This window comes from Rhodoferax sp. ZS1R8 (assembly GCF_056521325.1).
Window position 1 is genome coordinate 55945 of the sequence record NZ_JBWMBA010000004.1, and the last position, 57180, is coordinate 113124.

The 57180-nt window shown below is 59.9% G+C and carries 52 protein-coding genes and 2 tRNA genes (2 of these 54 cut by a window edge); 42 read left to right on the top strand and 12 right to left on the bottom strand.

The window, feature by feature from the left end:
• Together AC097P_RS14460 and AC097P_RS14465 are read left to right on the top strand one after the other, a co-directional pair.
• Positions 1–1653, top strand: partial view of a PKD domain-containing protein gene (locus tag AC097P_RS14460; protein WP_479611643.1) — the 3' portion only. Its footprint begins 246 nt before the window's first position; the window shows 1653 of its 1899 coding nt (coding positions 247–1899); its start codon lies off the left edge, out of view; it ends in the stop codon at positions 1651–1653.
• Between the two features lie 133 nt (positions 1654–1786).
• Positions 1787–2206 (top strand): CBS domain-containing protein, encoded by a 420-nt coding sequence (locus AC097P_RS14465; RefSeq protein WP_479611133.1) that lies wholly within the window; start codon positions 1787–1789, stop codon positions 2204–2206.
• A 47-nt stretch (positions 2207–2253) separates the two neighbouring features.
• On the opposite strand, the gene AC097P_RS14470 is transcribed toward AC097P_RS14465, so the two are convergent.
• Positions 2254–3303, bottom strand: a complete 1050-nt coding sequence (locus AC097P_RS14470; protein ID WP_479611134.1) for a PAS domain-containing protein — start codon at positions 3301–3303, stop codon at positions 2254–2256.
• 328 nt (positions 3304–3631) lie between these two features.
• On the opposite strand from AC097P_RS14470, the gene AC097P_RS14475 reads away from it, so the two are divergent.
• Positions 3632–5491 (top strand): sensor histidine kinase, encoded by a 1860-nt coding sequence (locus AC097P_RS14475; protein WP_479611135.1) that lies wholly within the window; start codon positions 3632–3634, stop codon positions 5489–5491.
• Positions 5484–6827 carry a sigma-54-dependent transcriptional regulator gene (locus tag AC097P_RS14480; RefSeq protein ID WP_479611136.1) on the top strand — a complete coding sequence of 448 codons (1344 nt, stop codon included), beginning with the start codon at positions 5484–5486 and terminating at the stop codon, positions 6825–6827. The genes AC097P_RS14475 and AC097P_RS14480 overlap by 8 nt, the downstream gene beginning before the upstream one ends.
• Before the next feature lie 14 nt (positions 6828–6841).
• On the opposite strand, the gene AC097P_RS14485 is transcribed toward AC097P_RS14480, so the two are convergent.
• Complete coding sequence (locus AC097P_RS14485; protein ID WP_479611137.1) at positions 6842–7750, bottom strand: amino acid ABC transporter substrate-binding protein; 909 nt, start codon at positions 7748–7750, stop codon at positions 6842–6844.
• A gap of 181 nt (positions 7751–7931) precedes the next feature.
• Between AC097P_RS14485 and AC097P_RS14490 the strand changes: the two genes are divergently transcribed.
• Entirely contained in the window at positions 7932–8480 is a 549-nt protein-coding gene (locus tag AC097P_RS14490; RefSeq protein ID WP_479611644.1) for a DUF3455 domain-containing protein, read from the top strand.
• 117 nt (positions 8481–8597) lie between these two features.
• A complete protein-coding gene (locus tag AC097P_RS14495; RefSeq protein WP_479611138.1) occupies positions 8598–9740 on the top strand; it encodes a hypothetical protein in 1143 nt (380 codons plus the stop codon).
• 76 nt (positions 9741–9816) lie between these two features.
• Here the strand turns inward: AC097P_RS14495 and AC097P_RS14500 are convergent, their stop codons facing one another.
• Both AC097P_RS14500 and AC097P_RS14505 read right to left on the bottom strand, forming a co-directional pair.
• A complete protein-coding gene (locus tag AC097P_RS14500) occupies positions 9817–12576 on the bottom strand; it encodes a DEAD/DEAH box helicase (protein ID WP_479611139.1) in 2760 nt (919 codons plus the stop codon).
• Between the two features lie 32 nt (positions 12577–12608).
• Entirely contained in the window at positions 12609–12791 is a 183-nt protein-coding gene (locus AC097P_RS14505; RefSeq protein WP_479611140.1) for a hypothetical protein, read from the bottom strand.
• A 307-nt stretch (positions 12792–13098) separates the two neighbouring features.
• Between AC097P_RS14505 and AC097P_RS14510 the strand changes: the two genes are divergently transcribed.
• Entirely contained in the window at positions 13099–13734 is a 636-nt protein-coding gene (locus AC097P_RS14510; protein WP_479611141.1) for a 2'-5' RNA ligase family protein, read from the top strand.
• Positions 13735–13903: 169 nt separating this feature from the next.
• Positions 13904–14665 (top strand): SDR family oxidoreductase, encoded by a 762-nt coding sequence (locus AC097P_RS14515; RefSeq protein WP_479611142.1) that lies wholly within the window; start codon positions 13904–13906, stop codon positions 14663–14665.
• A 79-nt stretch (positions 14666–14744) separates the two neighbouring features.
• Here the strand turns inward: AC097P_RS14515 and AC097P_RS14520 are convergent, their stop codons facing one another.
• Both AC097P_RS14520 and AC097P_RS14525 read right to left on the bottom strand, forming a co-directional pair.
• Entirely contained in the window at positions 14745–15512 is a 768-nt protein-coding gene (locus tag AC097P_RS14520; protein WP_479611143.1) for a substrate-binding periplasmic protein, read from the bottom strand.
• Between the two features lie 89 nt (positions 15513–15601).
• A complete protein-coding gene (locus AC097P_RS14525; protein WP_479611144.1) occupies positions 15602–17302 on the bottom strand; it encodes an electron transfer flavoprotein-ubiquinone oxidoreductase in 1701 nt (566 codons plus the stop codon).
• Between the two features lie 136 nt (positions 17303–17438).
• Here AC097P_RS14525 and AC097P_RS14530 point away from each other — a divergent pair, with 136 nt between their 5' ends.
• Both AC097P_RS14530 and AC097P_RS14535 read left to right on the top strand, forming a co-directional pair.
• Positions 17439–18221: an SDR family oxidoreductase gene (locus tag AC097P_RS14530; protein WP_479611145.1), complete on the top strand. Its 783-nt coding sequence runs from the start codon at positions 17439–17441 to the stop codon at positions 18219–18221.
• A gap of 18 nt (positions 18222–18239) precedes the next feature.
• Positions 18240–19139: a DMT family transporter gene (locus tag AC097P_RS14535; protein ID WP_479611146.1), complete on the top strand. Its 900-nt coding sequence runs from the start codon at positions 18240–18242 to the stop codon at positions 19137–19139.
• A 103-nt stretch (positions 19140–19242) separates the two neighbouring features.
• Here the strand turns inward: AC097P_RS14535 and AC097P_RS14540 are convergent, their stop codons facing one another.
• A complete protein-coding gene (locus AC097P_RS14540) occupies positions 19243–20001 on the bottom strand; it encodes a 3-hydroxyacyl-CoA dehydrogenase (RefSeq protein WP_315490642.1) in 759 nt (252 codons plus the stop codon).
• 134 nt (positions 20002–20135) lie between these two features.
• Here AC097P_RS14540 and AC097P_RS14545 point away from each other — a divergent pair.
• The 3 genes from AC097P_RS14545 (at position 20136) to rimO (ending at position 22252) form a co-directional block, all read left to right on the top strand.
• Positions 20136–20212, top strand: a tRNA-Val gene (locus AC097P_RS14545).
• Positions 20213–20353: 141 nt separating this feature from the next.
• A complete protein-coding gene (phaR, locus tag AC097P_RS14550) occupies positions 20354–20803 on the top strand; it encodes a polyhydroxyalkanoate synthesis repressor PhaR (RefSeq protein WP_479611147.1) in 450 nt (149 codons plus the stop codon).
• A 54-nt stretch (positions 20804–20857) separates the two neighbouring features.
• Positions 20858–22252: a 30S ribosomal protein S12 methylthiotransferase RimO gene (gene rimO, locus AC097P_RS14555; protein ID WP_479611148.1), complete on the top strand. Its 1395-nt coding sequence runs from the start codon at positions 20858–20860 to the stop codon at positions 22250–22252.
• Between the two features lie 129 nt (positions 22253–22381).
• On the opposite strand, the gene AC097P_RS14560 is transcribed toward rimO, so the two are convergent.
• Positions 22382–22468, bottom strand: a tRNA-Leu gene (locus AC097P_RS14560).
• A 251-nt stretch (positions 22469–22719) separates the two neighbouring features.
• Between AC097P_RS14560 and rnr the strand changes: the two genes are divergently transcribed.
• Complete coding sequence (gene rnr, locus AC097P_RS14565; protein WP_479611149.1) at positions 22720–24984, top strand: ribonuclease R; 2265 nt, start codon at positions 22720–22722, stop codon at positions 24982–24984.
• A gap of 5 nt (positions 24985–24989) precedes the next feature.
• Here rnr and AC097P_RS14570 read toward each other — a convergent pair whose 3' ends face one another.
• Together AC097P_RS14570 and AC097P_RS14575 are read right to left on the bottom strand one after the other, a co-directional pair.
• Positions 24990–26420 carry an NAD(P)H-hydrate dehydratase gene (locus AC097P_RS14570; RefSeq protein WP_479611150.1) on the bottom strand — a complete coding sequence of 477 codons (1431 nt, stop codon included), beginning with the start codon at positions 26418–26420 and terminating at the stop codon, positions 24990–24992.
• A gap of 13 nt (positions 26421–26433) precedes the next feature.
• Positions 26434–27321 (bottom strand): MBL fold metallo-hydrolase, encoded by an 888-nt coding sequence (locus AC097P_RS14575; RefSeq protein WP_479611151.1) that lies wholly within the window; start codon positions 27319–27321, stop codon positions 26434–26436.
• 319 nt (positions 27322–27640) lie between these two features.
• Between AC097P_RS14575 and rpsB the strand changes: the two genes are divergently transcribed.
• The 16 genes from rpsB (at position 27641) to AC097P_RS14655 (ending at position 42606) form a co-directional block, all read left to right on the top strand.
• Positions 27641–28393 carry a 30S ribosomal protein S2 gene (gene rpsB / locus AC097P_RS14580; RefSeq protein ID WP_479611152.1) on the top strand — a complete coding sequence of 251 codons (753 nt, stop codon included), beginning with the start codon at positions 27641–27643 and terminating at the stop codon, positions 28391–28393.
• Between the two features lie 84 nt (positions 28394–28477).
• The gene (tsf, locus tag AC097P_RS14585) at positions 28478–29401 is read left to right on the top strand and encodes a translation elongation factor Ts (protein WP_479611153.1); all 924 of its coding nucleotides are present in this window, start codon (positions 28478–28480) and stop codon (positions 29399–29401) included.
• Positions 29402–29452: 51 nt separating this feature from the next.
• The gene (pyrH, locus tag AC097P_RS14590; RefSeq protein ID WP_479611154.1) at positions 29453–30175 is read left to right on the top strand and encodes a UMP kinase; all 723 of its coding nucleotides are present in this window, start codon (positions 29453–29455) and stop codon (positions 30173–30175) included.
• Between the two features lie 46 nt (positions 30176–30221).
• A complete protein-coding gene (gene frr / locus AC097P_RS14595; RefSeq protein WP_479611155.1) occupies positions 30222–30782 on the top strand; it encodes a ribosome recycling factor in 561 nt (186 codons plus the stop codon).
• A gap of 31 nt (positions 30783–30813) precedes the next feature.
• Positions 30814–31539, top strand: a complete 726-nt coding sequence (gene uppS / locus AC097P_RS14600; RefSeq protein WP_479611156.1) for a polyprenyl diphosphate synthase — start codon at positions 30814–30816, stop codon at positions 31537–31539.
• Between the two features lie 11 nt (positions 31540–31550).
• A complete protein-coding gene (locus AC097P_RS14605; RefSeq protein WP_479611157.1) occupies positions 31551–32396 on the top strand; it encodes a phosphatidate cytidylyltransferase in 846 nt (281 codons plus the stop codon).
• Positions 32393–33592: a 1-deoxy-D-xylulose-5-phosphate reductoisomerase gene (locus AC097P_RS14610; RefSeq protein ID WP_479611158.1), complete on the top strand. Its 1200-nt coding sequence runs from the start codon at positions 32393–32395 to the stop codon at positions 33590–33592. The genes AC097P_RS14605 and AC097P_RS14610 overlap by 4 nt, the downstream gene beginning before the upstream one ends.
• Positions 33593–33613: 21 nt before the next feature.
• Positions 33614–34975: an RIP metalloprotease RseP gene (gene rseP / locus AC097P_RS14615; protein ID WP_479611159.1), complete on the top strand. Its 1362-nt coding sequence runs from the start codon at positions 33614–33616 to the stop codon at positions 34973–34975.
• A gap of 41 nt (positions 34976–35016) precedes the next feature.
• Positions 35017–37320: an outer membrane protein assembly factor BamA gene (bamA, locus tag AC097P_RS14620; RefSeq protein ID WP_479611645.1), complete on the top strand. Its 2304-nt coding sequence runs from the start codon at positions 35017–35019 to the stop codon at positions 37318–37320.
• Positions 37320–37829, top strand: coding sequence for an OmpH/Skp family outer membrane protein (locus AC097P_RS14625; RefSeq protein ID WP_479611160.1), 510 nt, complete (start codon positions 37320–37322; stop codon positions 37827–37829). Before bamA ends, AC097P_RS14625 begins: the two co-directional genes overlap by 1 nt.
• Positions 37830–37853: 24 nt before the next feature.
• On the top strand, positions 37854–38828 hold the full coding sequence (gene lpxD, locus AC097P_RS14630; protein WP_479611161.1) for a UDP-3-O-(3-hydroxymyristoyl)glucosamine N-acyltransferase: 975 nt from the start codon (positions 37854–37856) through the stop codon (positions 38826–38828).
• Positions 38825–39265 carry a 3-hydroxyacyl-ACP dehydratase FabZ gene (gene fabZ, locus AC097P_RS14635; RefSeq protein WP_479611162.1) on the top strand — a complete coding sequence of 147 codons (441 nt, stop codon included), beginning with the start codon at positions 38825–38827 and terminating at the stop codon, positions 39263–39265. The genes lpxD and fabZ overlap by 4 nt, the downstream gene beginning before the upstream one ends.
• Positions 39266–39284: 19 nt before the next feature.
• Positions 39285–40073 (top strand): acyl-ACP--UDP-N-acetylglucosamine O-acyltransferase, encoded by a 789-nt coding sequence (gene lpxA / locus AC097P_RS14640; RefSeq protein WP_479611163.1) that lies wholly within the window; start codon positions 39285–39287, stop codon positions 40071–40073.
• A gap of 23 nt (positions 40074–40096) precedes the next feature.
• Positions 40097–41230: a lipid-A-disaccharide synthase gene (gene lpxB / locus AC097P_RS14645; protein WP_479611646.1), complete on the top strand. Its 1134-nt coding sequence runs from the start codon at positions 40097–40099 to the stop codon at positions 41228–41230.
• Positions 41202–41825, top strand: coding sequence for a ribonuclease HII (gene rnhB / locus AC097P_RS14650; RefSeq protein WP_479611164.1), 624 nt, complete (start codon positions 41202–41204; stop codon positions 41823–41825). The genes lpxB and rnhB overlap by 29 nt, the downstream gene beginning before the upstream one ends.
• A gap of 10 nt (positions 41826–41835) precedes the next feature.
• The gene (locus tag AC097P_RS14655) at positions 41836–42606 is read left to right on the top strand and encodes a TrmH family RNA methyltransferase (RefSeq protein WP_479611165.1); all 771 of its coding nucleotides are present in this window, start codon (positions 41836–41838) and stop codon (positions 42604–42606) included.
• 65 nt (positions 42607–42671) lie between these two features.
• Here the strand turns inward: AC097P_RS14655 and AC097P_RS14660 are convergent, their stop codons facing one another.
• On the bottom strand, positions 42672–43592 hold the full coding sequence (locus AC097P_RS14660) for a LysR family transcriptional regulator (RefSeq protein ID WP_479611166.1): 921 nt from the start codon (positions 43590–43592) through the stop codon (positions 42672–42674).
• A gap of 118 nt (positions 43593–43710) precedes the next feature.
• Between AC097P_RS14660 and AC097P_RS14665 the strand changes: the two genes are divergently transcribed.
• The 10 genes from AC097P_RS14665 (at position 43711) to AC097P_RS14710 (ending at position 54059) form a co-directional block, all read left to right on the top strand.
• Positions 43711–43911 carry a hypothetical protein gene (locus tag AC097P_RS14665; protein ID WP_479611167.1) on the top strand — a complete coding sequence of 67 codons (201 nt, stop codon included), beginning with the start codon at positions 43711–43713 and terminating at the stop codon, positions 43909–43911.
• 2 nt (positions 43912–43913) lie between these two features.
• Positions 43914–44330, top strand: coding sequence for a tautomerase family protein (locus AC097P_RS14670; RefSeq protein ID WP_479611168.1), 417 nt, complete (start codon positions 43914–43916; stop codon positions 44328–44330).
• Positions 44331–44415: 85 nt separating this feature from the next.
• Positions 44416–45207: a dienelactone hydrolase family protein gene (locus AC097P_RS14675; RefSeq protein ID WP_479611169.1), complete on the top strand. Its 792-nt coding sequence runs from the start codon at positions 44416–44418 to the stop codon at positions 45205–45207.
• Positions 45204–46325: a hypothetical protein gene (locus AC097P_RS14680; protein WP_479611170.1), complete on the top strand. Its 1122-nt coding sequence runs from the start codon at positions 45204–45206 to the stop codon at positions 46323–46325. Before AC097P_RS14675 ends, AC097P_RS14680 begins: the two co-directional genes overlap by 4 nt.
• Before the next feature lie 51 nt (positions 46326–46376).
• Positions 46377–47525 (top strand): acyltransferase family protein, encoded by a 1149-nt coding sequence (locus AC097P_RS14685; RefSeq protein ID WP_479611171.1) that lies wholly within the window; start codon positions 46377–46379, stop codon positions 47523–47525.
• A gap of 268 nt (positions 47526–47793) precedes the next feature.
• Entirely contained in the window at positions 47794–48972 is a 1179-nt protein-coding gene (gene carA, locus AC097P_RS14690; protein WP_479611172.1) for a glutamine-hydrolyzing carbamoyl-phosphate synthase small subunit, read from the top strand.
• Between the two features lie 61 nt (positions 48973–49033).
• Positions 49034–49693, top strand: coding sequence for a leucine efflux protein LeuE (gene leuE / locus AC097P_RS14695; RefSeq protein ID WP_479611173.1), 660 nt, complete (start codon positions 49034–49036; stop codon positions 49691–49693).
• A gap of 46 nt (positions 49694–49739) precedes the next feature.
• Positions 49740–53015, top strand: a complete 3276-nt coding sequence (gene carB, locus AC097P_RS14700; RefSeq protein ID WP_479611174.1) for a carbamoyl-phosphate synthase large subunit — start codon at positions 49740–49742, stop codon at positions 53013–53015.
• A gap of 134 nt (positions 53016–53149) precedes the next feature.
• Positions 53150–53629: a transcription elongation factor GreA gene (greA, locus tag AC097P_RS14705; protein WP_479611175.1), complete on the top strand. Its 480-nt coding sequence runs from the start codon at positions 53150–53152 to the stop codon at positions 53627–53629.
• A gap of 25 nt (positions 53630–53654) precedes the next feature.
• A complete protein-coding gene (locus tag AC097P_RS14710) occupies positions 53655–54059 on the top strand; it encodes a DUF4149 domain-containing protein (RefSeq protein WP_479611176.1) in 405 nt (134 codons plus the stop codon).
• A 136-nt stretch (positions 54060–54195) separates the two neighbouring features.
• Here the strand turns inward: AC097P_RS14710 and AC097P_RS14715 are convergent, their stop codons facing one another.
• Positions 54196–54672, bottom strand: a complete 477-nt coding sequence (locus tag AC097P_RS14715) for a YhbY family RNA-binding protein (RefSeq protein WP_479611177.1) — start codon at positions 54670–54672, stop codon at positions 54196–54198.
• Between the two features lie 59 nt (positions 54673–54731).
• Between AC097P_RS14715 and AC097P_RS14720 the strand changes: the two genes are divergently transcribed.
• Together AC097P_RS14720 and ftsH are read left to right on the top strand one after the other, a co-directional pair.
• Positions 54732–55397, top strand: a complete 666-nt coding sequence (locus AC097P_RS14720; RefSeq protein ID WP_479611178.1) for an RlmE family RNA methyltransferase — start codon at positions 54732–54734, stop codon at positions 55395–55397.
• 158 nt (positions 55398–55555) lie between these two features.
• Positions 55556–57180 carry the 5' portion of an ATP-dependent zinc metalloprotease FtsH gene (gene ftsH / locus AC097P_RS14725; protein ID WP_479611179.1) on the top strand. It continues 301 nt past the right edge of the window, so 1625 of the gene's 1926 nt are visible here — the first part of the coding sequence; it begins with the start codon at positions 55556–55558; its stop codon lies beyond the right edge, outside the window.

Genomic DNA, 57180 nt, shown 5'->3' on the forward strand with positions numbered 1-57180 from the left:
GCATTCGCCGGAGGTGCGCAGAATGTTGCGTTGGGTCTTGTTACTCTCAACGGTGGAGGGAGTTCCGACGCGAATGGCGACCCGCTGACTTATGCATGGACGCTGACATCCAAACCAGCAGGCAGTGCCGCGGTGTTGAGTACACCCACGTCGGTCAATACAACTTTCACAGCCGACGTGTCCGGAAATTACGTCGTGTCCCTCACGGTGCATGACGGCAAAATCAGCAGCAGCGCAGCCATTGTCACGGTCACCGCAGCGGCTTCAGCATGGCAGGCGCAGACGGCATCCAAGGTTTTCACAGCACTCTCGCCCACCACGGACGACACCGTGAACCCCATGCGGGGCTATTACCGTTGGCGCGGGCAGGAAAAAGTCTCACAGGTGAGCCCCTCGCTCGATGCCTACCAACGTTATCGGTGGAAAGATCTGGAGAGCAGTTTGGGCACTTACAACTTTGCCACCGTGTTGAGTGATCTGCAGACGGCCAAAAGCCAGGGCCGCAAGTTCGCCTTGCGGGTGCAAATGATGTTGGGCTACGACGATGGTCAGGTCTACATGCCCAGCTACCTGGTCAACCACGCAAGTTGCCAACATGGCTGTGGTTGGTGGGCAGACTACGACCCGGGTACTCCAGGGTTGACCTTTGTTCCAGACTGGAATGACCCTTTCGTACAACAGCGGGCCAGTGCCATGTTGCAGGCTCTGTCGGCGGCCCTGGGTAACCAGGAAGACATCGCCTGGATCGATATAGGCCTGTTTGGCCAGTGGGGCGAATGGGCACTGTCGTCGGGCATCAACTACGCTATGGCTCCTGCTGGCATCACCGAAGCCACTGATGCAAGCAAGCGAGAGTTTGTCGACATGCATCTTCGCGCCTTCCCGACCCGCCAGATGGTGGTGTTGGCCATCTACAGCCGGTACAACGAAGTGCGGTACGCCACCACCCAGCAGACCATTGCCAGTAAACCCGTGGGGATGCGTATCGATTGCCTGGGGCGGGGAGGGTTCATGAACCAGTGGACAAACCACCCCACCGAGTGGGCCACGCTGCAAAATGTGTGGAAGACCGCGCCTTTCGTCGCCGAGTTTTGCCCGTTCCTCAGTGGCAACGGGGCGGACAACGTTCTTGTGGCGCAGCAGCAGGCGCGGGACTTTCACATCAGCACCGTGGGCAACGGAAACATTGGTGACTTAAGCGTCAACAGCTGGGCCGCTTTTACCCCCACAGAGCAGCAACAATTCATCCAGCTTGGCCGAGAGGCGGGATACCGCTACCGGGTGGACACTGCCAATGTCAGCTTGACGGGCGGTGGCCTGTTGTCAGTTTCTGCTGTTGTACGCAATGACGGCAACGCACCCACTTACGAACCTTGGGAGGTTATGTTGGAACTAGCCAACAGCGCTGGCAGCACCGTCTGGTCGCAAACGCTTGCCGGTGACCTCAGAGCCAACCAGGGTGCAGGCTCAAGCCAGAGTTTTAATACCGCTGTGCAGTTGCCGGCCCAAGCCGCTGGTAACTACACCTTGAAGTTGTTTGCGCGGGATGCCCGGCGCCTCAGTGCCCCGGTGCGAGCGCCCTTGCGTTGGACGGTGTCAGAACGAACCAGTGATGGTGGCGTTGATCTGGCAAGCCTGCGCAAAAATCAGTAGTGGGTTCGAGCGGCTTGCCCACATCACTGCCCGCCAATGCCTCTAGCCGTGCGCAACCGCACAGTCCGCAGTTTGCAGTTCAGAGAAGATGGCATCTTGGACAACTGCGAACACACCTACAAGGACCATACCCATGCAAAAACTTAAAGACCTGATGAGCCGCGACGTGCAAGTCATCACCCCCGATGTGAGTATTCAGGAAGCTGCAAGGCACATGCGCGAGGGTGACTTTGGAATGCTCCCAGTGGGTGAAAATGACCGCATGATCGGAACGATTACCGACCGCGACATTGCCATTCGTGCAGTAGCGGCCGGTAAGGGCAGCGACACCAAGGTACGTGACGTGATGACCGAGGGCGTAGCCTGGGTTTTTGAAGATGATTCTGTCGAAGAGGCCGCCAAGATCATGAGCGAGCGCCAAGTTCGGCGTTTGCCGGTGGTGGACCGCAACAAACGCCTTGTCGGTATTGTCGCGTTGGGTGACTTCGCCGTCGAAAGCTCTGAGATCAGACCGGCTGCCGAGGCACTGTCTGAAATCTCCCAACCATCGTAGACGCTGCTCGGGGGTCCCATGGGGACGCCCCGGGTTTTTGGCGCGTTCTAGTGGTTCAAGGCGCCGAATTCGAACGAAAACATACAGTCTCCGCCCGACTGTTTGGCGTTGTAGGTCACCAGTTCGGCCCGGTCAATCAGCACGTCGGTGCTAGTCACATCCTGCATGCCCACCAGGCACAGGCCCATGCTGACCGATAGACGAACTTCCGAACCATGGATGGTGAATGCGTCTTCGAAACAATTGCGAACGCTGGTTGCCATCCGCTGGGTACTGGTCGCCGCATCGTCCATCTGGTTGCCCAGATCTTCCAGAACAATGACGAACTTGTCGGCAAACAGTCTCGCTATGGCGACGTCGGGGCCCAGCGTTTCGCCCATCCTCCGTGCCGATTGTTGTAGCAGCATGTCGCCAGCCAGGTGGCCCAGGCGCACATTGTGGCTCTTGAAATCGTCGATATCGACGAGCAATACGGCGGCATAGCTCTGTTGCTCGCGGCTTTTGTCGATTGCGCGTTGCAGGCTGATCAGCAGTGACGAGCGGTTTTTCAAACCGGTCAGCGAATCCGTAAAGCCCAGGTGGACGATCTTCTTTTGCAGCGCCTTTTTAGCACTGAGGTCGTTCAAGGTGGCGATGTAGTGGGTGACGCAGTCGTTGGCGTCGACCACGGCCCGAACCCTGAGCTTTGCGCAGTAGTGATCACCGCTTTTCTTGCGTCCTATGACCTCGTCGTTCCAGCTGCGCTCCTTCAGCAGATGTTCTTGGATATCGCAGAGCACGGCGGACACCGATCCAACGGCTTCGCGTTTGCTATAACCGGTGATGCGGGTGAACGAGTTGTTGACCTTCAACATGCGCAGGTTTGCATCCGTCACGATGACGCCTTCAAAGGATTCAAAGGTTGTGTCGGCAATGCAGCGTTCCAGATGGCTGAGCGTATGGCCCTCTGCGTAGCTGGCGTCTGGGGCGCCAGCTGCATTCGCCAGTTCTGGCAGGCTCATGCCATGCAGCGCGGGTGTGCGGCCCTTGGCCGGTGCGCGCTTGGGCTTGAGCACCGCTTTGGCAGGTTGCTGGGCGGGGGTGTCCGTTAATTCCACGACATGTCTCCTTGTATGGGTCCGTACCCGAATGACCTTTGCATATGGCGAAGCCAAGGCATAGCCGGTTGGGCAGAGTGACTCTTTCAGCACGGAACATGCCAACCCTGCTAGCCGACGAACACGCGCAAGCCGTTGATTTGTAAGAAGGTATTGCCACTCGGCTAACGCTTAGTTGTACCTTTGTGTGGAAATCGGCACACGCCATCTTTTGCGTGTGCGGACTTCTACACGCGCCGACCTTGTCGCCTAAATAATTTGTTGGAGGCTGGGCTCGGCCTGCATGGTCCGGGCCAATTTTGGGGTGATACTGCGCGCACCGTATGCTATGACTCCACTGAATCGCCGCCCCGTTCTGCCGCGCTGGCTAGGCTCTGCACTTGCATGGCTATGCCTGTCGATGGCAGTGGCGGCCAGCATGGTCGCTGCCTATCTGTGGAGTGAACGTTTGGGGTTTGAACAGCTCGACGACATCGCAAACCGCCACCTTGATTTGTATACGTCCACACTGGAAAGCGAACTGGGCAAGCACGCCTACCTGCCCAGCCTGATCGAGATGGATCCCGACGTCAATGCGGTGTTTGCCGCGCCCGATAGCCCGGTGGCCCGGGCCAATGCCAACCGCAAGCTGGCGAGCTTCAAGGTTAGGGCCAGTGCCATCACCACGTTTGCGCTAGACCCCACCGGCACGGTGTTGGCGTCCAGTGAAGGCTACCGCGCCGACGCAGGCGAGGCCAGTGCTCTGACCTTGCCGTCGCTGCTGTCGCGCGCACTGCAGGCGCAACGGTCGCAGGTCTTTGTCGCCAACCCCGAAAGCGGCGCGTCGGAATACTATTTTGCGCAGTCGGTCGTACGGGATGCCCATATCGTGGGCATCGTCGGGGTCAAGCTGAGTCTGGATCCGCTGGAGGCCACGTGGATGGACTTAGGGATACGCTCCGATAGTGAAAAGCTGCTGGTGGTGGACGAAGAGGGCGTCGTGGTGATGTCCTCGGTGCGCCAATGGAAATACAAGTCCGTTGGCATTGATGGATCTGAGCCGGCTGTGGGCCTGCGCTACTCGGAGCAATACCCTCGACAGCCTATCCGCCCATTGAACTTGGTGGTCGAGAAAGTCGGCGTCCGCGGGGCGCGCCAGGTTCGCATTTCGGAGCCCAGGGGTACCGCCACGCAGCATATTGCACAAGAGCGGTCCATTCCCTTGCTGGGCTGGCACATCATGATCTTGTCTGATCCGCACGACGTGTGGCGCAACGCCCGCTATGCCGCTTGGGGAGGCGGCGCCTTCGCCGCGTTTTTGGGCTTGCTGACCTTGTATTTGTGGCAGCGTCGCCGGGCCTTGCGCCAGATCTCGCTGGCGCGCAACGCACTGCAAGAGGCCAACGCCCAGTTGGAGAGCCGGGTAGCCCAGCGCACTGGTGAGTTGCGGGTGGCCAATGCAGACCTGGTCAACGAAATGCAGGAGCGCCAGCTGGCGCAGGATGAACTGGTACAGGCTGGCAAGCTGGCCGTGCTGGGGCAGATGTCGGCCGGCATTTCTCACGAGATCAACCAGCCGCTGACCGCGCTGCGGGCTCTGGCCAAAAACACATCTATGTTGCTGGCCGCGGGGCGCATGGCTGATGTGGATGAGAACCTCAAGGCCATCAGCGAAGTCACTGAACGCATGGGCAGCATCACCGCGCAGTTGAAGTCATTTGCTCGCCGGTCACAGGGCGTGCATCAGCCGGTATCGCTGGTGGCTGCAGTGCAATACATGCAGCGCCTGCTGGAACACCGCACCACGGCTGAGCAGGTGCGTGTGGATGTGAGCATTCCGCCGGACATGCTGGTCTGTTGCGACCTGAACCGCCTGGAGCAGGTGCTGGTAAATTTGGCCACCAACGCGCTGGACGCCATGCACAACCAGACGGTGCGGGTGTTGACCATCAGCACCCTGCCTGCAGAGGGGCAACGTGTCCGGGTGCGGGTGGAAGACACGGGGGCGGGTTTGTCGGATGAATTGATGACACGCTTGTTTGAGCCGTTTTTCACCACCAAAGCCAGTGGCGAAGGCTTGGGGCTGGGGCTGGTGATCTCGTCCAATATCGTGCGGGAGTTTGGTGGCACTTTGCGCGTCCACAAAGGCGTGCAAGGGCTGGCGTTTGAGTTTGATCTGGAGTTGGCGCAAGGGGACAAGCATGTTTGAGGGATTCAAGGTCGTTTTTGTGGACGACGATGCCACGGTGCGGCGCAGCCTGACACAAACCCTGGAGTTGACGGGCATAGACGTGGTGGCCTGCGATTGCGCGGAAGCTGCTCTGCCGCACCTGTGGTCCGGCATGCAGGGCATTGTCATCAGCGATGTGCAGCTGCCCGGCATGAACGGCTTGCAATTGTTGGACCACGTCGCCTCGATCAATCCGGCGATCCCAGTCATCTTGATCACGGCCCACGGCGACGTGAGCATGGCCGTGCAGGCGATGCGCGTGGGTGCCTACGACTTTATTGAAAAACCTTTTTCGCCCGAGCGCTTTGTCGAAACTGCTCAGCGTGCTCTGGAGAAGCGTGTACTTAGCATGGCGGTGGAAGACTTGCGCGCCCAGCTGCAGCAAAAGATCGGCATAGAGGTTGCGCTACTCGGCAACTCCGCCGCTATGGTGCGGGTCCGCGAGCAAGTCTTGAAGCTGGCGGGCACATCGGCCGATGTCATGATCGTCGGCGAGACCGGCACCGGCAAGGAGTTGGTCGCCCGCTGCCTGCACGACCATAGCAAACGCCGTGACCGCAATTTTGTCGCACTCAACTGTGGCGGGCTCCCCGAGACCCTGTTTGAAAGCGAACTTTTTGGCCATGAAGCGGGTGCTTTCACGACCGCCAGCAAGCGGCGCATCGGCAAGATAGAGCATGCCAACGGTGGCACCCTGCTGTTGGACGAGATTGAGAGCATGCCCATGCTGTTCCAGGTCAAGCTGTTGCGGGTGTTGCAAGAGCGAAAGGTTGAGCGCCTGGGCTCCAACGACGAGGTCAAGGTCGACATCCGCGTGGTTGCGGCTACCAAAAGCGATTTGCTGGAACTCAGCCGCGAGCAAAAATTCAGGAGCGATCTGTACTACCGGCTGAACGTTGCCGTCGTGCAGCTGCCCCCGTTGCGCGAGCGCAGGGAAGATGTCCCCTTGTTGTTTGAACACTTCGTGGCCCAGGCCGCGCAAAGGTACGGTTGTGCAGTGCCTACGCTGACGGCGCCGCGCATGCAGGACCTGATGGCCCACGATTGGCCTGGCAATGTGCGCGAAGTTCGCAATGTGGCCGACCGCTATGTGCTGGAGTTGCCGCAGCCCGTGGGTGAAGGTGCGGCCACGGCTGCACCTGCGCCGGCCACACTGGTGGAGCAAATGGACGTGGTTGAAAAAGTGCTGATCGAGCAAGCCTTGAAAGAGCACAAGGGCCGCCCGGTCGCAGTGGCACAGGCTTTGGGTATTGCCAAGAAAACGCTGTACGACAAGCTGCACCGGCATGCACTGTCCATAGACAGCTACCGCTAGGCTGGGATAACCCGCTACTCGTAGTGCCTGGGGTCGCCGCTGTCGCTGGGATTGGCAATGGCCCGCTTCAAAGCCGCTCCCATGGGCAGCTGCAGATTGATCCCCTTGGGCGGGATCGGTGACTGAAACCATTTGTTGTAGATGGTATGGATCTCACCACTGCGGTAGATCCCGACCAGCACATCGTCCACCAATTGCTTGAACGCTGTGTCGCCCTTGGTTATCGCGATGCCATACGGCTCTATGGACAGTGCTTCTTCAGAGATACTGAACTCAGCCGGGTTTTTGGCGCGGGCAACCAGGCTGCGCAGCAGCACATCGTCCATCGCGTAGGCCACCGCCCGGTCGTTCTGCACCATCTGGAAGGCCTCGGCGTCGTCCAGCCCTGCCAGAATCTTCATATCCAACTTTTGCGCGAGGTTCACTTCGTAGAGGTAACGAATACTGGTTGTGCCCACTGTTGACACCACCGGCTCGCCCTGCAAATCGCCGAGCGTCTGGATGTTGGATGTCTTCTTGGATAGCAGGCGGCTAACAGCAACGAAGGTGGTCACCGAAAAGGCTTCGCTTTTTTGTCGCTCCACCGTGTTGGTGGTGACACCACATTCCAGGTCTACCGTGCCGTTGACTACCAAGGGAATGCGCGTGGCCGACGTGACTGGAAACAACTTGACCTGCAGCCGCCGCATTTTCAACTTTACTTTGACGGCGTCCACAATTTTGTAGCACAGGTCCATCGAATAGCCGATAGGGTTGAGCTTGCCGTCCAGGTAGGAGAAGGGGACCGAACCCACCCGATAGCCCAGCGTGATCATGCCGGTCTGCTCGACCTTGTTCAACGTGGGCGAGCCCTGCGCCCAGGCGCTGGAAGCCAACACCATCGCCATGCACGGCAGTAGAGCCGCCTGGCGAAGTAGTGTCATAGCCTTGCATTTCATCCATTTATGCTAGCACGGCCCTGTTGGTGGCCAAGCCAGTGGTCATGTGCCTGGGAGGTGAACACGATCAGAGTCGGATGTCAAAAAATTTTGAATCCAATGGTGCATTGCCCGCGTATAGACTGATGACACCCGTCCACAACCCTGGAGTTAAACCATGATGATGATGCGTATAGCCACTGTTTCTGCTTCCGTTTTGACCGTTTCCCTGCTCGCGGCCTGCGGCAGCATGTCCACGATGCCGATGTACTCTCAGGCCAACCTGCCCGCCGCTGTGCAAGTACCGGCTGGTAACAAAGTCGCCATGGAAACCGTCGGTGTGGGCGAGATCACCTACCAATGCAACGCCAAGAAAGACATGGCGGACCAGTTTGAATGGGTATTTGTCGGGCCAGATGCAAAGCTCAATGACCGCAGCGGCAAGCAGATCGGCAAATACTACGGCCCACCCGCAACCTGGGAAAACATGGATGGCTCCAAACTGACGGGCGCGCAGGTGGCGGTTGCCCCCAGCGCCCCGGGCAATATCCCTAATCAGCTCGTCAAAGCCAACCCGGCTATGGGCACAGGCGCGATGACTGGCATAAGCTTCATCCAGCGCGTCAACACCATGGGTGGCGTGGCACCGGCTACCGCTTGCGCGGCGGGCAATGCTGGCGCCAAACAGGTTGTCAAATACCAGGCCGACTACATTTTCTACAAGCCGGCCATGTAATCACCGATGTGAGTGGCCAGCCCTGGCGCAATGCAGGGCTGGTTTTGACCCACAACCCCGTTTGCGAGAACGTGGGTTGTGGGTTTTTTCGTGGGGCAGGGTGCGATACTTGATCACATGCTGCTATTTGACGCCACCCACCGATCCCTCAGACCCGTTGTCGCCCAACTCCAGCAAGCCGGCCGCAGCGGCCGCAGCACGGCGCTCTACAGCGAATGCCTGGCCGCTCTGGAACAGGCCCGAGCCATGGGAGACGATGCGGCCCTGGTGCTGATCGCACAAACCTTTGGTCTGGTCATTGACCAGGACGGCTATTCCGACGCCTCCATCGCCTGGCTGCTGGAGGCCGTGGAATGCGCCAAACGCTGCGGCGAGTTTGGCGAGCAATCGCACATGCTGTACCTGGTGGGCCGTGCCTACTACTCCCGCGCCGAATACGGCGTTGCACTCGGCTACTGGACCGAAGGCCTGGACATTGCCAAACGGGACGGTGACCGCATCAGCTGGAGCTGGTGCAAGCTGGGCATAGGCCAGATCTGTGACGCGCTGGATGCGCATGCCATGGCGGTCAAATTGTTTTCGGATCTGGGTGCCAACCTGGGCCGGCTGGACAGCTCCACACAGCGCCTGCCGCTGAGCCAGTGGGCCCGGTTCGACCTGCGCCTGCGCGAGCTGAAGGCGGTCAACACCGTCAACCTGGGCGTCAACCAGATGCACCTGGGCCAGTACGACGAAGCGCTGGCCAGCCTGCGCCAGGGCCAGACGATGGCGCAGGCAGAAAAGATGGAAGACATCGCCAGCGAATGCCTGGTCCGCATCGCCGAGGTGGCCGCGCTGCAGGGCGACGCCGCGCAGGCGCTGGAGCTGCTGGTGCCGGCCCAGAAGGCGCTCAAGGCTTGCTCCCACGTGTGGGGCCTGGCCACGCTGTTCCTGCTGCGTGCACAGTGCCAGTCGGCGTTGGGCCAGTTGGCGCCGGCAACTGCCTCCATTGTGGCGGCACGGCAGGCTGCAAAACAGGCCAATGCCCAACACATTGCGCTGCGCATTGAGCGCGAGAACGCACTGATCGCAGAAAAGTCCGGCGACCTGGCCCAGGCCCTGCAGTCCCTGAAGGCCGCCGCTGCTTTGCAGACGGAGCTGGACCGCGGCAGCAAGGCCCACCTGCTGCGCCACCTGCAAACCCTGGCAGAGCAGAGCAGCGCGGCAGAGCGCGAGTCGCCCGGCTATTCAATGGGTGTGCGGCGCCGGCTGTTGCGCTAAAAAACGCTATCAATTCAGTAGCTGCTCACGCACAGTCCACGAGGGCTACAGCCCGATTAGGCATATAGCAAGTCCGTCAACGCCGCGTGCCACTGCTGCCCCAGCGCCGCGCCGCTTCTTCTGGCGTCTGCGAGCCGGCGGTCAGTGCGGCCAGCGGTGCCAGCAGGGCCTGTAGATCGGCTTCGTCAAATTTCAGGGTGCCGGCGGCGTCGTGCCCCAGCACGCTATCGGCAAGCGCCAGCTTGCGGGCTTGCAGCTCCAGCATGCGCTCTTCGATGCTGCCTTCCACGACCAGCTTGTAGACGAACACCGGCTGGTTTTGGCCGATGCGGTGGGCGCGCGCCGTGGCCTGTTCTTCTACGGCCGGGTTCCACCATGGGTCCATGTGGATCACAGTGTCGGCAGCCGTCAGGTTCAGGCCGATGCCGCCGGCTTTCAGGCTCAACAGAAAGATAGGTACCTCTTGCGCCTGGAAGCGTTGCACCACGCTGCCCCGGTCTTTCGGCGCGGTCTTGCCGGTCAGGCTGAGGAAGGGCAGAGCCTGCGATTGCAGCCGCTCGGCGATCAGGTCCAGCAGCTCGGTGAACTGCGAGAACACCAGCACGCGCCGGCCTTCTTCCACCAACGCCGGCAGCATGTCGGCCAGCAATTCCAGCTTGGCCCGCTCCATGGTGCTTTCGGGTTTTCCTCCTTTGACCAGATAGGGGTCACAACAGACCTGGCGCAGTTTCAACAGCGCATCCAGTATGCTGATCTGCGCTGCGCCGAAGCCTTGGCGCTGCAACACGCGGCGCACCTGCACATCGGCGGCCACGCGCACGCTTTCGTAAAGCTCGCGCTGCTGGCCTTGCAACTGGACCCGTTTGATGACCTCGGTGCGCGGCGGCAGTTCACTGGCTACGTCCTGCTTGCGCCGGCGCAGGATGAAGGGGCGCACACGCTGGGCCAGCAGTGCGGCGCGCAGGGTTTCGCCGTTCTCTTCAATCGGCTTACGCCAGCGCGCGGCAAAGTGGCGCGCGTCGCCCAAAAAGCCGGGCATCAGCCAGTCGAACTGCGCCCACAGCTCGCCCAGATGGTTTTCCATCGGTGTCCCGGTCAGGCACAGGCTGTGGCGGGTCTGCAGGCGGCGCAACGCGCGGGCGCTGCGGCTGCCAGCGTTCTTGACCATCTGGGCCTCGTCCAATATGACCAGGTGGTAACGCTGCGCCGCCAGCGCGTCCATATCGCGCCACAGCAGCGGGTAAGTGGTCAGCACGAGGTCGTGGTCGGCCATCTGCGTGAACAGGTCGGCGCGGTCCGGGCCTTGCAGCGTCAGCAGGCGCAAGCCCGGCGCCATGCGCTGGGCCTCGGCCTGCCAGTTGAAGATCAGCGACGTGGGCAGCACCACGAGCACCGGCAGGTCCAGCCGGCCGGCGTGTTTTTCGGTGAGCACGTGGGCCAAGGCCTGTGCGGTTTTGCCCAGGCCCATGTCGTCGGCCAGGATACCGCCCAGGTTGTGTGCGCGCAGGTACTGCAGCCACGCCAGGCCCTCGAGCTGGTAGGGGCGCAGTCGCACCTGCAGGCCTTCAGGCGCTGCCAATGCTTGGGGCGCACCCAAGGCTTGGAGGCGCTTGGCCAGGCTGGCCAGGCCCATATCACCTTCCAACTGCCAGGTGTTGTGCGGGCCGACACGGTGGGCATCCAACAGACTGGCACGCAGGGCATCCAGGCGACGGGCTTCCCATGCGCCGAGCTTGAGCAAACCCGGGTCTTGGTTGCGCTGGGGGTCGGTCAGCAGGTCCACCATGGCGCCGACGATGGCTTTCAGCGGAGCGGCCGGTGCGTCAATGCGTTTGCCGCCGGGCGCACGCAGCGACACGATGGCCATGTCGTCGATGGCGGCAATCATGGATGCGTTCAACCAGCGGGCATCGCGGCGCAGCAGGTCGGCCAGCATGGGGGCCAGGTCCAGTGTCTGACCGTCGATCTCAATCCCTAAGCTCAGCAGCCACGCACCTTCACGGGCGGGCAGTTGCAGCTTTTGTACGCTGCGACTGGGCTTGACCAAGGGCTCGGCCAGCTCTTTGGACATGATTTCGCCCGTGTCGGGGCTGACGACCAGTTTCCAGCGCTGCACCGGCACGCTCTCATGCGCAAAACCGGGCTTGACGACGACCGCCCAGCCCTGGGCCTGCAAGGCGGGCACCTGGTCGGCCCAGAAGTCGCCAAAGAACTCCTCTTGCGGTAGCGTCCAGGCGGAGCCCAAAGAAGGGTGTTCACGGCTGCGCCATTGAAAAGATTTGGGCTCCAGCGGCACAAAACCCATGTCCCACACACGGTCCATAGCGTCCGCCTCGGCCGACACGTCGCGCCGCATGCGCATGACGGGGCCGCCGGTCTCGAACAACTCCTGCACGGCCGGTGGACGGCTGTTGAGGATGGAAGTGGGGGCGGGCGTTTCCCACCGGTCTCCGCTCTGCGTGGTGTAGGTCCAGTCAAACTGCGCCAGCGTCACACTGTCACCACGCGGACCGAGTTTGCCCTGGGGTTTGAGGCCGAGCAGGCCCTCGCCGCGGCCCAGGGTTTGCAGCGTGAGGCGGGGGCGAAAGTGGCCAATAACCGTGCCATCGGCTGGTGGTTCCGGGTTAGAGGCCGGAGCGGGCTCAGGATCTGCAGCTTCATCTTGGCGCAGCAGTGCCATAACGCGGGCGGCGTCCGCGTCGCTGAGCGTGGGCAGGCTTTTGAGCGTGGCAGCGTCGGCCTTACGCCGCAGCGCGTCTACCCAGAGGCCGATGTTGTGGGTGCGTGCGTCGCCAGACTGCGAGGGGTGAGGGGAACCTGAGGGTGCACGGGCCATGCGGCGATTGTGCCGCGGCTACGGGGCGCCCCTTAGCGCACGACGCTCAGGTACGCGTATGCGGCTTCGCGCAGTTCTTGCGCGTGGTGGGGGCTGTTGCCGGCGCATGCATCGGCGCTGTCCATCAACTGGCGTGAGAGGCTTTTTTCTTCATCCTGCGGGGCAGGGGCGGTGGCTGCAAACAAACGGGCGATCTGGGCAAACACGGTATACATACAAAGGTGCCACCGGCGAGGGTGGAGAGTTGCGATACCGGTAGATTAAGGGTTTTCCCTAGGTTTTCAAGCGGAGAGCCGAATTTTGGCCATGCCCATGTCGCATGGTTTGCACCTGGACGGTGCATAGGGGAAAGTAACCTTTGATATTTGCTATAAATGTTATAGCTGCTTACGCACATCCAGCGAGGGCTACAGCCCGATTAGGCTTAGACTTTTCGGGGTAAAGGCGGTGCGCGGACTACGCGGCTGGATCAAGCCACGTATCCTTGGGCTTGACCCCAATGGCTCTTAACAAGGAGTTTGCATGTCCACGCAGACCATTTCCCCAGACGACGGCGATGTTGCAACCGCAGACCCGCCGAGTGCTGTAGCTGCAGGCAAGCGCACAGTAACGCCAGTCAAGAAACGCAAGCACCCCTTCAACATTTATTTCTCCATCTTTTTGCCGGTGCCAGTGGCCAAGCCGATAGCCCTGCAGGTCGCCAACTTTGGCGCCGCGCACGGGCTGCTGCGCAAGCCCTTGCTGCCGCACCGCCTGCACATCACGCTGCACGATCTGGGCAACTTTGAAGAGGTTCCACCGGATTTGGTTCAGCGGGCACTGGCGGCCGGCAACGCGCTGAAGGCCAATGCATTCGATGTGACCTTCAACCATGCGATGAGTTTTCCCAGCAGCGGCACCTATGTGTTGGGGGGTGAGCCCGAAGGCACTGCTGCCTTGGTCGCCTTTCGCGAAGCCCTGGGGGGTGCGATGGCGCAAGCGGGACTCAAGGTCAAAAAGAGCTTCTCGCCGCATATGACGGTGGCCTACGACCGCACGCGTATCGCCAAGCACGACATAGAGCCCATCGTGTGGACAGCAACCCAGTTCATGCTGATCAACAGCCACGTCGGCACCGGCACTTACGATGAATTGGGGCATTGGCCGCTGCCGGGCTGAAGCACGCGAGCCGTTCGACCAGCGTATTCGTGGGTGTTACATGCGGAACACCCAATCAGCACCGTTGGCAATACAGTAGCGGCACGACGCTTATGCCCGCCACTTGGGCAATGCCAAACAGCAAGTCGCCAACTATTCCGCTGATTCGGCTGAAAGAAAGAAAATTTTCATGAATAAAACATTCTCCGGCCAGGTCGCCCTGGTCACTGGCGCTGCCAACGGCATTGGCCGCGCAACGGCTCTGGCATTTGCGGCACAGGGCCTTAAGGTTGTGGTGTCGGATGTGGACACCAATGGCGGGGAGGGCACGGTGGCCCAGATCCGCGATGCCGGTGGCACTGCAATATTTGTGCGCTGCGATGTGGCAATCGATGCCCAGGTCAAGGCCTTGGTGGAGGGCGCCGTAGCCACCTATGGCCGACTGGACTATGCGTTCAACAACGCGGGTATCGACATCGAAAAAGGCAAGCTGGCCGATGGTAGCGAGGCCGAGTTCGACGCCATCATGGATGTGAACGTCAAAGGCGTGTGGCTGTGCATGAAATACGAGCTGGCGGCGATGCTGAAGCAAGGCGGCGGCGCGATTGTGAACACCGCATCGGTAGCCGGCTTGATTGCGGCGCCCAAGATGGGCATCTACGCGGCGTCCAAACACGCTGTCATGGGCCTGACGAAGAGCGCAGCGGTGGAGTACGGCAAGAAGAACATCCGTGTCAATGCGGTGTGCCCGGCGGTCATCGACACCGAGATGTTTCGCCGCGCACAGGCGTCTGACCCCAAAAAGGCTGAGATGGCGGTGCTGGTGCACCCCGTGGGGCGCATTGGCAAGGTGGAAGAAATTGCGGCGGCCGTGTTGTATTTGTGTAGCGATGCCGCCGGCTTCACCACAGGTATTGGCCTGCCGGTGGACGGCGGCCTGACGGCTGCTTAATTTCACTTCTACGTTCGCCCACTGCGTGTCGCTCTCTGCCCCGGGGGCTGTGGCGCCTTTGGGGCGGCCCGGCGGGGCCCTACCGGCTGAGCTGGTAGTTGGCCTGCATCTTTGCCAGCGCGCCCGATCGTTGCAGGGTTTGGATGCCACGGTCCAGGCGTTCGACGAGGTTGCTGGCTTGGGGGTTGTTGCGGCCGATACCGAAATGCAGCGGGTGCGGCTCGGTTTCGGGTAGCAGCGCCACCGTGTGTTGGCCCGCTACCAGCGGGATGCTGCCCAGTTTGCGGTGGCCCTGGATGACCTCTTGCATGTCGACGATGACGTCGCAGTATTCCTTGTTCAGCTTGACCATCAGACTGGCGTAGCCGTTGGCACCCGCGTCTATGGTGTCGGGGGGGAGCTTGGTGTAAGCCGTAGACGCTCCGCGCAGCGCGCAAACCTTGAGCGAGGCCAGATCAGCCAGCGTACGCACGGGCGCAGTGGGGTAGCGGCTGCTCAGGTAAATGTAGGCCGGCGTCAGGCTGGCATAGGGGCGTGAAAACAGGAACTGTTTGTCACGCTCAGGGTTGCGCAGGAACGACATCACGATGTCGGCCCCATCGCTGCGCGTGACTTCGGTCAGGCAGCGCACCCACGGGCGCAGCTGGATCAGCAGGTCGGTGTAGTTGCGGAAGATGGCACGCAGCACATCGGCCGAAAAGCCCTTGACTGGGCCGTCGCCCGGCGTTGCATATGACATCGGCGGCCAGTTGTTGTCACCCCCGCAGGCCACCACACGTTCCGCTGCACCAATCCGGGCGGAGAACGCCAGAAAAAGGCCCGCAGTCAGAAACATCAGGTAGCGCATGGATATTTCAGAATACCACTGTGTCGTGGGATTGCAAGCCGCCACGGCCGTGACAACGCCCCGCCCAGCGCACTGCCAGGCTTCTCGTGCTACATGCCAGCGTAGTTGGGCCCGCCGCCACCTTCTGGTGTAACCCAGACGATGTTTTGTGTGGGGTCCTTGATGTCGCAGGTCTTGCAGTGCACGCAGTTTTGCGCGTTGATCTGCAGGCGTTGGGTATCTCCGCCCTTGGCGGTGTCGGGCACAAATTCATAGACCCCGGCTGGGCAGTAGCGGGCCTCGGGGCCGGCGTATTTCGCAAGGTTGATGTTGACCGGAACCGACGCATCCTTCAGCGTCAAGTGGGCGGGCTGCTGCTCTTCGTGGTTGGTGTTGCTGATGAAGACGCTGGAGAGGCGGTCAAAGGTCAGCTTGCCATCGGGCTTGGGGTAGGCGATGGGCTTGCACTCGGCCGCGGGTTTCAGGTAGGCGTAGTCGGGCTTGGTGCGGCGCAGTGTCCATGGCATGCGGCCACGCAAAATCAATTGCTCAAAGCCATTCATGATGGTGGCAACCGTCAGGCCGTACTTGAACCAGTTCTTGAAGTTGCGGTCCTTGTTCAGCTCGGTGTACAGCCAGCTCTTCTCAAAGGCTTCGGGGTAGGCGCTCAGTTCATCGTGCTGGCGGCCGCTTTGAATAGCGTCATACGCGGCTTCTGCAGCCTGCATGCCGGTCTTGATGGCGGCGTGGCTGCCCTTGATGCGGCCCACGTTCAGGTAGCCGGCGTTGCAACCGATCAGGCAACCACCAGGGAACACAGTCTTAGGCAGGGCGTTGATGCCACTGGCGTTGATGGCGCGTGCGCCGTAGCCCAGGCGCTTGGCTGTGATCTCGCCCTTGGCGTTTTCGAAGTAGTAGCGGATATTCGGGTGGGTCTTCCAGCGCTGGAATTCTTCAAACGGGCTCAGGTAGGGGTTGGAATAACCCAGGCCGGTGACAAAGCCGAGTGCAACCTTGTTGCCTTCCAGGTGGTACAAAAATGCGCCGCCGTACGTGTCGGATTCCATGGGCCAACCGGCGGTGTGCATCACAAAGCCTGGCTCGTGGCGGCTGGGGTCGATCTCCCACAATTCCTTGATGCCGATGCCCCAGCTTTGCGGGTCTTTGCCGTCGTCCAGCTTGTACTTGGCGATCAGTTGCTTGCCCAGATGTCCGCGTGCGCCTTCGGCAAACACGGTGTACTTGCCCAGCAGCTCCATGCCAAGCTGGAAGTTCTCAGTCGGCTCGCCGTCTTTGCCCACGCCCATGTTGCCGGTGGCAACACCCTTCACAGAACCGTTGGCGTTGTAGAGCACTTCGGCTGCGGCAAAGCCCGGGAATATTTCAACGCCCAGGCCCTCGGCCTGCTCGGCAAGCCACTTGGTCACAGCGCCCAGGCTGACGATGTAGTTGCCATGGTTCTGCGCGAATGGGGGCAAAAACACGTTGGGTATGCGCACACCGGTCTTTTCGCCAAGGAACATGTAGGCATCGTCGTGCACCGGCTGGTTCAGCGGTGCGCCCATTTCCTTCCAGTTGGGGAATAGCTCGGTCAGCGCAATCGGGTCCATGATGGCGCCCGACAAAATGTGCGCACCGGGCTCGGAGCCCTTCTCCAACACGACGACCGAAACATCCTTGCCCTTCTCGGCAGCGAGCTGTTTGACGCGGATGGCGGTAGCGAGGCCACCGGGGCCGCCGCCCACGACAACAACGTCGTATTCCATCGCTTCACGGGGGCCGAATTGGGCAAGAATTTCCTCGTTGGTCATGGTGTGTCTCGTTCAATAATGGGAATTGTCGGGATTCGGCCAACCACGCTTTGCAGGGTTGGGTTTGCCAAGCATTTTAGGCCCTGAATCAGCACAATAGCACGGTCGTTCTTTTTTATTCGTGGAGGTTCTCTAAATGGCATACACCTTTGATCTTTCGGGGCGCGTAGCCTTCATTACCGGCGCGTCCAGCGGCCTTGGCGCCCAGTTTGCGCGCACCTTGGCGACAGCTGGCGCAGCCGTGGTGCTGGCCAGCCGCCGGGTCGAAAAACTCAAGGACCTGCGTGCCACCATCAACGGGGAGGGCGGTGACGCCCATGTGATCGAACTGGACGTCAACGACCACGATTCCATCAAGTCGGCTGTGGCCCATGCGGAGACCGAAGTGGGCTCCATCGACATCCTGGTCAACAACTCGGGCGTCAGCACCACCCAGCGGATTCAGGATGTGTCGCCCGACGACTTTGACTACATGTTCAACACCAACGTCAAAGGTGCCTTCTTTGTGGCCCAAGAGGTAGGCAAACGCATGCTGGCGCGCGCCACGGGCTCGGCACCCGGCAGCTACACCGGTGGCCGCATTGTCAACGTGGCGTCCATGGCAGGCCTGCGCGTGCTGCCGCAGATCGGTGTGTATTGCATGAGCAAGTCGGCCGTGGTGCAGATGACCAAGGCCATGGCGTTGGAGTGGGGCCGCTTTGGCATCAATGTGAATGCCATTTGCCCCGGGTACATTGACACGGAAATCAACCACCGCCACTGGCAGACCGAGGCCGGGCAAAAGCTGATCCAGATGCTGCCACGCAAGCGCGTCGGCCAGCCGCAGGATCTGGATGCGCTGATCGTGATGTTGTGCTCGGACCAGAGCCATTTCGTCAATGGCGCGGTCATTTCCGCGGATGATGGCTTTGGTGTGTAAGACCGCAGGCGCATCCTGATGTGGGGAGGCATTCTTGCGGGGCTGGCGGCGGGCGCGCTGTGGGGCCTGGTGTTTATCGCACCGCAATTGGCACCTGGCCTGTCGGCCGTGGATCTGGTGGCCGGGCGCTATCTGTTTTATGGACTGACGTCGGTCGTGGTGATGGTGCTGGGCGCACGGTCGCGCGCACTGCCGACGGTGCGGCAAGCCCTGGCCGCAACGGGCCTGAGCGTGTTGGGTTTTTCGGGCTACTACCTGTTGCTGGTGCTGGCTATCCGCGATGCCGGGCCGGCGCTGCCCACGTTGATGGTGGGCACGATTCCGCTGTGGGTCATGCTGCTGGGCAAGCCCGCTCACTTGCAGTGGCGCCAACTGGTACCGGGCCTGCTGTTGACGGCTCTGGGGCTGGCCCTGATGCTGGAGGTGCCGCAGTCTGCGTCACCCCAGGAGCAGGCGAATGCCTGGATTTACTGGCGTGGTGTGGCCTATGCAGTCGCGGCCATGCTGAGCTGGACCGGCTTTGCGGTGCTCAACTCCGCTTGGTTGAAGACGCACCAATCCATCTCGACGACGGATTGGGCGAACTGGATGGGTGTGGCCGCGGGTATAGCTGCCCTGGCACTCTGGAGCGCCGTAGGTACACAGCTCAATGTGCTGCTAGCCCTCGCTGGGAGCGCACAAGCAGCTATGGTTTGTATAGCAATCGGTGTGGGATCGGGATGGCTGGCTACGGTGTTGTGGAACCATGCGAGCCGGCGTTTGAGCGCCAGTTTGTGCGGACAACTGATCGTCAGCGAGACGCTGTTTGGCCTGGCATTTGCCTTCGCCGTGCTGGGGCAGCACTTCACGCTGGCGCAGGTAGCGGCCAGCGTGCTGTTTGTGCTCGGGATACTCGCGTCAATCCGGGCACATGGTTAGCCCCCACGCTCCACCGCTTCGCGGGTCGCTGCCCCCCGAGCGGGCCTTCGCGCCTAGGGGCGGCCCTGCGGCGCTCAAGCCGGCTATTGCGGGGTGCCGTTGCTTAGCGCGGAGCCAGGCGGATGGCGCCGTCCAGGCGAATCACTTCGCCGTTGAGCATGTCGTTTTCAAAAATGTGCACGGCCAGCTTGGCGTAGTCTTGTGGTGTGCCCAGGCGCGAAGGGAAGGGTACAGCGGCAGCCAAAGAGTCTTGCACTTCCTGGGGCATGCCAAACATCATCGGCGTGCCGAAGATGCCGGGAGCGATCGTCATGTTGCGGATGCCGTTGCGGGCCAGATCGCGTGCGATAGGCAGGGTCATGCCGACCACGCCGCCCTTGGACGCGCTGTAGGCTGCTTGGCCCATCTGGCCGTCATACGCTGCGACGGATGCAGTGGAGATGATGGCGCCGCGCTCCCCGGTGGACTCCGGTTCGTTTTTTGACATGGCATCGGCTGCCAAGCGGATCATGTTGAAGCTGCCGACCAGGTTCACGGTGATGGTCTTGCTGAACACGGCCAGGCTGTGCGCGCCGTTCTTGCCCACGGTTTTTTCAGCGGGGGCGATGCCTGCGCAATTGACCAGGCCCATCAACTTGCCCATGGATACAGCCTTGGCAACCACGGCTTGGCCGTCTGCTTCCTGGCTTACGTCGCACTTCACAAAGGCGCCACCCAGTTCTTTGGCAATAGCCTCGCCCTTTTCGACCTGCATGTCGGCGATGACAACGGTTGCGCCCTTGGCGGTGAGCATGCGGGCCGTGCCCTCGCCCAAGCCAGATGCGCCACCGGTGACGATGAATACTTTGCCTGCGATTTCCATGGTGTTTTCCTTGTGAAGTTGAAGAAAAGTTGACGTTTACGTTAACGTCAATTATGGCCCAAGCCCGAAGTGCGTCGCCGCATTTTCAGGAGCGCATATTTTTACTGCTATACTTCGGCCTCTCGAATACTTGTAGGCGCATAGCTCAGCTGGTTAGAGCACCACCTTGACATGGTGGGGGTCGTTGGTTCGAGTCCAATTGCGCCTACCAAAATATGCCCCGTATCCTTTGTGGATGCGGGGCTTTTTTGTTTCCGCCCCTAGGGTATTCCCAGGCGGGCTGTTTTCAGCGAGTCCCTAGAATGTGTTGCACTGCAATACATTTTGTTCTCCAGGGAAGCCGCCACTCGCTATGCAAAGCAAATCCAATACCGACAGAAAACCGACGCAGCGGGTCATCAAGAAGTACCCCAATCGACGTCTGTACGACACCGATACCTCCAGCTACATCACGCTGGCCGAAATCAAGCAACTGGTCATGGAAAACGAGCCCTGTGTGGTGCGCGATGCCAAGACCGGTGAAGACCTGACACGCAGCATCCTCTTGCAGATCATTTTGGAAGAAGAAGCCAATGGCACGCCGATGTTTACCGCTGCGGTGCTGGCCAACATCATCCGTTTTTACGGCCATACGATGCAGGGCCTGATGGGCGGCTATCTTGAGAAAAACATGCAGGCCTTGATGGAAATGCAGGCACCGCTGGTGCAGGGCACCATGGGCAACAATTTGTTCCAGCAGATGCAGGAACAAATGCAAAAGCAAACCGAGCAGCTGTTGGGTACGTTCGGTCTAAAGCGTTAGGTGGGGCAGGCCTGCAAAAGGGGCTTCTAGAGGAAAAGCGGCGACAATCGCCGCATGAGTGAAGCAATTTCTACCCCCGCACGTGTTCCCACCGTTGGCTTCGTGAGCCTCGGCTGTCCAAAGGCCCTCACGGACTCTGAACTGATCCTGACCCAACTGAGTGCCGAGGGGTACCAGACCTCCAAGACCTTCCAGGGTGCCGATCTGGTGATCGTCAACACCTGTGGATTCATTGACGATGCCGTCAAGGAGAGTCTGGACACGATTGGTGAGGCATTGGCCGAGAATGGCCGCGTGATCGTGACGGGCTGTCTGGGGGCCAAGACGGCGGCCAACGGAGACAACATGGTGCGCCAAATGCACCCCAAGGTTCTGGCGGTAACCGGTCCCCATGCCACGCAGGAAGTCATGGACGCGGTGCACACCAATTTGCCCAAGCCGCATGATCCTTTTCTTGATCTGGTTCCAAATTCGTTTGGCGTTGCGGGCATCAAGCTCACACCGCGCCATTACGCGTATCTGAAAATTAGCGAGGGGTGCAATCACCGCTGCACCTTCTGCATCATCCCCTCCATGCGCGGAGATCTGGTGTCGCGCCCGATCGGCGATGTGTTGACCGAAGCGCGCGCGCTGTTTGAAGGCGGCGTCAAGGAATTGCTGGTGATCAGCCAAGACACTTCTGCCTACGGTGTGGATGTGAAATACCGCACCGGCTTCTGGGACGGCAAGCCTGTGAAGACGCGCATGCTCGAATTGGTGCAGACGTTGGGCCAGATTGCTGAGCCGTATGGTGCCTGGGTGCGCTTGCACTACGTGTACCCATATCCCAGCGTCAATGACATCCTGCCGTTGATGGCAACTGGGCTGGTTTTACCCTACTTGGATGTGCCTTTGCAGCATAGTCACCCAGACGTATTGCGCCGCATGAAGCGGCCCGCCAGTGGCGAGAAGAATCTGGAGCGCCTGCAGGCCTGGCGTGAGGTGTGTCCCGAGATCGTGGTCCGCAGCACATTTATTGCCGGCTTCCCGGGTGAAACCGAAGAAGAGTTTTCGCACCTGTTGGACTTCATCCGCGAGGCGGAAATTGATCGCGCAGGTTGCTTTGCCTACAGCGCGGTGAACGGTGCGACGGCCAACGACATCCCGGGCATGTTGCCCATTGAACTGCGTGAGGAGCGGCGCGCACGCTTCATGGCCGTTGCGGAAGAAGTGTCGATTGCCAAATTGCAGAGGCGTGTCGGGTCTACGATGCAAATTTTGGTGGATTCAGCGCCCGGCATGGGTAAAAAAGGCGGTGTCGGCAGAAGCTATGCCGATGCCCCGGAGATCGATGGTGTGGTGCGTTTGTTGCCACCCGAAAAAATCAGCAAGACGCTGAAGGTGGGCGAGTTTACAAAGGCGCGGATTGTGGCGGCACAAGGGCATGATCTGGTTGCCCTGCCGATATGATGGTAGTGCACAGTCTCCAGCCCAAATAGAGTAAAGCCGCTGAATCTCAGCGGCTTTTTTATTCATGTATGCACGTGATGCAGAAAAAGAAAAAGGCCTGTAACTTGCGTTACAGGCCTCATCTAATTTTGGTGCCCAGAAGAAGACTCGAACTTCCACGGTCTTGCAACCGCCAGCACCTGAAGCTGGTGCGTCTACCAATTTCGCCATCTGGGCAACGAGTTGAATTCTAGCATGATTTTTAGCCCCTAAATGGGCCTTGGTTGGGAAAGCGTTTTTATAAGCCGACGGTCCACGAAGGCTGAGTAGTTCGGTCAAAGTTAAGGGCGTACCGGTCGCCACCGAAATGGGTGTGCGATGATGTTGGCTCAACTTGGTGTCTCAAACTACTGCGTATATCAATTCCGCCTCCTGGGCATCTCAGGAAAGAGAGTATTTGTATTAAGAATATTAGCCAGACCAGCGGCTTGCTGGATGAAGTTGAAGGCATCGTTCAGGGCCATCGCGATGGCCACGGGTTTGTATCCCGTGACGATGGAGCCCCCGACATATATTTGCCGCCCAATGAGATGCGTGCAGTTTTGCACAAAGATAGGGTGAAGGTCCGCATTGTGCGTAGCGACCGCAAGGGCCGTCCAGAAGGGCGGGTGGTCGAAATATTAGAGCGCTCAAAACAGCCCATCATCGGGCGCCTGTTGCAGGAGAGCGGTGTCTGGCTGGTGGCACCTGAAGACAAGCGATACGGTCAGGACGTGTTAATCCCCAAAGGGGCTACCAGCGTAGCCAAGCCAGGGCAGGTGGTTGTTGTCGAGTTGGTGGAACCACCGGCCCTGTTTGGCCAACCCGTTGGGCGCATCAAGGAAGTCCTGGGCGAAGTAGATGACCCGGGGATGGAAATAGAAATCGCCGTGCGCAAGTTCAGTGTGCCGCATGAATTCTCTGAGGCATGCATTGCATTGGCCCGTACGCTGCCCGATAAGGTGCGTCCCCATGACAAGCTTGAGCGCATTGATCTGACGGATGTCCCGCTGGTCACCATCGACGGCGAAGATGCGCGCGATTTTGATGACGCAGTCTATTGCGAGCCAGCGACCAAGGGGCGCGGCAAATCGGCCGTCAAGGGCTGGCGGCTGTTGGTGGCCATTGCCGACGTCAGCCACTATGTCGAAAACGGATCGGCAATTGATATCGATGCCTACGACCGTGCAACCAGCGTGTACTTTCCGCGGCGTGTGATCCCCATGCTGCCTGAGAAGCTGTCTAACGGCTTGTGTTCGCTCAACCCTGAGGTAGAGCGACTCTGCATGGTGTGCGACATGTTTGTCACCGCCGATGGGGAGGTCAACGCCTACCAGTTCTACTCCGCAGTCATGTGGAGCCATGCGCGCTTCACCTACACCGAGGTGGCAGCTATTCTGGGCAATACCCGTGGACCTGAGGCCGTCAAACGCAAGGACCGCGTGGGCGATCTGCTCAACCTGCACGGCGTTTTTCAGGCGCTGCTGAAGTCGCGCCAGAAACGGGGTGCTGTGGACTTTGAAACCACCGAGACACAAATCGTCTGCGATGAAAACGGGCGCATTGAAAAAATAGTGCCCCGCACGCGCAATGTGGCGCATCGCGTCATCGAAGAGGCCATGTTGGCAGCCAACGTCTGCAGTGCGGACTTCATTGCCCAGAGCAAACATCCCGGCCTGTTTCGGGTGCACGAGGGCCCGACGCCCGAGAAAAAAGAGATTCTGCAGAATTATCTCAAGGTGACCGGGCTGGGCATGACGATCAGCGACGATCCGTCGCCCGGTGAGTTCCAGGCGATTGCGGTGGCTACCAAAGACCGGCCAGACGCGCAACAGATCCACTCCATGTTGTTGCGGTCCATGCAGCAGGCCATTTACACGCCTACCAATAGCGGGCACTTTGGATTGGCCTACGGCGCATACACCCATTTCACCAGTCCTATCCGCCGCTATCCGGATCTGTTGGTGCACCGGGTTATCAAATCTATTCTTGCGAAAACGCGTTACCAATTGCCCGTTTTGCCGACGCCGGGCGAGGCACATGCCAAGCTGGCCCGCAGGCTGGAGAAGGGTGTCGCTTCGCGTGGAGGCCAAGCCCAGCAGGCCCCGAAGAAGACCAATGCCGAAGGCATGGCCTGGCTGGCCGCTGGCTTGCACTGCAGCGCGAATGAACGGCGCGCTGATGAAGCCAGCCGCGACGTTGAAGCTTGGCTGAAATGCAAATACATGAAGGAGCACCTGGGCGAGGAATACGGTGGTGTGGTCACTGCTGCAACCAGCTTCGGCGTGTTCGTGACGCTGGACGCGATGTATGTCGAAGGGCTGGTGCATATCACCGAGCTGGGTGGCGAGTATTACCGCTTTGACGAAGCGCGCCAGGAGTTGCGGGGTGAAAGATCGGGAATGCGGTACGCCATCGGTACCCGTGTCCGCATCCAGGTAAGCCGTGTGGACCTGGATGGGCGAAAGATTGATTTCCGTCTGATACAGGAAGGCGATGGTCTGACTTCGCGGGCGATGGCGGATAAGGGCGCTGGTCGCGATCCCAAGAGTCGGGGCTTGAAAGGCGAAAGGGCCGAGGCGTCGGGCAATAGCCGCTCGGTGTCCTTCATGGAAGAGCCGCGTAAACGATCAGCGTCCAGGTCCGCAAAAACTTCCAAGTCCGTGGACAAGGGTGCGGCTTCGCAAAAGAAGACGGCCCGCAAGCGCCGTTAGTCGGGCTACAAGGCCTCTGCCAGATCTTGGGCCGTCATGGTGCGCCCAGCCGGCCATGCGTCGGCTATATGGCCGTGCTTGAACACAGATTGGCAGGCGCTTGAGAAGGTGTCCGAGCCAGCTGCAAGACTGGCGCCCATCAGACCCGCCAGCACATCGCCCGTGCCAGCGGTCGCCAGGCGGGCATTGCCGCTGGTGTTGATGCGCGTGAGCGTATCTGGCGCCGCGATGACTGTGCCGGACCCTTTCAATACGACGGTGCATGCAAAGCGGTCGGCTATCGCCTGTGCCAATTCAAGCCTGTGGGTCTGCACCTCCGCGGTGGTGGTGTGCATCAGGCGCGCCGCTTCCAGAGGGTGGGGCGTCAGTACGGTGGTGTGCGGCGGCCGCGCACGCACTGCGTTCTGCAGTCCACTATCGCTTGCTATGGCGTTCAGTGCGTCCGCATCCAGGACTAGTCGGCCGGACTTGGAGAGCAGTTGGGGCAGCAAGCCCTGGATGGCTGCGCCCCCACCGCAGCCTGCAACCACCGCCATGGATTCCAATTTCACCTGCGTAAGGTTACGGAACATGAGTTCTGGCTGCTGGTCGTCCAAGCGTGAGGCGGTAGGGTCCAGCATATGGACGTAGACACGTCCTGCGCCGCCCCGTATCGCCGCGCGGGCCGCCAACAGGGGCGCACCTGTCATGCCCGCAGCACCCCCAACCACGCACACGTCTCCGTAGCTGCCCTTGTGGGTGTTGTGCGCGCGTTGAGACAGCGGCAGGGCACCCATCAGTTGTGCACACGCGTTGTCGGGCGCGTCTATTCCCAGGTTATCGAACCATATTTCACCGCAGGCTTCGCGTCCGTCGGCTGTGAATGCCCCGGGTTTGAGCGTCAACAGACTTAGTGTATGGCTGGCTTTGACGTGCAGTGCGGACGCAGTCCCGGTATCGGCATCGAGGCCGGACGGCACGTCGACGGCAAACACGGGCGCGGACCCGGCGTTCATTTGCTGTATCCACGTGGCGCAGAGGGTGTCCCAGGGTCGGGCTCGCCCAATACCAAACAAGGCGTCTATGCACAGATCGCTTTGCGCGGGTGCCGACTCCGCAAAAATCACCCCTGCATCTAACGCTTTCTGCCGTGCCACTGCTGCATCGCGGGGCGCATGGTCTGCATGGCCCAAGCAGGTGACGATAGGAGACTTGCCCCAGGACTTCAGATGGAAAGCTGCCTCAAGTCCATCGCCACCGTTGTTTCCAGGCCCACAGGGAATCCAGATGTGCTTGGCATGGGGCGCTATTGCTACTGCAAGCCTGGCGACCGCGAGCCCAGCGCGCTGCATCAATGTGTGCGGTGGCAGGCGCTGCCCGATAGACTGTTCCAGTGCGCGCGTTTGAGCGCATGTAAAGACGGCTTTGGCGTGCGCCATGGCGCTTACGCCGCCCATGCCCAGTATGTGTTCAGAACTCGTAGGTATCTCCCTCGCGCGCCAGGCGTATGTCGATCCCGTGCGCGATGGCGGCATTGGTCTGCAGCGCGTCTTTAAATGCCTCTTCCAGCGCATCATCGCTGCGGGTGGGCTCGTGGTGCGTGCAAAACAGGACCTTTGCGTTGGCCTGCTTTGCGATCGCGATGCTGGAACTGAAGGTGCCATGCCCCCAGCCCTTCTTGCTAGGGTATTCAGCGTCGGTGTAGGAGGAGTCCGCTATGAACACATCCACATCGCGGATGGCCTCCAGTATGGCCGCGTTCTTGTCGTTGACAAAGCCTTGGTACTCGTCAAATCCGTCATCGCCGGGCTCGTAAATGTTGTAGGGCGGCTCATGGTCCCCGGTGAAGAACACTGATTTACCGTTGCTTTCGATACGGTAGCCAAAATCGATGACAGGGTGGTTCAGCATGCACGGCGTAATGGTGGCGGACCCGATGGTGTGCGGCTCACCGGGGATCAAAGTCACGTACTCCATGCGCGCCTTCATTTCCGCCTCCCGCACCGGGAAAAAGCTGTATTGGAGCTGGACCGACATGACCTGTTCGATACCCTTGCCCGAAACCGGATCGAATCCACCATGCAGGCGCAAGGTACTTCCGGGTATGAAGTTGGGTATGAAGAACGGCAAACCCTGGATATGGTCCCAGTGGGAGTGGGTAATCAAAACATTTGCCGTGACCGGCAACTCGGCCAGCAAGGTCTGGGAAAGGGGGAAAATTCCGGTTCCCGCATCCAGAATTAGGAGTTCGTTGCTGTCGGTCCGGATCTCGATACAGGTCGTATTACCGCCATAACGCACCGTCTTGGGGCCTGGTGAAGCGATGGACCCGCGAACACCCCAAAATCTTACTTTCATGGCGACTCCCTTCCTGCGCGAAAAGACTGGTGGACGTCGGGCCAACAACCGGCAGTTTTGGCCAGCGGCGAGCCCCGTTGCCCGCATCTTGGCATATTGTGGGCCGGACGCAGTGACGTTTTTTGCTTGGGCAGCAGAGTGATAACTGTGTCTCTTTGCCGTGTTATACTCGATTGGCTTTGCTAATGGTGCACGTAGACATTTGCAAGCTAATCGCAGATCCGCCCCGTCAAGGTGTTGCCGGTTCAAACCTACAAACAGGTGCTTGAGCAGGTGATAAGGGGGCTGGGTCTTAGACCTAACCTTTGGAAAGTAATTTATGGCAGTAACAATGCGCGAAATGCTGGAAGCCGGCGTTCATTTTGGACACCAAACCCGCTTCTGGAACCCCAAGATGGCTCCGTTTATCTTCGGCCATCGCAACAAGATTCACATTATCAACCTGGAAAAATCCTTGCCGATGTTCCAGGATGCCGCCAAGTTTGTGCGCCAACTGTCTGCCAAGCGCGGCACCATTTTGATGGTTGGCACCAAGCGCCAAGCGCGCGAGACGGTGGCAGCAGAAGCGCAACGCGCCGGTGTTCCTTTTGTGGACCAGCGTTGGCTGGGCGGCATGTTGACCAATTTCAAGACGGTCAAGACCTCCATCAAGCGCCTCAAGGAAATGAAGGCCCAACAAGAAACCGGCCTGGATAGCATGAGCAAGAAAGAGCAACTGATGTTTGCTCGCGAACTGGCTAAGCTGGAAAAAGACATCGGCGGTATCCAGGATATGGCTGCCTTGCCAGACGCGATTTTCGTCATCGACGTGGGTTACCACAAGATTGCCATCGCTGAAGCCCGCAAGCTGGGCATCCCTTTGATCGGTGTCGTCGACTCCAACCATTCGCCCGAAGGTATTGACTACGTTATTCCTGGTAACGATGACTCCTCCAAGGCCGTGACGCTGTATGCCCGTGGCATCGCCGATGCGATTCTGGAAGGCCGTGCCAACCAGATGGACGATGTGGTCAAGGCAGTTGCCGCTGAGAGCAGCGATGAATTCGTTGAGGTGAGCGACGCTTCTGCTTGAAGTTGTCCCGCCTGAAAAAGGGGGCTTCGTTGCCCCTTTTTTTTAGCCCTTATTAAACTATTGAATTGATTACGGAGAAACGAAATGGCTGCAATTACCGCAAGCATGGTGGCTGAACTGCGTGGAAAGACCGACGCTCCGATGATGGAGTGCAAGAGGGCTCTGACCGAGGCCGAAGGCGACATGGTCAAGGCTGAAGAGCTGTTGCGTGTCAAGCTGGGTAGCAAGGCTGGCAAGGCCGCGGCCCGCATCGCGGCCGAAGGTGTTGTTGTCAACAGCATTGACGGCAACGTCGGCGCTATGTTGGAAGTCAACTGCGAAACCGATTTCGTAACCAAGAACGACAGCTTCCTGGGTCTGGCAAATGCCGCTGTGGCCCTCGTTGCCAAGCATAATCCAGCGGATGTTGCCGCATTGGGTGCGCTCGCTTACGAACAAGACGGGTTTGGCCCGACACTGGAAGACGTGCGCAAGGGCCTGATCGGCAAGATCGGCGAGAACATGACTTTCCGTCGGTTCAAGCGCTTTGCAAGCGGTGCTCAGCTGGCTTCTTACCTGCACGGCACCCGCATCGGCGTGGTCGTGGAATTTGAAGGTGATGCAACTGCCGCGAAGGACGTTGCCATGCACGTGGCTGCGATGAAGCCTGTTGCGTTGACCAGCAATGACGTACCCGCCGAGCTGGTGGAGCGCGAGCGCTCTGTGGCAGCTGCCAAGGCGGCCGAAGACGCTGCGGTGGCAACCGCCGCTGGCAAGCCAGTCCAGTCTGCAGAAATCGTTACCAAGCGTATCGAAGGCGGCGTACAAAAGTATCTGAAGGAAGTCTCGCTGTTCAACCAGACTTTCGTCAAGAACGACAAACAGACCGTAGAACAAATGCTGAAGGCCGCCTCCACCAACGTCAAAGCATTCACGATGTACGTCGTCGGTGAAGGCATCGAGAAGAAGGTCGACGACTTTGCTGCCGAAGTGGCAGCACAAGTTGCGGCCGCCCAGCAAGCTGCTTAATTGACGGCCTTTGCGCGTCCACCTGCCTATTTGCGATAACCGGAGTCACCCATGAGCCAAGAAAAACCTGCTTACAAACGCATACTGCTGAAGTTGTCAGGCGAGGCCTTGATGGGTGATGACCAGTTCGGCATCAACCGCGACACCATCGTCCGCATGGTGGACGAAATCGCCGAGGTGACGCGCCTGGGCGTCGAAATGGCGGTGGTTATAGGTGGCGGAAACATCTTCCGTGGAGTGGCAGGTGGATCTGTGGGCATGGACCGAGCCACCGCCGACTACATGGGGATGTTGGCAACCGTGATGAACGCTTTGGCCTTGGGCGACACCATGAACAAAGCCGGTCTGACCGCCCGCGTGATGTCGGCCATTGGCATAGAGCAGGTGGTGGAGCCTTACGTGCGCCCCAAGGCCTTGCAGTATCTCGAAGAGGGCAAGGTCGTTATTTTTGCGGCTGGCACCGGCAACCCGTTTTTTACGACCGATACAGCGGCTGCTCTGCGTGGCGCTGAAATAGGCGCTGAAATCGTGCTCAAGGCCACCAAGGTGGATGGTGTCTACACGGCTGACCCCAAGAAAGATGCAGGCGCGACCCGCTACTCCAAGATCACGTTCAACGATGCGATGTCCCAAAACCTGGGCATTATGGATGCCGCGGCGTTTGCCCTGTGCCGCGACCAGAAGCTGCCCATCAAGGTTTTTTCGATCTTCAAACATGGTGCGCTCAAGCGTGTGGTGATGGGAGAAGACGAAGGCACCCTCGTACACGTTTGATCGTTTGTTTGAACTTTGCTGCGGGCTTGAAGATCGGAGAAGAACTATGGCAATTGACGAAATCAAAAGAACGCTGGATGGCAAGATGGACCAGTCCATCGCATCTTTCAAAAACAATCTGACCAAGATACGCACTGGGCGCGCCAATCCAGCGCTGCTGGACACTGTCCATGTGGACTATTACGGTGCCATGCTGCCCCTGAGCCAGGTCGCCAACCTTTCCTTGCTGGATGCCCGAACCATCAGCGTACAGCCCTGGGAAAAAGGCATGGGCGCCAAGATTGAAAAGGCTATCCGCGAAAGCGATCTGGGTTTGAACCCTTCGAGCATGGGCGATCTGATCCGTGTCCCTATGCCGCTGATGACCGAGGAGCGCCGCAAGGAGCTGACCAAGGTTGTCCGCGGCGAAGCCGAGAATGCAAAGATCGCCGTGCGCAATTTACGCCGTGATGCCAACGAGGCCGTCAAGAAGCTGGTGAAGGAAAAGCTGGCTTCCGAGGACGACCAGAAGCGCTCCGAAACCGAAATCCAGAAATTGACAGATCGGCACATTGCCGACATCGACCGTTTGGTCGCGTCAAAAGAACAAGACATCATGGCGGTTTGATACCCGCGATGAACTGAAACCAGCCTTTCCCATGGCAGAACAGCCCAGCGTGCCGCGCCATATAGCCATCGTAATGGACGGCAATGGCCGGTGGGCCTCCAAGCGTTTTCTGCCCCGTATTGCCGGGCATAACAGGGGCGTGGAAACGCTCAAACGTATCGTAAGCGCCTGCCCGAGCCGCGGCGTCGAGACAGTAACCGTATTCGCCTTTTCCTCAGAAAACTGGAATCGCCCGGTCGAAGAGGTTTCTGGCCTGATGGACATACTCGCTATAGCCCTGTCGCGCGAAGTGCCCAAACTGCATCGCGATGGTGTTCGCCTGCGGTTTGTAGGTTCGCGGCAAGGCTTGTCCGCTCGTGTACAAAAAGGGTTGGAAGAGGCAGAGGCCGCGACCGCTGACAACACGGTTTTGTCGCTCAATGTGTGTTTCAACTACGGTGGCCGCTGGGACATTGCGTCGGCAGCTGCACGGCTCGCGGCCGAGGGCACACCCATCACCGAAGAATCGCTGTCGCGTGCACTTTCGCTGTCGTTTTGCTCGGACCCCGATTTACTGATTCGCACAGGCAACGAGATGCGGCTGAGCAATTTTTTGCTGTGGCAATCCGCCTATTCCGAGCTGTATTTCAGCGACCTGCTGTGGCCCGATTTTGATGAAGCCGCGCTGGACGCGGCACTGCTGGATTACGCATCGCGCGAGCGCCGGTTTGGGAAAACTTCGGACCAAGTGGTCAGCAATTCGGCCGTTAAGGCCTGACAGGGGCACTTATGCTGAAGCAACGAATCATCACTGCATTGCTGATGCTGGCTGTGCTTTTGCCAGCCGTGTTTTATCCTGTGCCGGAGGTATTTGCCGGCGTCGCCATCGTGCTGATTGCGGCCGCAGCATGGGAATGGGCTCGGCTCAACGCTTGTGGCCCTTCTGCCTCCTTGCTGGCCGGCGGGCTGTGCGCCGCCGCCTGCCTGCTGTCCTGGTACGCTGGCTTGCTGCATACCCCCCTTAAAGCGCTGTGGCTGTTCACCGGTAGCGCATGGGTGGTATTGGGTGCGTGGTTATTGCATGGTGGTGTCAAAGTCTGGTCGGGCGTACCCCGCGCCCTGCGTCTGGTCGGCGGCATTTTTGCTCTCTGGGTGGCGTGGCTGGCCGTCGCTCAGGCCCGCGCAAAGGGGATCAATTTCCTGTTTTCGGTTCTTGTCTTGGTCTGGGTTGCAGACATATTTGCCTATTTCGCCGGTAGAGCCGTCGGTGGCCGCTTTTTTGTCCGCAAGTTGGCACCGACCATCAGTCCGGGAAAGACATGGGAAGGCGCCTTTGGCGGCATGACAGGCGTTGTCGTGTGCGCATTTTTGTGGCGTTACTTCGATAGCACCATGGCCTCGGGCGTCGCCAGCATTTACACGCAACTGGGCAGTATCCATGTGGCCTTCCTTGTGGTGGCAGTATTGTTTTTGGCCGCCATGAGTGTGGTCGGTGATTTGGTCGAGTCCCTGTTCAAACGCAGTGCGGGTGTCAAGGACAGCAGTGGATTGCTGCCGGGCCATGGCGGCGTGCTGGACCGGGTCGATGCGCTGCTGCCCATACTGCCACTGGCGATGATGCTCTCTACCCTATGAACGCTGGAAAAAAACGCGTTGTAGTCCTCGGCTCCACCGGCTCCATCGGGGTCAACACGCTGGATGTCGTCGCGCGCCACCCTGACCGGTTTGAGGTGTTTGCGCTGACCGCTGCGACCAGCGTTGAGGCTCTATTGGCCCAATGTGTACAGCACAAGCCAGCGTTTGCCGTGATGGCCAGCGAGGCGCATGGCAAGGAACTTCAGCACAGTTGCCGCGCGGCAGGTTTGTCCACTGTAGTCCTGTGGGGAGCTGATGCCATCGACATGGTCGCCAAACACGAATTGGCTGATACGGTCATGGCCGCCATCGTGGGCGCTGCCGGACTGGCGCCGTGCCTGGGTGCTGCACGGGCAGGTAAACGCCTGCTGTTGGCCAACAAGGAGGCCTTGGTCGTAGGCGGGCAGCTGTTCATGGATACGGTGGCTGCGGGTGGCGCAACACTCCTCCCCATCGACAGCGAACACTCCGCCGTGTTCCAGTCCTTGCCCCCAGACCCCAAAGACTGGGCAGCGCGCATTGACAAGATCATATTGACGGCATCGGGTGGTCCGTTTCGCACGCGCGACCCGCAGACGCTGCGCCACGTCACTCCGGAAGAAGCCTGCGCACATCCGAATTGGGTCATGGGGCGCAAGATATCTGTCGACTCTGCAACCATGATGAACAAGGCGCTGGAGGTGATCGAGGCCAAGTTCCTGTTTGGCGTTTCCCCCGAGCAAATCCAGGTTGTGATCCACCCGCAAAGCGTGATCCATTCCATGGTGCAGTACGTGGACAACTCCGTTGTTGCGCAACTGGGTACACCCGATATGCGCGGACCCATTGCCTACGGACTGTCATGGCCCGAACGCGTGGTATCGGGCGCCGCGGCGTTGGATTTTACAAATATGGCAGGCCTGAGCTTTGAAACCTTTGACTCCGCCGACCATAAAAAACGCTACCCCGGGCTCGATCTGGCGTGGCAGGTTTTGAAAGGGCCGGCCGGTAGCACAGCCGTGCTGAATGCGGCCAACGAGGTTGCAGTTGCAGCGTTTCTCGCGCGCAAAATCCGTTTTGACCAGATCCACGCTGTCAATACGGAAACACTGAGTGCGGTCTTGCCCCAAGCACCAGCCTCGCTGGACGATTTGCTCGCGCTGGACCTGCAGTCGAGACAGGCGGCAGAAGCTGCCATCCTGCGTCTGCCAGCCTGATCCTCAACAAGCCCTAAGCCGATGACCCTGTTCGCCTTCATCATCGCCATCGTTGTGTTGGTGGCTGTGCATGAGTTGGGGCACTATTCGGTGGCGCGCCTGTGTGGTGTCAAGGTCCTGCGATTTTCCGTAGGGTTTGGTCCACGCTTGTGGGGTTGGACTTCGGCAAGCTCGGGCACCGAATTTGTGGTCGGGATGCTTCCTCTGGGCGGCTACGTGAAGATGCTGGATGAGCGCGAAGGCCCGGTGGAGGCCCATGAGCGTGCAACGGCATTCAACACGCAACCTCTGCGCAGCAAGGCAGCCATTGTTCTGGCGGGCCCCATTGCCAATCTGATGCTGGCCGTGGCCCTTTACAGCTGGGTCAACTGGACCGGTATCGAGATGGCGCAGGCCGTCGTCGCCAAGCCGCCCCAGGGTTCTGTCATGGCGGCCAGCGGGTTCGGCGGCGGCGAGCGTATCCAACGAGCTGGTTTCGAAGGCGACCCCCTTGAAGAGGTCGTGTCTTTCGAGGGCTTTCGCTGGTGGTTGGCGCGTGCAGCGATCGAGCAGCGCAACCTGCAAGTGGAATTTACGGTTCCGCAGCGCCAGGGGCCGCAGGCTGCACTGCTTCAGTTGAGTCGTGTCGATGCCAGCACGGCAGATGCCAAACTGTTCCAAAGCATTGGTGCGGTGGCACCATTTTCCCAGGCGCGCCTTGGCGGAGTATTGCCCAATGGTGCAGCGGCCCGCGCCAAGCTCCAGGCTGGTGATGTGGTGCTGCGCGTGGACTCAACGGACATTGTGGACAGCATGCAGCTGTTTGAGTTGATTCGGGCATCCGGCAGCGGCGGTGTAGCACCGCGCCCGCAGACCTGGCTTGTCGACCGCAATGGGGCCCGCCTCGCCGTAGAGGTGTCGCCCAAGCTGGAGCAGGACAAAGGCAAGCCCATAGGCCGCATCGGAGCCATGGTGGCGGCGCCACCTGCAATGGCAACCGTACGGTATGGCTGGCTCGACGGTATGGGGCAGGCAGTTGCGCGGACCTGGGAAACATCGGCACTGACACTGCGGGTCATGGGCCAGATCGTGGTGGGCCAGGCTTCGCTGAACAATGTGAGCGGGCCCATCTCTATTGCAGACTACGCAGGTAAATCTGCCGCCCTGGGCTTTACCCCATTTTTACTTTTCCTCGCCCTGATGAGTGTTAGTCTGGGCGTCTTGAACCTGCTACCGCTGCCGGTCCTCGATGGGGGGCACCTGATGTATTATCTTTGGGAGGCACTTTCCGGCAAGCCTGTGTCGCAACCGTGGACAGAACGGTTGCAAAAATTGGGGTTGGTGATCTTGCTGATGATGATGTCCGTTGCCATCGTTAACGATGTGACGCGTTTGCTGCGGTGAGCAACCGAGGCCGACCTCAAATTTCCGGAATATTTAAATTGATAAAAATGCAATTCAATCGTAATTTTTTGCGCCGCGCATCCGCGGTGGCCGTATCGCTGCTCTTTTTGCAAAGCGGCTGGGCCGTGGAACCGTTCACCGTCAAGGACATCCGCGTTGAAGGGCTGCAGAGAGCTGAGGCCGGTACTATTTTTGCATCGTTGCCGGTTCGCGTCGGGGACACCTACAGTGACGACAAGGCGGTTGCGTCGATCAAGGCGCTGTTCGGGCTGGGTCTGTTCAAAGACGTCCGTATCGATGTCGCCGACGGCGTGCTGGTGGTGATTGTGGAGGAGCGTCCCACCATTTCCGATATTGAATTTGTCGGTACCAAGGAGTTCGACAAAGACGTGTTGAAAAAAGCGTTGCTCGCGATTGGCTTGGCCGATGGTCGACCCTTCGACAAGGCGCTGGTCGACAAGGCCGAGAACGAATTGAAGCGCCAGTACATCAACCGCAGCATGTACGCCTCGGAAGTGATCACCACCGTCACGCCGTTAGACCGCAACCGTGTCAACCTGAGCTTTGCGGTGCAGGAAGGTGAACCCGCCAAGATCAGCGATATCCGTATCGTTGGCAACAAAGCATTTTCCGAGTCCACACTGCGCGGGCTTTTCGATCTGGACACCGGTGGGTGGTTGAGCTGGTACACCAAGTCTGATCGCTATGCCCGTACCAAGCTGAACGCGGACCTAGAAGCGCTGCGCTCCTACTACCTGGCTCGGGGCTACCTTGAGTTCAAAGTGGAGTCCACGCAGGTAGCTATTTCTCCAAACAAGCAGGACATCGCGATCACGATCAACATCACCGAAGGTGACCAGTTTGTGGTGTCCAAAGTGAATTTGGTCGGCAACCTCTTGAACAAGGATGCCGAGTTCAAATCGTTGGTGGCCATCCAGGTTGGCCAGCCTTACAACGCCGATCAGGTGGCGGTGACCAGCAAAGCATTCACGGATTATTTCGGTAACTTCGGCTACGCCTTTTCGCGGGTTGAACCGCGCACTGTCATCGACCGGGCTACCAACCGTGTCGAAGTGACCTTGCAGGTTGATCCATCGCGCCGTGTGTACGTGCGCCGCGTCAACGTGGCCGGTAACGACCGCACCCGAGACGAAGTGATACGCCGCGAGTTCCGCCAACTAGAAGCGTCGTGGTACGACGGTGAGAAGATCAAGCAGTCCCGCAACCGCGTGGACCGCCTGGGTTACTTCAAGGAAGTGACGATGGATACGTCGGAAGTCCCCGGTTCCTTCGACCAGGTGGACCTGACGATCTCCGTGGTTGAAAAGCCCACGGGCAGTATCAGCCTGGGTGCCGGTATCTCCAGCGCGGATGGCCTGGGCGTGTCGTTCGGATTCAAGCAAGACAACGCGTTTGGCTCAGGCAACTCGCTGGGTATTGAAGTCAATACCAGCAAGCAAAATCGCACGCTGGTGTTCAACACGACCAACCCCTACTTTACTGAAGACGGTGTGTCCCGTTCCATTGACGTTTACCAGCGTAACTCCAAACCTTACCTGGATATCAACAGCTACGCCATTGAGACCACGGGCGGGAGCATTCGCTTTGGTGTGCCATTCAACGAGTACGACACGGTCTTTTTTGGTCTCGGCATTGATAGAACCACGATTGTCCCTGGGTCATTGCTGCCTGTCGTCTACCAAGACTTCGCCAATAAGTTTGGTTTCACCAGCAACGCCGTGCCGCTTACCGTTGGCTGGGGCCGCGACACCCGCGACAGCGCCTTGGTGCCCACTGTCGGTAGAGTCATAAAAGCTTCGGCCGAATGGAGTATTGCCGGTGAACTTCGTTACGTACGCGGAACCACTGCCTACCAGCAGTACATTCCCGTTACCAACAAGATCACGGCTGCGGTGAACGCAGAGTTGTCGCTCGGCTCATCGACTGGCGACTCGTTCTATCCGATTTTCAAGAACTTCTATTCAGGTGGCTTGGGTACTGTCCGGGGCTTTGAGCAGGGTAGTCTGACCACTGGCACGCAGCGTGCGCTGGGCCTGACTGCCACCGGGGGCACCAAGAAAATTAACTTCAACGCTGAGATTTTGTCGCCATTGCCTGGTGGTGGCAAGGACCGCACGCTGCGGCTCTACGCCTTCGCCGACGCCGGCGGTCTTTACGGTGCAGATGAGCCTTTGGCCCTGCAGGACATGCGCACTTCCTACGGGGTTGGTATCAGCTGGATCTCCCCGGTAGGCCCCTTGCGTCTGGCTTTTGCCAAACCAGTCAGGCGTTTCGATAGCGATAGAATTCAGTCCCTGCAATTCCAGATTGGAAACAACTTCTAATGAATACTTCAAAACTGCGTTGGTTGCTGTCGGCGCTGCTCGCGGTAGCGGCTGTGGGTGTGAATGCCCAGGATTTCAAGGTGGGTTACGTCAACACGCAGCGTATCACTACAGAATCCACACCGGCCAAGACTGCGCAGTCCAAGCTGGAGCAGGAGTTTTCCAAGCGCCAGAAAGAGTTGGTAGACCAGCAGGGGGCCTTCAAGACCTTCGGCGAGAAGTTTGAGCGGGATGCACCCACTCTGAGCGAGAGCCAGCGTGCAGCCCGCCAAAAAGAAGGTGCCGAGATGGGCCGCGATTTGCAGCGCCGCCAACGTGAATTCCAGGAAGACCTGAACGGCCGACGCAACGAAGAACTGCAGCAGGTGCTGGACCGTGCTACCAAGGCCGTCAAGCAGGTTGCCGATTCCGAAAAATACGACATCGTAGTCCAGGAAGTGGTCTACGTGAACACCAAACATGACATCACCGACAAGGTCCTCAAGATCCTCAACTCTGGCGGCAAGTAACGCTCGGGTGACCGGGTTTGGGGTATGAAGCTTGATTTGGCTTCCATCGTCGCCGCACTGGGCGGCCAATTGCATGGAGACGCGTCCCTTGTGGTGACTGGTCTGGCGCCGCTGGAGACAGCGACGCAGCAGCATGTGAGTTTTCTCAGCAACCCGCGCTACCAGCAGCAACTATTGGCCTCACGGGCGGCTTGCGTTATCGTGGCGCCGCAGATGGCGGATGCCGCTCTGTCGCGTGGCGCCTGCATCGTCTCCGACCAACCCTATGTCTATTTTGCGAGGCTCACCCAGCTGTGGAAGCGCGGGCTTGGTCCACAAAAGCCGCCTACGGTTCACCCCAGCGCCATCGTTGACGCTGAGGCTGTCGTAGACCCCACCGCCACTATCGGTGCGCTGTGCGTCGTGGAGCGGGGCGCCCGCATCGGAGCCAACACCGTGCTCAAGTCCCGCGTCACGGTGAGCGAGGGCTGTGTAGTCGGTGAACGCTGCATCATCCACCCCGGTGTGGTCATTGGCGCAGACGGATTTGGCTTTGCGCCCAACGGCGACAACTGGGAAAAAATTGAACAGCTGGGCGCGGTGCAGATCGGCAACGATGTCGAGATCGGGGCCAACACCTGCATAGACCGCGGTGCGCTGCAAGATACAGTCATTGAAGACGGCGTCAAGCTCGACAACCTGATCCAGATCGGCCATAACGTGCGCGTGGGCCGCAACACGGCCATGGCAGGTTGTGTGGGCGTGGCCGGCAGCGCAAGCATTGGCGAGCACTGCACGGTGGGCGGTGGCGCCATCATTCTGGGCCACCTCACACTGGGTGCAAACGTCAATATTTCCGCAGGCACGTTGGTCACCAAATCGATACCCAAGCCCGGCCACTACACCGGCATCTTCCCGCTGGACGACAACGCAAACTGGGAGCGCAACGCCGCAGCGCTGAAGCAATTGCACAGCCTGCGCGACCGCATCAAAACTTTGGAAAAAGAGACAAAAAAATGATGGACATCCACAAAATTCTCAAGAAGCTCCCACACCGCTACCCGTTCCTGCTGGTGGACCGCGTGCTCGAAATGGACAAGGGCAAATCCATCAAGGCTCTGAAAAATGTGACGATGAACGAGCCCTTCTTCGAGGGGCATTTTCCCCATCGCCCGGTGATGCCAGGGGTGCTGATGCTCGAAGCACTGGCCCAAGCGGCGGCTCTGCTGTCTTTTGATGCGCTGGACGTAGAGCCCGATGACAGCGTCATCTATTACTTCGCAGGGATCGATGGCGCACGCTTCAAGCGCCCGGTGGAGCCGGGCGACCAGCTGATACTGGAGGCAGAACTGCTGCGCATGAAAGCCGGCATCTTCAAGTTCAAAACCCGCGCCACCGTGGACGGTGAGCTGGCGGTAGAGGCAGAGCTGACCTGCGCGGTGCGCAACATTGCCTGAATCGGCAAGCCAAGCTGCCGTGAGCGCCATCCACCCCACTGCCATTGTTGACCCGGCTGCCCAACTGGACAGCACCGTCACGGTTGGCCCCTACAGTGTCATAGGACCGCATGTGCGCATTGGCGCCGGTACCACGGTCGGGCCCCACTGCGTCATCGAAGGCCACACGACGATTGGCCGCGACAACCGCATCTTCCAGTTCAACTCGCTGGGCGCGATTCCGCAAGACAAGAAATACGCCGGTGAACCCTGCGAGCTGCGCATTGGTGACCGCAACACCATCCGCGAGTTTTGCACCTTCAATATCGGCTCTCCGGGCGATGCCTTTGTGACCAGCATCGGCAACGACAACTGGATCATGGCGTACACCCACATCGCGCATGACTGTCAGCTTGGCAACCAGATCACGATGGCCAACAACGCCACGCTGGCCGGCCATGTGCATGTGGGCGACTGGGCGACGGTAGGCGGCCTGACCGGCGTGTTGCAACGCATGCGCATTGGCGCGCATGCCATGGTCGGATTTGCCAGCCATGTGGCCAAAGATGTGCCGCCGTTCATGGTGGTGGACGGCAATCCGCTGGCGGTGCGCGCGGTGAATCTTGTCGGCCTGCGCCGGCGCGATTTCTCGGCCGAGCGCATTGCTGCCATCCGTGAGATGCACAAGCTGATCTACCGCCAAGGCAAGACGCTGGACGAAGCGCGGATGGCGATTCAGGCGTTGGTGTCCACCATGCCCGAAGCGGCAGCAGACATCGCGCTGATGGACGACTTCCTTGCCACCTCTGCCAGCGGGATTGCGCGCTGACTATGCCAGCCCCGCAAGTAGCCATGGTGGCCGGCGAAGCCTCCGGCGACTTGCTTGCTGGCCTGGTGCTGGACGGTTTGCGCGCCCGTTGGTCGGATCTGCAGTCCAGCGGCATTGGCGGCCCGCAGATGGCCCAGCGCGGATTCCAGGCCCACTGGCCCAGTGAACGCCTGGCCGTGCACGGCTACAGCATCGAAGTCTTCAAGCGCGTGGCCGGCCTGTTGCGCATCCGCAAGCAGTTGCGCGAACGCTTGCTGCAGGAGCGGCCAGGCGTCTTCATCGGCGTGGATGCGCCAGATTTCAACTTGGGTCTGGAAACAGCGCTGAAGGCCCAGGGCATCCCCACCGTGCATTTCGTCTGTCCGTCGATCTGGGCCTGGCGTGCCGACCGTGTTGAAAAGATCCGCCGCGCCGCCGACCACGTGCTGTGCATCTTTCCATTTGAGCCGGACTTGCTGGCCCAACACGGTATTGCTGCCACGTATGTCGGCCACCCGCTGGCCAACGTGATTCCACTGGAGCCAGATCGCGCAGCCGCCCGCCACAAGCTCGGCCTGCACCAAGACGCGCGCGTGGTCGCCATACTGCCGGGCAGCCGTAAATCCGAAGTGGAATACCTGGCGCTTAGGTTCTTTCAGGCTGCAGCCCTCATGCAGCGTGCGCAACCAGCTATCAAATTTGTAGTACCCGCCGTGCCTTCGCTGCAGGCCCGCATCGCGGCATTGGCTGCCGAGGCGGGCATGGCCAACCACATCCAGATCGTGGCTGGCCAGTCGCACACCGTTCTGGCGGCCTGCGACGCCACGCTGATCGCCAGCGGCACGGCCACGCTGGAGGCGGCCCTGTTCAAGCGGCCCATGGTCATCGCCTACAACATGCACTGGTTGTCTTGGAAGCTGATGCAGCGCAAGCAACTGCAGCCCTGGGTGGGCCTGCCGAATATCCTCAGTGGCGAGTTTGTCGTGCCCGAGTTGTTGCAAGACCGTGCCACGCCAGAGGCCCTGAGCGACGCCATGCTGCAATGGTTTGACGCAATGGACCGCGAGCCTGCGAAAATAGAGTCCTTGCAACAGCGTTTTCTGGCGCTGCACCAAACGCTCAAACGCAACACCTCCACCTTGGCAACCGATGCGATCGAAAAAATTCTTGCACGCTGAACAGGTCACGCTGGCGTGGGACACACCGGGCCTGATGGCCGGCGTAGACGAAGCTGGCCGCGGCCCGCTGGCTGGGCCCGTGATGGCCGCCGCCGTGATACTGGATGAGCGCAATCCCATCCACGGCCTGGCTGATTCCAAAGTGCTGACCGCCCGCCGGCGCGAGCAGCTGTATGACGAAATCCGCGCCAAGGCGCTGTGCTGCTCAGTGGCCCATGCCACTGTCGAAGAGATAGACCAGATCAATATTTTGCAGGCCACGATGCTGGCGATGCGCCGAGCTGTGGAGGGCTTGCGCCTGGTGCCCGGCTTGGTCGTCGTCGATGGCAACCGCCTGCCGGTGCTGAGCATGCGGGCCGAGGCGCTGGTCAAGGGCGACAGCAAGGTCGCAGCCATTTCGGCGGCATCGATACTGGCCAAGGTAACGCGCGACCGCTGGTGTGCCGAGCTGCACGCCCAGTACCCGCAGTACGGCTTTGCCGACCACAAGGGCTACGGCACGGCCGAACACCTGGCGGCGCTGCAGACGCATGGCGCCTGCCCGCAGCACCGCAAGACCTTCAGCCCGGTGACCCGCGTGCTGGTCTACGCTTGAAGAGCACGCCGTGAACCAACCAAGCCTCGTCAGTTCGCACGACAACCCGCTGCTCAAAGAGCTGCGCAAGATCGCGCACGACAACACGGCCTACCGCAAGGCCGGGCGCTTCTGGATCGAAGGCGACCACCTGTGCAGCGCAGCCCTGCAACGCGGTGTGAAGCCTGCCGTGGCCGTGTTCACAGAGGAATACTGGCCGCTAGCCCCTGCCAGCTATGCACAAGCCGCTATCAAAAGTGTAGTCATCCCCAAGAAGTTGTTTGCCGAATTGAGTGGCCTGGAGTCACCGGCCGGCGTAGGCTTCGTGCTGGACTTGCCACAGCACACAGCCTTGCAACCCGCTGCCGCCACCGTCATCCTGGACCGTGTGCAGGACGCTGGCAACGTAGGCTCCATTCTGCGCAGCGCAGGGGCGTTTGGGTTCAAGCAGATCATCGCCCTTACGGGCACCGCCGCGCTGTGGTCCCCCAAGGTCTTGCGCGCCGGCATGGGTGCGCACTTCGGGCTGCACCTGATCGAGGGCGTGGGTCTGGACGACTTGCAGGCCCTGCAAGTACCCATCGTCGTCACCAGTTCCCACCAGGGTGAGCTGGTGCAGAAGCTGCGTTTGCCCCCAGCCACTGCGTGGGCTTTTGGCCACGAAGGGCAGGGCGTCAGCGCCGAGCTGATGGCCCGCGCCGCCTTCCACGCGCGCATTGCGCAACCGGGGGGTGAAGAGTCGCTTAATGTGGCAGCTGCGGCTGCGATCTGCCTGCACGCCAGCGGCTTGCTGGGCGAATAAGAGAAGCCAAAGGCTGTGATTTGTCGCTACGATTTTGGTAGCGGCTTACGCACGCCCCACGAGGGCTAGCGGCCGATTGGATCCATGGCCAACGCAGCCATCCACTCCGACCAGTAGTCAATGCAGGCCCGTATCTTGGGCAGACGGTGGCGCTCCTGCAGGATCACGGCGTAGATCGGTACCTGGGGGCTGACGAAATACTCTTGCAGGATCGGCACCAGCCGCCCCTGTCGTATCAGCGGCATGGCGGCCATGTCGTGTATGCGGGCAATGCCCAAACCCTGCAGCACCAGGTTGACCAGCAGCGCCGTGTTGTCGGCCCGCGTTTGGCCGTTGACCTGTAGCTCGGCCTGGCTCTGATCCAGCGGATCCGTCCATACCCAGCGGTTCAGCGAAGGGCTGGCGCTGTTGGCCAGCAGGTGGTGGCGCTCCAGGTCTCGCGGGTGGGTTGGCGTGCCATGGGTTTGCAGGTAGTCGGGTGCGGCACACACTGTGCGGCCAAAGGCGCCTATCTGGCGTGCAACCACCGTATCGCTGCTGGGCGTGCCACTTCGGATGGCGATGTCAAAGCCCTCGCGCGCCATGTCGGCGATGCGGTCGTCGGCGCTGATGTCCAGGTGCAGGTTCGGGTAGCGCTGGTACAGGCCCGGCAGGCTGGGCGCGATCACGCAATCGGCCATCAGCGGGCTTGCCGTGACGCGCACCCAGCCGCTTGGGCCGCTGATCTTGCCGGTGAGTTCGCTGTCTAGCTCGGCCGTGGTCTCCAGCAGGCGCCGGCCATAGCCCAAAAATGTGTCCCCCTCATCCGTCAGACTCAGTCCGTGCGTCGTGCGGTGCAACAGGCGCACGCCGCACGCAGCCTCCAGCCGTGCAAGCGAGCGGGTGACCTGGCTGACGGGTACATCGCGCTCGCGGGCGGCTGCCGAAAGGGTGCCCAGCTCGGCAATGCGAGCGAAGAGGGCGACGTCGTCTAGTTGGAGTTGCATGGGGGTATTGTCCGGCGGTGTTGCAAATAATGCAAAACCAATAGGCTATTTACGCTGTTTCCGATGTTTGGATTAACCAATAAAGTTCATTCCATCGCAAGCCAATAGAAGGACCCCCATGTATCCCACCACCCCGATCACCGCCGCCGAACGTGCTGCCCTGCATACCCGTGCCCGCAGCCGGGCCCAGCAGTTGCGCCGCAGTGCCGTAGTCGCATTCTGGCAAGGCATCCACCGTCTGGCCGCCTGTGCGCTACTGGCCGCCCGGCGCGGTGTGCTGCGTATCGCCAATTTTTCCCGTCAACCATCAGGAGTTTGAACATGCCCACCTTGTCATTGAAAGTAGCGCCCTTGCTCAACCCGGCCCAGTACCGCGCTCTGGCCCATGCGCTGACCCAAATAACTGCGAAGCACCTTGGCAAGCGCGAAGACGTCACTGCCGTTGTCATCGACGATATGCCCGCCGCGCATTGGTACATCGGCGGTCGCGATGTGGACCGGGCCACGGCCTTGCTGGAGATCAGCATCACTGCAGGCACCAACACGGTGGCCCAGAAAGAGGCCTTCATCGCCGCCGCCTATGCCGAGCTGGAGCGGCAGTTGGGCCACGGCCAGGCACTGGAAGAAGCAAGCTATGTCATCGTGCGTGAAGTGCCCGCCAGCGATTGGGGGTATGGCGGCCAGACCCAGGCCGCCCGCAAGCAACAACAGCAACAGCGCGCACTGGGCATCGTGTAACTCGGCATCCTGTAGAGTCCCGTGCATGGGATTTTTCAGATTTTGTTGTGGTGTGGCGTGCTGTGTAGGCGCTCTGGTACCGAGTTTGGCACTCGCCCAAGGTGTGGGCGAGGCGATCTGGATACCCATGCAAGAGTCTGCCACCTTCGGTCGAAGGGACATCCAGCTCGAGGCCACGCTCTACAAACCCGCTGGCGCTGGGCCGTATCCGACAGTCGTTTTCAGCCATGGCTCCAGTGGAGGCCCTATCCCCGCGGACTACACAGAAAAAGCTGCGGGCCTTGCGGCCTACCTGAGCGGCAAAGGTATTGCGTTGCTCGTACCCATGCGCAGGGGCAGGGGGCAATCCCAGGGACGCAATGCCGAAGAGCCGTCGGCGTGTACGCCAGAGGCTGCCCGGTATGGGCTGGACTATGCGAGTGCGGCACTGGACGCTACGTTTGACCTGCGCAAGCAGCCTTGGGCTGCACTGAACAAAGTCATACTTGCCGGCCATTCCCGCGGCGGCATCCTGTCCGTCATCTATGCGGCTGAACACCCGGGGGTGTCGATTGGCACTATTAACTTCTCAGGCGGGTGGAAAAACGACAACTGCGGACCGGTGGATATCAACTTGGCCCTGTTTGCGGCTGCAGCCGGACGCGGCAGGGTTCCTAGCCTCTTTCTATATGCGCAAGGCGACGGGTTTTATTCGGACGCCTCCATGCAAACGTACGCACAAGTGTTTACGCAAGCGGGAGGTGACGTGGACTTCAGGTTTTTTCAAATTGAAAAGGTGAACGGCCATCTTTTGTTCCACCGCGCGCGCCCGGTGTGGGAAGGGGCGGTGGGCACGTTCCTGCAGCGCGTCGGCGCGGTTCCGCTGGCCACTGAATGACAGTCCTTCACGCGTCGGGTTGTGGCGTTGCCGCTGTGGTCGGTGCGCGCAAGCAACTGTTTGCGTTGACTTTCCGTACTGTGTTGCGCTGCGTGTACCGATGCGTTTTGGGCCTTTGCGTCGCTGCGCTGCTCGCCTGCCAATCAAAGGCGGCGCCACAGGTGCTGCCATTGCCCACCTTGCCGGCAGGCTCCATCGAGCTGCGGGTGGCGTACGTGGTCAACGACCGGCTGCCCAAAATGTCCAGTGTGCAGCTCGCTGCGCTATTGGCGAGTCTGCGGGCCACGGCACAGGAACACTTTGGTGTGGAGTTGCTGTTTTCCGAGGTAACCGAGCTGCCCATTGAGCGCGTGTTCAGTGGCATACCGTCTGCCAAGCGGGTGCAGGCTATGGGGGGCATCTTCGACTTCAAATCCGGCAGGGGCGATTTGGCACGCCTCAAGGCCGAGTTTGCCAAACAGTTTGCCGCGCAAAGCGGTTCGTTGGCTGATCGCATTGCGTTTGCCCAACCGTATGCGCCCGGGTTGCGCAGCACGGCGAAGGTACAAGAATTTGCCTCAGCTATCGCTGACCTTCAGTTGCAGCGTTTAAATCTTTGGCGGGACTTGAAAGCCATCGATGGTGGGCCTGTGATCGATGAGAACCCTTACAACGAATTCACGCTGTGGCTGGCTTTGGGCTATTCAGATCTGCCATATGAACTCGTGTTGACCAACCAGATCATTGCCAGCATCGAACCCAACTATCCGGAGGTGCACAGCGCCATACGCGGGGGGTATTCGAACGGCGTTACCACTTCCAGCAAGCAGTCGCGTTATGGGACGGTGTCAGTGTGGAGTACGTTTGCATTTACCGACAATAGCGAGTATTGGGTCAAGGTCCGCAATGGTGAACGCTATGAGCCGATGGAGGCCGCCCAATTGGCAGGCGCAGCAGCCACGCACGAGGTGGGTCACCAACTGTGGCATCTGTCTCACCCTTTCGCCAGGCCCGCATGCGTGATGAGTCCGGTGCCCATGTTCGCGTACCGAGAGTGGCGCGGCAAGTTGTCGGCGCCCGATTGCCGCCTGGGCAGTGACCCGTCCATGACGCCCGGGGCCTTCAAGTTCCCGCACTAGGCTGGCGGCTAAACTGCGGCTCTTCGCGCAACTCCGCCAACCTCCAATCGCATGCATCCCCATCGTTCCAACGGCCTCGACACGCTGCGCGCACTCGCCATTGCGCTGGTTTTCATGTACCACTACATGGTGTTCGTGTCGGGTGAGCCGACCTTTGGCTGGGCCAGCAGCGTGGGCTGGGTGGGGGTGGATCTGTTCTTCGTGCTCAGTGGCTACCTGATCGGCAACCAGTTGTTCGCCGGCCTGGCCGGGCAACGCGAGCTGTCGCTGTCGCGCTTCTATGCGCGTCGGGCACTGCGCACCTGGCCGGTGTTTTGGTTGGTGCTGGCGGCATACTTTGCTTTTCCGGCGGCCATGGGCGGCAAGCCACCGCCACCGCTGTGGCAATTTTTAACCTTTACCCAAAACTTCCAGCTGCAGCCGGGCACCGCGTTTTCGCACGCCTGGTCGCTGTGCATTGAGGAGCAGTTTTACCTGGTGCTGCCGCTGGTCGTGTTGCTAGCGGTCAAGGTGGGCAGCAGCAGGGTTCAGGCGTGGATGCTGTTGTTGGCGCTGCTCGTAGTGGGTATTGCAGCGCGCTGGATGCTGTGGTCCGAATACGGGCTGGAGGAAGGCGGCAAGATTGCGGGTTACTACCCCAACGTCTACTACGCCACACTGGGTCGGTTTGATGAATTCCTGCCCGGTATCGCCGTTGCGCTGGTCAAGAACGGCCACCCCGTGCTGTGGCAGCGCTTGATGCTGCGGGGCGGCGCGCTGTTCGGCGTGGGCGTGGCGGCCGTACTCGCGGCGCTGTATGGCGTGTTGCGCCACTATTACGTGGACGGCTATGGCTATCCCTTCTTCATGAGCGTGTTTGGCTACTCGCTGGTTGCCATGGCGTTTGCATTGCTGGTCGTCTCTGCATTGAGCCCTCGGTCTCCGCTGTACCGCATTCGGATCCCGGGCGTCTATCAGCTGGCGCTGTGGTCGTATTCCATTTACCTGACGCACAAGCCCGTTGCCTACCTGTTGAAAGCCAACCTGGCGCCGTACGCGCTGTCGCAACCTGTGCTGTTGCTCGTCATCACAAGCGCCTGCATCGCTGTAGGCGGTGTGCTGTACCGCCTGGTCGAGCTGCCATTCATGCAGCTGCGCGACCGTGGCGTGCCCAGCCTGTTCCGACCGGTGCCTGCGGTGACCGGGGTGCAGCCGGCTTGAGCGGCAAAAATATTGCTATTAATTCTATAGCTGGCTACGCTAATCCCGCGAGGGCTACAGCCACTTTTCATATGCAAGCCTCACTTGGGATGCATACCCAAACGGCATAATCGGGTGAGAGCGGCCCAGTATCCCCCGCTATAATGGGAGGCTTTCCAGAAAACTGCCGTCCCAAGCGCATTTCAAGCACCTTTCCCAACCTACATCAGCCGCCAAGAATCGTTCTTGAGCTCGCTTGGGCGTACCCGTAACACACTCGGAGAACCCAGTGCTTTTGTCTCTTAAGGGAACCACCCCCCCCGCCATCCTGGCGCTCGCAGACGGCACGGTCTACATTGGCAATTCCATTGGAGCCCCAGGCTCCACAGTCGGAGAGGTCGTGTTCAACACGTCCATGACCGGCTACCAGGAGATCCTGACCGATCCCAGCTATTGCCAGCAGATCGTCACCCTCACTTATCCCCACATCGGCAATTACGGTACCAATCCCGAAGACATCGAGTCTGACAAGGTGCACGCCGCAGGTTTGATCATTCGTGATCTGCCCATGGTGGCGTCCAATTTTCGCAGCACCGCCACACTCAGTGAATACCTGGTGCAGGCCGGTACGGTGGCCATTGCCAACATCGATACCCGCCAGTTGACACGCCAACTGCGTACCCAAGGCGCGCAAAACGGTTGCATTCTGGGCTTGGCTTCCGGTGAGGTGGTAACTACTGCCCTGGTGGACAAGGCGATTGCAGCGGCCAAAGCGGCGCCGTCTATGTCGGGCTTGGACTTGGCCAAGGTCGTGTCCGCATCCGAAACCACGCAGTGGACCGAAGCCGAGTGGACCTTGGGCAACGGTTATGGCCAGCAGACCGCGCCGCGCTTCCACGTCGTGGCCTACGACTTTGGCGTCAAGAAGAACATCTTGCGCATGTTGGCCGAGCGCGGCTGCAAGGTCACCGTGGTGCCGGCGCAGACTTCGGCTGCCGAGGTGCTGAAGCACAAGCCGGATGGAATTTTCCTGAGCAACGGCCCCGGTGATCCTGAACCCTGCGACTACGCCATTGCTGCAACCCGCACGCTGATCGATTCCGGCATCCCCACGTTTGGTATCTGTCTGGGTCATCAAATTTTGGCACTGGCTTCCGGCGCCAAGACCTTCAAGATGAAGTTTGGCCACCACGGCGCTAACCACCCGGTCAAGGATCTGGACAGCGGCCGCGTTTCTATCACCAGCCAGAACCACGGTTTTGCGGTAGACGAGAAAACCTTGCCCGCCAACCTGCGCGCTACCCACATCAGCCTGTTTGACAACACGCTGCAGGGCCTGGAACGCACGGACAAGCCCGCGTTTTGCTTCCAGGGCCACCCTGAGGCGTCGCCCGGACCACACGATATCGGCTACCTGTTTGATCGCTTCATCACGATGATGGAAACGGCGAAGGGCGAGCGCGCATGAGCGCCGCGCCGGGCCGCCCCAAGCAAGCTCGCACCGCAGTGCGCAGCACGGAGGTTGTTCAATGAACTTTTACGGTGTCACCGATTTGTGGACCTATGTGGTGGGGGCTTTTGGCATTATTTTGTTGCCCGGCCCCAATTCGCTGTTCGTGTTGTCGGTGGCAACGGCGCGCGGCGTCAAGGCCGGTTACCAGGGTGCCGTAGGTGTATTTGTGGGCGACACGATCCTGCTGATGCTGACCGCGCTCGGCGCTGCCAGCCTGCTGCGCGGCAACCCAACGCTGTTCATGGTTGTCAAATATGCCGGCGCGGCCTACCTGGCGTGGCTGGGTTTGAATCTGGTCTGGGCTGCCATCCAGAAGTGGCGCAGTTCGGATATGCCAGAAGCACAAGCTGTGGCCGAGACACCGACCAATCTGGCGCACCCATTCAAACGGGCACTGGTCATCAGCTTGTTGAACCCCAAAGCGATTTTGTTTTTGCTGTCGTTCTTTGTGCAGTTCATTGACCCGACCTACGAGACACCCGCCGTGCCGTTTTTGATACTGAGCGCCATCGTCATGGCTTTCAGCGCCCTGTATTTGTCCGCGCTGATTTTCGCTGGTGCCCACCTGGCCCAGATTTTTCGCGCGCGCAAGCGCCTGTCTGGCGCGCTATCCAGCGCCGTGGGCGGATTGTTTCTGTGGTTTGGCGCCAAGCTGGCCACCGCGAGCCTGAATTAAGCAAGCCCGAATTGATTGAAAAGTAGTAAAGAGCAGAGAAGAAGAAATGCCAAAACGTACCGACATCCAAAGCATCCTCATCATCGGCGCCGGCCCCATCATCATTGGCCAGGCCTGTGAGTTCGACTACTCCGGCGTGCAGGCTTGCAAGGCGCTGCGCGAAGAGGGCTACCGCGTCATCCTGATCAACAGCAACCCCGCAACGATCATGACCGACCCTGCCACGGCGGATGTGACCTATATCGAGCCCATCACTTGGCAAACGGTCGAGAAGATAATTGCCAAGGAAAAGCCGGACGCGATCCTGCCCACCATGGGTGGACAGACCGCGCTGAACTGCGCGCTGGACCTGTGGCACAACGGCGTGCTGGCCAAATACAACGGTGCGGCTACCGGCAAACCGGTCGAGTTGATCGGTGCTACCCCCGAAGCGATTGACAAGGCCGAAGACCGTTTGAAGTTCAAGGACGCGATGACCAAGATCGGTCTGGGCTCCGCCCGCTCCGGCATTGCGCACAGCATGGAAGAGGCGTGGAGCGTGCAAAAGACGCTGGGCTTCCCAACTGTGATCCGCCCTAGCTTCACGCTGGGTGGCACCGGTGGCGGCATCGCCTACAACCCCGAAGAGTTTGAAGTCATCTGCAAGCGCGGCCTGGAAGCCTCGCCGACCAACGAGCTGCTGATTGAAGAATCGCTGCTGGGTTGGAAAGAGTACGAGATGGAAGTGGTGCGCGACAAGGCGGACAACTGCATCATCGTCTGCTCCATCGAAAACCTGGACCCCATGGGCGTGCACACCGGCGACTCCATCACGGTGGCACCGGCGCAAACGCTGACCGACAAGGAATACCAGATCTTGCGCAACGCCTCGTTGGCCGTGCTGCGCGAAATCGGCGTGGACACCGGCGGATCGAACGTGCAGTTCTCCATCAACCCCGACGATGGCCGCATGGTCGTCATCGAGATGAATCCTCGTGTGTCGCGTTCATCCGCATTGGCCTCCAAGGCCACCGGTTTCCCCATCGCCAAGATTGCGGCCAAGCTGGCCGTTGGCTTTACGTTGGACGAGTTGCGCAACGACATCACCGGCGGAGCCACTCCCGCATCGTTCGAGCCCAGTATCGACTACGTGGTTACCAAGATCCCGCGTTTCGCGTTCGAGAAATTCCCCGCTGCGGACAGCCGTCTGACGACACAGATGAAGAGTGTGGGTGAGGTCATGGCCATGGGCCGCACCTTCCAGGAATCCTTCCAGAAAGCCCTGCGCGGCCTGGAAGTGGGCGTGGACGGCTTGAACGAAAAAACGCAAGACCGCGAAGTGCTTGAAAAAGAGCTGGGCGAGCCAGGCCCCGAGCGCATCTGGTACGTGGGTGATGCCTTCGCCCAGGGCATGAGCGTGGATGAAGTTTTCGCGTTGACCAAGATCGACCGTTGGTTTTTGGTGCAGATCGAGCAGATCGTCAAGATCGAGTTGGAGATTGAACGTTTGCCACAGCCCGCTAGTGGCACGGCATTTGACAAGATCGACGCGGCCACGCTGCGCAGCCTCAAGCAAAAGGGTTTTTCCGACCGCCGCTTGGCGCGCCAGTTCAAAACCACCGACAAGGCCATCCGCGAAAAGCGCCGCGCCCTGGGCGTGCGCCCCGTCTACAAGCGCGTGGACACCTGTGCGGCCGAGTTCGGCACCAACACGGCCTACATGTACTCGACCTACGAGTCCGAAGGCGCAGAGTGTGAGGCCGAGCCGACGACCAACAAGAAGATCATGGTGCTGGGCGGTGGGCCCAACCGCATCGGCCAGGGCATCGAGTTTGACTATTGCTGCGTGCACGCGGCACTGGCCATGCGGGAAGACGGTTACGAGACCATCATGGTCAACTGCAACCCCGAGACCGTGTCTACCGATTACGATACGTCCGACCGCCTTTACTTCGAGCCGCTGACGCTGGAAGACGTGCTGGAAATCGTCGACAAGGAAAAGCCGGTTGGCGTCATCGTGCAATACGGTGGCCAAACACCGTTGAAGCTTGCGCTCGATCTGGAAGCCAATGGCGTGCCCATCATCGGCACCAGCCCGGACATGATTGACGCGGCCGAAGACCGCGAGCGTTTCCAGAAGTTGCTGCACGAGCTGAAGCTGCGCCAGCCACCCAACGCCACGGCCCGTACCGAGCCCGAAGCGCTGGAAAAGGCTGCGGCGCTGGGTTACCCATTAGTCGTGCGCCCAAGTTATGTGCTGGGTGGCCGCGCGATGGAGATCGTCCACGAGCAACGCGACCTGGAGCGCTACATGCGCGAAGCGGTCAAGGTCAGCCACGACTCCCCGGTGCTGCTGGACCGTTTCTTGAACGACGCGATTGAATGTGACGTGGACTGCATCCGCGACGCAACCGGCGTGACCTTTATCGGTGGTGTCATGGAACACATCGAACAAGCCGGCGTGCACAGCGGTGATTCTGCGTGTTCGTTGCCACCCTATAGCCTGAGCGCGGCTACGGTCACGGAGATCAAGCGCCAGACCGCGGCGATGGCTGCCGCGTTGAACGTCGTGGGTCTGATGAATGTGCAGTTCGCGATTCAGAGCGTGGATGGCAAAGACGTGATCTACGTGCTGGAAGTGAACCCCCGCGCATCGCGCACCGTGCCGTTTGTGTCCAAGGCCACCGGCATTCAGTTGGCCAAGGTCGCGGCGCGCTGCATGGTCGGCCAGTCGCTGGCGTCACAAGGCATCACCAAGGAGGTGACACCGCCGTATTTCAGCGTCAAAGAGGCCGTGTTCCCCTTCGTCAAGTTCCCCGGTGTGGACACCATCCTCGGCCCCGAGATGAAGTCCACCGGTGAAGTCATGGGTGTGGGCAAGACTTTTGGCGAAGCGTTTGTGAAGTCGCAGTTGGGTGCAGGCACCAAGCTGCCGCGTTCCGGCAAGGTGTTTTTGACTGTCAAGAACAACGACAAGTCACGCGCAATCGGCGTGGCACGTGCGCTGGTCTCTCTGGGATTCACGTTGGTGGCCACCAAGGGCACGGCCGCTGCCATCACCGCGACGGGTGTGCCGTGCAGCGTGGTGAACAAGGTGGCGGAGGGCCGCCCGCACATTGTTGACATGATCAAGAACGAAGAGATCGCCATGGTCATCAATACCGTCGAAGAACGCCGCAACGCGATCGCTGACTCACGCCAGATCCGTACCAGCGCGCTGCTGGCCCGGGTGACAACCTACACCACCATTGCAGGTGCAGAGGCGGCGGTGGAGGGCATGAAGTATCTGGACCAGTTGGACGTGATTTCTGTGCAGGAAATGCACGCGCAGTTGCAGGATTAAGCGGAACGCGTAAGAATTGGCATAATCGCTTTTGTAAAGGACAGTGCAGCGTTGCGATGCTGCGCTGTCCTTGTCGCTTATACGGGCCGTTTCGGCCCTTATTGTTTCCTAGACTTTTTGTTTTCTCTCTGAACATGGCAACAACCTTTCCCATTACCAAGCGTGGCGCTGAACTGCTCAAGGCCGAGTTGCACAAACTCAAGACTGTGGAGCGTCCTGCGGTGATTGGTGCGATCTCCGAAGCCCGCGCCCAGGGCGACCTGAGCGAGAACGCCGATTACGACGCTGCCAAGGAGCGCCAGGGTTTTATTGAAGGCCGTATTCAAGAAATCGAGGGCAAGCTGGGCGTGGCCCAGGTTATTGAGCCCTCGTCCATCCACTCCGAGGGCCGCGTAGTGTTCGGCGCAACGGTTGAATTGGCTGACGAGGAGACGGGAGACCGCGTCAAGTACCAGATCGTCGGCGAGGACGAGGCTGACATCAAACAGGGGCTGATCAACATCAGCAGCCCCATTGCCCGCGCACTGATCGGCAAGGAAGAAGGCGACACCGCCATTGTCGTGGCTCCGGGCGGTGAACGCGCCTACGAGGTCGTGGCCGTTCAGTACATCTGATCGCATTCCCTGCAGCATGCGCCATATGCCGGTTTGGGTCGCTGCCCTGTGGTGGGGCAGCCTGAGCACCTTGGGCTTCTTTGTCGTGCCTATGTTGTTCGCGCACCTTCCGACCCCGGCGATGGCCGGCAATATGGCCGCCAAGCTGTTCAGTGTCCAGACTGCTATTTCCACCGTATGCGGCCTGGTTCTGCTGATGCTCTTTAGGTCAAACAAGGCGCTAACCCCCGCGGACATTGCGCAGTCCGCTACGCTTTTTGTAGTGGGCGGAGTGCTGATGGCCCTGCTGGTGGAGTTTGGCGTCACGCCGCACATCGTCGCTCGCGACAACCTGGCCTTGTGGCATGGGGTTGGCACGGGGATGTATGTGGTGCAGTGGGTGTGCGCCGCAGTGGTGTTTGGCAAGTTGGCCAAACGCGGTCCCCACTAATCTAGTCAACTGCAACGGCCGGGGCGGTCTACACCAATCTCGCCATGGCGGGTGATGTCGGGGGCCGATTTGTGCGCATTTGGCACCATGAGGCCCCCGGCATTGCCCGCCGTGGCAGGCGCACCGAATAACAAACCTAAGTCTGGCTGCGCTTCTTGACGCTGACCTGTGGCTTGGGCTTGGCACGCTTCACATTTCCACCAGCGGTCAGGCGCTGGTTGCCCAGAACGCGCAGAGTTTTGACTTCAGGACGCTGACCAGCCCGTTTGCTGTATTTCAAAACCTTGACGTCGCGGGGACCGGCCATGCGGTCTTCGTCGACAGCTTTTTCCTTCTCCAGCTTGGGGCGCCACAGCACCAGCAATTTGCCAATGTGCTGGATCGGTGCCGCACTCAGGTCTTGCGCCAGTGACTGGAACATGGCCTCGCGGGCCACGCGGTCATCCGAGAAAACGCGGACCTTGATCAAGCCATGGGCGTTGAGGGCAGCGTCGATCTCTTTTTTGACATTGGCAGTCAGGCCGTCGTTACCGACCATGACTACGGGGTCCAGGTGGTGCGCGTCGGCACGGTGATCTTTGCGCTGGGCAGGGGTCAGTTGAATTAGAGGCATACCTGTATTATCGGTTGAACGGAAACTGGGCGGTAGAGCCGTCCACTGAGAAAGTAATCATGAAAACCAAAGCCGGCAACAAAAAGGTCAACAAGGCCTGGTTGCACGACCATATCAACGATCCCTACGTCAAGCTGGCCACGCGCGAAGGCTACCGCGCCCGCGCCGCCTACAAGCTCAAGGAGATCGACGAAACCCTGGGTCTGATCAAGCCGGGCCATCTGGTCGTAGACCTGGGTTGTACGCCAGGCGCCTGGAGCCAATACGTGCGCCGCCGGCTGTCCCCCACCGGTGCGGCGGTAGGGGCGCTCAACGGCACCATCATTGGCCTGGACCTGTTGCCGATGGAGCCGATCGAGGGCGTGACCTTCATCCAGGGCGATTTTCGCGAGGCCGATGTGCTGGCCAAACTGGAACAAGCACTTCAGGGCCGTCAGGCCGATCTTGTCGTCTCGGACATGGCCCCTAATCTGTCCGGCATATCGTCAGCAGACGCTGCGCGCATTGAGCATTTGGTCGAATTGGCCATCGAATTTGCCCAGAACCACATGAAACCCCAGGGCGCGCTGGTGGCCAAGGTGTTCCACGGCGGCAGCTACAACGATGTGGTGCAGCACTTCAAAGCCGCGTTTGATGTGGTCAAACCGCTGAAGCCCAAGGCGTCACGGGACCGTTCGTCTGAAACTTTTCTGGTGGGTTTGGGTCTCAAACGGCAAGGGGGCTAAGCGGGTGTCGATAGTCGCAGTGGCTGACACATGCCTGTTATGCACTTGCGGTATATGTGGCATAAAGCCCCGAAAATGTATGTTGCGTACCTTGAAACGCCTAAAATGCGTCTCAGATATGCACAGTACCCCTTGTTGTGCCCCTATTGGAGCTTCGCTTGAATAATCAGTGGTTTTCAAAAATTGCAGTGTGGTTGGTGATTGGCCTGGTGCTTTTCACCGTCTTCCGGTCCTTTGACAAGAGCGGAACCTCCGGCGTCACCACCGTCGGATACTCCGACTTTTTGGAAGAAGTGCGCAACAAGCACGTTAAGAACGCCATCATTCAGGACGCTGGCTTGGGCGGATCCGATATCTTGGCTGTCACCACCGATGACCGCAAGATCCGGACTACGGCGCCCAATATCGACAAGGGTCTGATCGGTGACCTGATCAACAACAACGTCAAGTTCGATGTCAAGGCGCGTGAGGAAGAATCTTTCCTGGTGCGCCTGCTGATCAACTTTGGCCCCATGCTGCTGCTGGTTGGCGTCTGGATTTATTTCATGCGCCAAATGCAGGGGGGCGGCAAGGGCGGCGCTTTCAGCTTCGGCAAGAGCAAGGCCAGGTTGCTGGACGAAAACACCAACACCGTGACCTTTGCCGACGTGGCCGGTTGCGATGAGGCCAAAGAAGAAGTGAAAGAAGTCGTCGATTTCCTGAAAGACCCCAGCAAGTTCCAGAAACTGGGCGGCCGCATTCCCCGTGGCCTGCTGCTGGTCGGCCCTCCGGGAACCGGTAAAACCCTGTTGGCCAAGTCTATTGCCGGTGAAGCCAAGGTGCCGTTCTTCAGCATCTCGGGTTCCGATTTTGTGGAAATGTTTGTCGGCGTGGGCGCATCCCGTGTGCGCGACATGTTCGACAACGCCAAGAAAAATGCACCCTGCATCATCTTCATCGATGAAATCGATGCCGTGGGCCGCCAGCGTGGTGCGGGCTTGGGCGGCGGCAACGACGAGCGTGAACAGACGCTGAACCAGATGCTGGTCGAGATGGACGGCTTTGAGACCAATGTCGGCGTCATCGTGGTAGCCGCCACCAACCGCCCTGACATTCTGGACGCCGCACTGTTGCGCCCCGGTCGTTTTGACCGCCAGGTCTACGTGACGCTGCCTGATATCCGCGGCCGCGAGCAAATTTTGGCTGTCCACATGCGCAAGGTACCGCTGGGCCAGGACGTGAACCCCAACGTCATCGCGCGGGGCACGCCGGGTATGTCGGGGGCTGATCTAGCCAACCTGTGCAATGAAGCGGCCTTGATGGCGGCACGCCGCAATGCGCGGGTCGTCGAGATGCAGGATTTCGAGAAGGCTAAAGACAAAATCTTCATGGGCCCCGAGCGCAAGAGCGCCGTGATGGACCCCGATGACCTCAAAAATACCGCGTACCACGAGGCGGGGCATGCTCTGGTCATGATGATGCTGCCCAAGCATGATCCACTGCACAAGGTCACCATCATGCCCCGTGGGCGCACGCTGGGTGCTGCCTTCTACCTGCCCGAGAAGGACAGGGTAAGTCGGGACAAGGAATACATGTTGGTGAACATGGCGAGCTTGTTCGGGGGCCGGGTGGCTGAAGAAGTTTTCATGGACCAGATGACCACAGGTGCCAGCAACGATTTCGAGCGCGCTACCCAGATCGCGCGCGATATGGTGACCCGTTACGGCATGTCGGAGGCCCTGGGCCCAATGGTCTACGCCGAGAATGAAGGCGAGGTCTTTTTGGGACGCTCGGTTACCAAGAC

Excerpts from the sequence above, each read along its gene's own strand:
- AC097P_RS14465 (WP_479611133.1), top strand. The coding sequence starts at position 1,787 with ATGCAAAAACTTAAAGACCTGATGAGCCGCGACGTGCAAGTCATCACC.
- AC097P_RS14475 (WP_479611135.1), top strand. The coding sequence starts at position 3,632 with ATGACTCCACTGAATCGCCGCCCCGTTCTGCCGCGCTGGCTAGGCTCT.
- AC097P_RS14480 (WP_479611136.1), top strand. The coding sequence starts at position 5,484 with ATGTTTGAGGGATTCAAGGTCGTTTTTGTGGACGACGATGCCACGGTG.
- AC097P_RS14485 (WP_479611137.1), bottom strand. The coding sequence starts at position 7,750 with ATGACACTACTTCGCCAGGCGGCTCTACTGCCGTGCATGGCGATGGTG.
- AC097P_RS14490 (WP_479611644.1), top strand. The coding sequence starts at position 7,932 with ATGCGTATAGCCACTGTTTCTGCTTCCGTTTTGACCGTTTCCCTGCTC.
- AC097P_RS14495 (WP_479611138.1), top strand. The coding sequence starts at position 8,598 with ATGCTGCTATTTGACGCCACCCACCGATCCCTCAGACCCGTTGTCGCC.
- AC097P_RS14500 (WP_479611139.1), bottom strand. The coding sequence starts at position 12,576 with ATGGCCCGTGCACCCTCAGGTTCCCCTCACCCCTCGCAGTCTGGCGAC.
- AC097P_RS14505 (WP_479611140.1), bottom strand. The coding sequence starts at position 12,791 with ATGTATACCGTGTTTGCCCAGATCGCCCGTTTGTTTGCAGCCACCGCC.
- AC097P_RS14510 (WP_479611141.1), top strand. The coding sequence starts at position 13,099 with ATGTCCACGCAGACCATTTCCCCAGACGACGGCGATGTTGCAACCGCA.
- AC097P_RS14515 (WP_479611142.1), top strand. The coding sequence starts at position 13,904 with ATGAATAAAACATTCTCCGGCCAGGTCGCCCTGGTCACTGGCGCTGCC.
- AC097P_RS14520 (WP_479611143.1), bottom strand. The coding sequence starts at position 15,512 with ATGCGCTACCTGATGTTTCTGACTGCGGGCCTTTTTCTGGCGTTCTCC.
- AC097P_RS14525 (WP_479611144.1), bottom strand. The coding sequence starts at position 17,302 with ATGACCAACGAGGAAATTCTTGCCCAATTCGGCCCCCGTGAAGCGATG.
- AC097P_RS14530 (WP_479611145.1), top strand. The coding sequence starts at position 17,439 with ATGGCATACACCTTTGATCTTTCGGGGCGCGTAGCCTTCATTACCGGC.
- AC097P_RS14535 (WP_479611146.1), top strand. The coding sequence starts at position 18,240 with ATGTGGGGAGGCATTCTTGCGGGGCTGGCGGCGGGCGCGCTGTGGGGC.
- AC097P_RS14540 (WP_315490642.1), bottom strand. The coding sequence starts at position 20,001 with ATGGAAATCGCAGGCAAAGTATTCATCGTCACCGGTGGCGCATCTGGC.
- phaR (WP_479611147.1), top strand. The coding sequence starts at position 20,354 with ATGCAAAGCAAATCCAATACCGACAGAAAACCGACGCAGCGGGTCATC.
- rimO (WP_479611148.1), top strand. The coding sequence starts at position 20,858 with ATGAGTGAAGCAATTTCTACCCCCGCACGTGTTCCCACCGTTGGCTTC.
- AC097P_RS14570 (WP_479611150.1), bottom strand. The coding sequence starts at position 26,420 with ATGGGCGGCGTAAGCGCCATGGCGCACGCCAAAGCCGTCTTTACATGC.
- AC097P_RS14575 (WP_479611151.1), bottom strand. The coding sequence starts at position 27,321 with ATGAAAGTAAGATTTTGGGGTGTTCGCGGGTCCATCGCTTCACCAGGC.
- rpsB (WP_479611152.1), top strand. The coding sequence starts at position 27,641 with ATGGCAGTAACAATGCGCGAAATGCTGGAAGCCGGCGTTCATTTTGGA.
- tsf (WP_479611153.1), top strand. The coding sequence starts at position 28,478 with ATGGCTGCAATTACCGCAAGCATGGTGGCTGAACTGCGTGGAAAGACC.
- pyrH (WP_479611154.1), top strand. The coding sequence starts at position 29,453 with ATGAGCCAAGAAAAACCTGCTTACAAACGCATACTGCTGAAGTTGTCA.
- frr (WP_479611155.1), top strand. The coding sequence starts at position 30,222 with ATGGCAATTGACGAAATCAAAAGAACGCTGGATGGCAAGATGGACCAG.
- uppS (WP_479611156.1), top strand. The coding sequence starts at position 30,814 with ATGGCAGAACAGCCCAGCGTGCCGCGCCATATAGCCATCGTAATGGAC.
- AC097P_RS14605 (WP_479611157.1), top strand. The coding sequence starts at position 31,551 with ATGCTGAAGCAACGAATCATCACTGCATTGCTGATGCTGGCTGTGCTT.
- AC097P_RS14610 (WP_479611158.1), top strand. The coding sequence starts at position 32,393 with ATGAACGCTGGAAAAAAACGCGTTGTAGTCCTCGGCTCCACCGGCTCC.
- rseP (WP_479611159.1), top strand. The coding sequence starts at position 33,614 with ATGACCCTGTTCGCCTTCATCATCGCCATCGTTGTGTTGGTGGCTGTG.
- AC097P_RS14625 (WP_479611160.1), top strand. The coding sequence starts at position 37,320 with ATGAATACTTCAAAACTGCGTTGGTTGCTGTCGGCGCTGCTCGCGGTA.
- lpxD (WP_479611161.1), top strand. The coding sequence starts at position 37,854 with ATGAAGCTTGATTTGGCTTCCATCGTCGCCGCACTGGGCGGCCAATTG.
- fabZ (WP_479611162.1), top strand. The coding sequence starts at position 38,825 with ATGATGGACATCCACAAAATTCTCAAGAAGCTCCCACACCGCTACCCG.
- lpxB (WP_479611646.1), top strand. The coding sequence starts at position 40,097 with ATGGTGGCCGGCGAAGCCTCCGGCGACTTGCTTGCTGGCCTGGTGCTG.
- rnhB (WP_479611164.1), top strand. The coding sequence starts at position 41,202 with ATGCGATCGAAAAAATTCTTGCACGCTGAACAGGTCACGCTGGCGTGG.
- AC097P_RS14660 (WP_479611166.1), bottom strand. The coding sequence starts at position 43,592 with ATGCAACTCCAACTAGACGACGTCGCCCTCTTCGCTCGCATTGCCGAG.
- AC097P_RS14665 (WP_479611167.1), top strand. The coding sequence starts at position 43,711 with ATGTATCCCACCACCCCGATCACCGCCGCCGAACGTGCTGCCCTGCAT.
- AC097P_RS14670 (WP_479611168.1), top strand. The coding sequence starts at position 43,914 with ATGCCCACCTTGTCATTGAAAGTAGCGCCCTTGCTCAACCCGGCCCAG.
- AC097P_RS14680 (WP_479611170.1), top strand. The coding sequence starts at position 45,204 with ATGACAGTCCTTCACGCGTCGGGTTGTGGCGTTGCCGCTGTGGTCGGT.
- AC097P_RS14685 (WP_479611171.1), top strand. The coding sequence starts at position 46,377 with ATGCATCCCCATCGTTCCAACGGCCTCGACACGCTGCGCGCACTCGCC.
- leuE (WP_479611173.1), top strand. The coding sequence starts at position 49,034 with ATGAACTTTTACGGTGTCACCGATTTGTGGACCTATGTGGTGGGGGCT.
- carB (WP_479611174.1), top strand. The coding sequence starts at position 49,740 with ATGCCAAAACGTACCGACATCCAAAGCATCCTCATCATCGGCGCCGGC.
- greA (WP_479611175.1), top strand. The coding sequence starts at position 53,150 with ATGGCAACAACCTTTCCCATTACCAAGCGTGGCGCTGAACTGCTCAAG.
- AC097P_RS14710 (WP_479611176.1), top strand. The coding sequence starts at position 53,655 with ATGCCGGTTTGGGTCGCTGCCCTGTGGTGGGGCAGCCTGAGCACCTTG.
- AC097P_RS14715 (WP_479611177.1), bottom strand. The coding sequence starts at position 54,672 with ATGCCTCTAATTCAACTGACCCCTGCCCAGCGCAAAGATCACCGTGCC.
- AC097P_RS14720 (WP_479611178.1), top strand. The coding sequence starts at position 54,732 with ATGAAAACCAAAGCCGGCAACAAAAAGGTCAACAAGGCCTGGTTGCAC.